This window comes from Mesorhizobium sanjuanii (assembly GCF_002529485.1).
Lineage (GTDB): Bacteria > Pseudomonadota > Alphaproteobacteria > Rhizobiales > Rhizobiaceae > Mesorhizobium > Mesorhizobium sanjuanii.
In genome coordinates, this window is record NZ_NWQG01000024.1 from 1 (window position 1) to 42,461 (window position 42,461).

General features: G+C 63.2%; 49 protein-coding genes. 30 read left to right on the forward strand and 19 right to left on the reverse strand.

What is annotated here, in order from left to right; translation table 11 throughout:
- The first annotated feature begins 39 nt into the window (after positions 1–39).
- From CN311_RS05170 to CN311_RS05185, 4 genes are all read left to right on the forward strand, one after another.
- Positions 40–573, forward strand: coding sequence for a MarR family winged helix-turn-helix transcriptional regulator (locus CN311_RS05170; protein WP_097572349.1), 534 nt, complete (start codon positions 40–42; stop codon positions 571–573).
- Positions 560–1,279 (forward strand): response regulator, encoded by a 720-nt coding sequence (locus tag CN311_RS05175; RefSeq protein ID WP_097572311.1) that lies wholly within the window; start codon positions 560–562, stop codon positions 1,277–1,279. Before CN311_RS05170 ends, CN311_RS05175 begins: the two co-directional genes overlap by 14 nt.
- 251 nt (positions 1,280–1,530) lie before the next feature.
- The gene (locus CN311_RS05180) at positions 1,531–2,943 is read left to right on the forward strand and encodes an ATP-binding protein (RefSeq protein WP_097572312.1); all 1,413 of its coding nucleotides are present in this window, start codon (positions 1,531–1,533) and stop codon (positions 2,941–2,943) included.
- A gap of 246 nt (positions 2,944–3,189) precedes the next feature.
- Entirely contained in the window at positions 3,190–4,266 is a 1,077-nt protein-coding gene (locus CN311_RS05185; protein WP_245440734.1) for a glycosyltransferase family 4 protein, read from the forward strand.
- A gap of 5 nt (positions 4,267–4,271) precedes the next feature.
- Here CN311_RS05185 and CN311_RS05190 read toward each other — a convergent pair whose 3' ends face one another.
- The 3 genes from CN311_RS05190 to CN311_RS05200 form a co-directional block, all read right to left on the reverse strand.
- Positions 4,272–4,631, reverse strand: a complete 360-nt coding sequence (locus CN311_RS05190) for a tRNA-binding protein (RefSeq protein WP_097572313.1) — start codon at positions 4,629–4,631, stop codon at positions 4,272–4,274.
- A gap of 6 nt (positions 4,632–4,637) precedes the next feature.
- On the reverse strand, positions 4,638–5,138 hold the full coding sequence (locus CN311_RS05195; protein WP_097572314.1) for a type III secretion system chaperone family protein: 501 nt from the start codon (positions 5,136–5,138) through the stop codon (positions 4,638–4,640).
- A gap of 435 nt (positions 5,139–5,573) precedes the next feature.
- Positions 5,574–5,876, reverse strand: coding sequence for an accessory factor UbiK family protein (locus CN311_RS05200; RefSeq protein ID WP_097572350.1), 303 nt, complete (start codon positions 5,874–5,876; stop codon positions 5,574–5,576).
- Between the two features lie 30 nt (positions 5,877–5,906).
- Between CN311_RS05200 and CN311_RS33295 the strand changes: the two genes are divergently transcribed.
- From CN311_RS33295 to CN311_RS05240, 8 genes are all read left to right on the forward strand, one after another.
- A complete protein-coding gene (locus CN311_RS33295) occupies positions 5,907–6,137 on the forward strand; it encodes a hypothetical protein (RefSeq protein ID WP_245440735.1) in 231 nt (76 codons plus the stop codon).
- Positions 6,138–6,227: 90 nt separating this feature from the next.
- Positions 6,228–6,467 carry a BrnA antitoxin family protein gene (locus CN311_RS05210; protein WP_097572315.1) on the forward strand — a complete coding sequence of 80 codons (240 nt, stop codon included), beginning with the start codon at positions 6,228–6,230 and terminating at the stop codon, positions 6,465–6,467.
- 120 nt (positions 6,468–6,587) lie between these two features.
- The gene (gene lgt, locus CN311_RS05215) at positions 6,588–7,427 is read left to right on the forward strand and encodes a prolipoprotein diacylglyceryl transferase (RefSeq protein ID WP_165779596.1); all 840 of its coding nucleotides are present in this window, start codon (positions 6,588–6,590) and stop codon (positions 7,425–7,427) included.
- A complete protein-coding gene (locus CN311_RS05220; RefSeq protein ID WP_097572317.1) occupies positions 7,424–8,512 on the forward strand; it encodes a class I SAM-dependent methyltransferase in 1,089 nt (362 codons plus the stop codon). Before lgt ends, CN311_RS05220 begins: the two co-directional genes overlap by 4 nt.
- 90 nt (positions 8,513–8,602) lie before the next feature.
- Positions 8,603–9,397 (forward strand): peptidoglycan editing factor PgeF, encoded by a 795-nt coding sequence (gene pgeF, locus CN311_RS05225; RefSeq protein ID WP_097572318.1) that lies wholly within the window; start codon positions 8,603–8,605, stop codon positions 9,395–9,397.
- Positions 9,397–10,548 carry a M24 family metallopeptidase gene (locus tag CN311_RS05230; protein WP_097572319.1) on the forward strand — a complete coding sequence of 384 codons (1,152 nt, stop codon included), beginning with the start codon at positions 9,397–9,399 and terminating at the stop codon, positions 10,546–10,548. The genes pgeF and CN311_RS05230 overlap by 1 nt, the downstream gene beginning before the upstream one ends.
- A 43-nt stretch (positions 10,549–10,591) precedes the next feature.
- Positions 10,592–11,236, forward strand: coding sequence for a hypothetical protein (locus CN311_RS05235; protein ID WP_097572320.1), 645 nt, complete (start codon positions 10,592–10,594; stop codon positions 11,234–11,236).
- Between the two features lie 156 nt (positions 11,237–11,392).
- Positions 11,393–12,328 carry a ribose-phosphate pyrophosphokinase gene (locus tag CN311_RS05240; RefSeq protein ID WP_097572321.1) on the forward strand — a complete coding sequence of 312 codons (936 nt, stop codon included), beginning with the start codon at positions 11,393–11,395 and terminating at the stop codon, positions 12,326–12,328.
- Here the strand turns inward: CN311_RS05240 and CN311_RS05245 are convergent.
- Positions 12,325–13,203, reverse strand: coding sequence for an AraC family transcriptional regulator (locus tag CN311_RS05245; RefSeq protein WP_097572322.1), 879 nt, complete (start codon positions 13,201–13,203; stop codon positions 12,325–12,327). The two genes, CN311_RS05240 and CN311_RS05245, sit on opposite strands and share 4 nt — an antisense overlap.
- Positions 13,204–13,315: 112 nt before the next feature.
- Here CN311_RS05245 and CN311_RS05250 point away from each other — a divergent pair, with 112 nt between their 5' ends.
- A complete protein-coding gene (locus tag CN311_RS05250) occupies positions 13,316–14,560 on the forward strand; it encodes an MFS transporter (RefSeq protein ID WP_165779592.1) in 1,245 nt (414 codons plus the stop codon).
- 203 nt (positions 14,561–14,763) lie between these two features.
- Positions 14,764–15,513, forward strand: a complete 750-nt coding sequence (locus CN311_RS05255; RefSeq protein ID WP_097572323.1) for an SDR family oxidoreductase — start codon at positions 14,764–14,766, stop codon at positions 15,511–15,513.
- A gap of 55 nt (positions 15,514–15,568) precedes the next feature.
- Here the strand turns inward: CN311_RS05255 and CN311_RS05260 are convergent, their stop codons facing one another.
- On the reverse strand, positions 15,569–16,411 hold the full coding sequence (locus CN311_RS05260) for an alpha/beta fold hydrolase (protein WP_097572352.1): 843 nt from the start codon (positions 16,409–16,411) through the stop codon (positions 15,569–15,571).
- Between the two features lie 151 nt (positions 16,412–16,562).
- Here CN311_RS05260 and CN311_RS05265 point away from each other — a divergent pair, with 151 nt between their 5' ends.
- The 7 genes from CN311_RS05265 (at position 16,563) to CN311_RS05295 (ending at position 22,273) form a co-directional block, all read left to right on the forward strand.
- Positions 16,563–16,991: a MarR family winged helix-turn-helix transcriptional regulator gene (locus tag CN311_RS05265; RefSeq protein ID WP_097572324.1), complete on the forward strand. Its 429-nt coding sequence runs from the start codon at positions 16,563–16,565 to the stop codon at positions 16,989–16,991.
- A gap of 282 nt (positions 16,992–17,273) precedes the next feature.
- A complete protein-coding gene (locus tag CN311_RS05270) occupies positions 17,274–17,915 on the forward strand; it encodes a 50S ribosomal protein L25/general stress protein Ctc (RefSeq protein WP_097572325.1) in 642 nt (213 codons plus the stop codon).
- Between the two features lie 188 nt (positions 17,916–18,103).
- Positions 18,104–18,823: an aminoacyl-tRNA hydrolase gene (gene pth / locus CN311_RS05275; protein WP_097572326.1), complete on the forward strand. Its 720-nt coding sequence runs from the start codon at positions 18,104–18,106 to the stop codon at positions 18,821–18,823.
- Positions 18,824–18,919: 96 nt separating this feature from the next.
- Positions 18,920–20,023 carry a redox-regulated ATPase YchF gene (gene ychF, locus CN311_RS05280; RefSeq protein WP_097572327.1) on the forward strand — a complete coding sequence of 368 codons (1,104 nt, stop codon included), beginning with the start codon at positions 18,920–18,922 and terminating at the stop codon, positions 20,021–20,023.
- A 220-nt stretch (positions 20,024–20,243) separates the two neighbouring features.
- On the forward strand, positions 20,244–21,218 hold the full coding sequence (corA, locus tag CN311_RS05285; RefSeq protein WP_097572328.1) for a magnesium/cobalt transporter CorA: 975 nt from the start codon (positions 20,244–20,246) through the stop codon (positions 21,216–21,218).
- Between the two features lie 102 nt (positions 21,219–21,320).
- Entirely contained in the window at positions 21,321–21,809 is a 489-nt protein-coding gene (locus CN311_RS05290; RefSeq protein ID WP_097572329.1) for a MaoC family dehydratase, read from the forward strand.
- Positions 21,806–22,273 (forward strand): MaoC family dehydratase, encoded by a 468-nt coding sequence (locus CN311_RS05295; RefSeq protein WP_097572330.1) that lies wholly within the window; start codon positions 21,806–21,808, stop codon positions 22,271–22,273. Before CN311_RS05290 ends, CN311_RS05295 begins: the two co-directional genes overlap by 4 nt.
- 63 nt (positions 22,274–22,336) lie before the next feature.
- Here CN311_RS05295 and CN311_RS05300 read toward each other — a convergent pair whose 3' ends face one another.
- From CN311_RS05300 to petA, 5 genes are all read right to left on the reverse strand, one after another.
- Entirely contained in the window at positions 22,337–22,882 is a 546-nt protein-coding gene (locus CN311_RS05300) for an adenine phosphoribosyltransferase (RefSeq protein ID WP_097572331.1), read from the reverse strand.
- A gap of 89 nt (positions 22,883–22,971) precedes the next feature.
- A complete protein-coding gene (locus CN311_RS05305) occupies positions 22,972–24,117 on the reverse strand; it encodes an alpha-hydroxy acid oxidase (protein ID WP_097572332.1) in 1,146 nt (381 codons plus the stop codon).
- Between the two features lie 179 nt (positions 24,118–24,296).
- Positions 24,297–25,169, reverse strand: a complete 873-nt coding sequence (locus tag CN311_RS05310) for a cytochrome c1 (protein WP_097572333.1) — start codon at positions 25,167–25,169, stop codon at positions 24,297–24,299.
- 26 nt (positions 25,170–25,195) lie between these two features.
- Positions 25,196–26,497 carry a cytochrome b gene (locus CN311_RS05315; protein WP_097572334.1) on the reverse strand — a complete coding sequence of 434 codons (1,302 nt, stop codon included), beginning with the start codon at positions 26,495–26,497 and terminating at the stop codon, positions 25,196–25,198.
- Positions 26,498–26,514: 17 nt separating this feature from the next.
- Positions 26,515–27,075, reverse strand: coding sequence for a ubiquinol-cytochrome c reductase iron-sulfur subunit (petA, locus tag CN311_RS05320; protein WP_097572335.1), 561 nt, complete (start codon positions 27,073–27,075; stop codon positions 26,515–26,517).
- Between the two features lie 313 nt (positions 27,076–27,388).
- Between petA and CN311_RS05325 the strand changes: the two genes are divergently transcribed.
- A complete protein-coding gene (locus CN311_RS05325; RefSeq protein ID WP_097572336.1) occupies positions 27,389–27,733 on the forward strand; it encodes a cupin domain-containing protein in 345 nt (114 codons plus the stop codon).
- 3 nt (positions 27,734–27,736) lie between these two features.
- Here CN311_RS05325 and CN311_RS05330 read toward each other — a convergent pair whose 3' ends face one another.
- The 5 genes from CN311_RS05330 to CN311_RS05350 are packed head-to-tail and all read right to left on the reverse strand — an operon-like array spanning position 27,737 to position 32,730.
- Positions 27,737–28,045, reverse strand: a complete 309-nt coding sequence (locus CN311_RS05330; RefSeq protein ID WP_097572337.1) for a DUF6665 family protein — start codon at positions 28,043–28,045, stop codon at positions 27,737–27,739.
- 1 nt (position 28,046) lies between these two features.
- On the reverse strand, positions 28,047–28,514 hold the full coding sequence (locus CN311_RS05335) for a GNAT family N-acetyltransferase (protein WP_097572338.1): 468 nt from the start codon (positions 28,512–28,514) through the stop codon (positions 28,047–28,049).
- Positions 28,515–28,517: 3 nt separating this feature from the next.
- Complete coding sequence (locus tag CN311_RS05340; protein ID WP_097572339.1) at positions 28,518–30,398, reverse strand: ABC transporter ATP-binding protein; 1,881 nt, start codon at positions 30,396–30,398, stop codon at positions 28,518–28,520.
- A gap of 10 nt (positions 30,399–30,408) precedes the next feature.
- Positions 30,409–32,289: an ABC transporter ATP-binding protein gene (locus CN311_RS05345; protein WP_165779597.1), complete on the reverse strand. Its 1,881-nt coding sequence runs from the start codon at positions 32,287–32,289 to the stop codon at positions 30,409–30,411.
- A gap of 27 nt (positions 32,290–32,316) precedes the next feature.
- A complete protein-coding gene (locus tag CN311_RS05350; protein WP_097572354.1) occupies positions 32,317–32,730 on the reverse strand; it encodes a hypothetical protein in 414 nt (137 codons plus the stop codon).
- 565 nt (positions 32,731–33,295) lie between these two features.
- Here CN311_RS05350 and CN311_RS05355 point away from each other — a divergent pair.
- Positions 33,296–33,754, forward strand: coding sequence for a tRNA (cytidine(34)-2'-O)-methyltransferase (locus CN311_RS05355; protein ID WP_097572340.1), 459 nt, complete (start codon positions 33,296–33,298; stop codon positions 33,752–33,754).
- Between the two features lie 188 nt (positions 33,755–33,942).
- Positions 33,943–34,389 carry a redox-sensitive transcriptional activator SoxR gene (gene soxR, locus CN311_RS05360; RefSeq protein WP_097572341.1) on the forward strand — a complete coding sequence of 149 codons (447 nt, stop codon included), beginning with the start codon at positions 33,943–33,945 and terminating at the stop codon, positions 34,387–34,389.
- Here soxR and CN311_RS05365 read toward each other — a convergent pair.
- On the reverse strand, positions 34,386–34,643 hold the full coding sequence (locus tag CN311_RS05365) for a hypothetical protein (protein WP_008877705.1): 258 nt from the start codon (positions 34,641–34,643) through the stop codon (positions 34,386–34,388). The two genes, soxR and CN311_RS05365, sit on opposite strands and share 4 nt — an antisense overlap.
- 106 nt (positions 34,644–34,749) lie before the next feature.
- On the opposite strand from CN311_RS05365, the gene hemF reads away from it, so the two are divergent.
- From hemF to CN311_RS05380, 3 genes are all read left to right on the forward strand, one after another.
- Entirely contained in the window at positions 34,750–35,664 is a 915-nt protein-coding gene (hemF, locus tag CN311_RS05370; RefSeq protein WP_097572342.1) for an oxygen-dependent coproporphyrinogen oxidase, read from the forward strand.
- Between the two features lie 250 nt (positions 35,665–35,914).
- Positions 35,915–36,175: a DUF1344 domain-containing protein gene (locus tag CN311_RS05375; protein ID WP_097572343.1), complete on the forward strand. Its 261-nt coding sequence runs from the start codon at positions 35,915–35,917 to the stop codon at positions 36,173–36,175.
- 165 nt (positions 36,176–36,340) lie between these two features.
- Positions 36,341–36,526 (forward strand): DUF1059 domain-containing protein, encoded by a 186-nt coding sequence (locus CN311_RS05380; RefSeq protein WP_097572344.1) that lies wholly within the window; start codon positions 36,341–36,343, stop codon positions 36,524–36,526.
- 6 nt (positions 36,527–36,532) lie between these two features.
- Here the strand turns inward: CN311_RS05380 and CN311_RS05385 are convergent, their stop codons facing one another.
- Genes CN311_RS05385 through CN311_RS05395 form a run of 3 tightly spaced genes read right to left on the reverse strand, consistent with a single transcriptional unit; the run spans position 36,533 to position 39,059 of the window.
- A complete protein-coding gene (locus CN311_RS05385; RefSeq protein ID WP_165779594.1) occupies positions 36,533–37,801 on the reverse strand; it encodes a CCA tRNA nucleotidyltransferase in 1,269 nt (422 codons plus the stop codon).
- The gene (locus tag CN311_RS05390; RefSeq protein WP_097572345.1) at positions 37,798–38,430 is read right to left on the reverse strand and encodes a CoA pyrophosphatase; all 633 of its coding nucleotides are present in this window, start codon (positions 38,428–38,430) and stop codon (positions 37,798–37,800) included. The genes CN311_RS05385 and CN311_RS05390 overlap by 4 nt, the downstream gene beginning before the upstream one ends.
- Positions 38,430–39,059, reverse strand: coding sequence for a DUF1285 domain-containing protein (locus CN311_RS05395; protein ID WP_097572346.1), 630 nt, complete (start codon positions 39,057–39,059; stop codon positions 38,430–38,432). Before CN311_RS05395 ends, CN311_RS05390 begins: the two co-directional genes overlap by 1 nt.
- 147 nt (positions 39,060–39,206) lie before the next feature.
- Between CN311_RS05395 and CN311_RS05400 the strand changes: the two genes are divergently transcribed.
- The 3 genes from CN311_RS05400 to CN311_RS05410 all read left to right on the forward strand — a co-directional run.
- A complete protein-coding gene (locus CN311_RS05400; protein ID WP_097572347.1) occupies positions 39,207–40,211 on the forward strand; it encodes an AAA family ATPase in 1,005 nt (334 codons plus the stop codon).
- A complete protein-coding gene (locus CN311_RS05405) occupies positions 40,211–41,149 on the forward strand; it encodes a DUF58 domain-containing protein (protein ID WP_097572348.1) in 939 nt (312 codons plus the stop codon). The genes CN311_RS05400 and CN311_RS05405 overlap by 1 nt, the downstream gene beginning before the upstream one ends.
- The coding region (locus tag CN311_RS05410; RefSeq protein WP_208866432.1) for a BatA domain-containing protein at positions 41,146–42,461 on the forward strand (1,316 nt) is incomplete at its 3' end. The genes CN311_RS05405 and CN311_RS05410, both read left to right, overlap by 4 nt.

Here is a 42,461-nt window from a genome sequence, read left to right on the forward strand (position 1 = left end):
ATAGTACTGACATAATTTCCTGCTTCCATCGGAGAAATGATGACGGATCGCAGCCACCCAGCCGGAAAACCGATCAGGACGGCGATCGCCGACGAAGACGGCATCGACTTCGCCATCATCGAATTGTTCTTCTTCGCCTATCGCGATTTCACCTCCGATCCGGACCAGATCCTCGCCGACTATGGTTTCGGCCGCGCCCATCACCGGGTCCTGCATTTCGTCAATCGCAGGCCGGGCCTGACGGTCGCCGAACTCCTCGATGTCCTCAAAATCACCAAGCAGAGCCTGGCGCGCGTGCTCAAGCAATTGATCGACACCGATCATGTCGTGCAATTGCAGGGCCCGCGCGACCGCCGGCAGCGCGAACTCTACCCCACTGCCAGGGGCCGTGCGCTGGCACTGGCGCTGGCGCGGCCACAGTCGCGCCGCATCCGTGCTGCATTGGAAGATTCCGGAGCCAGCGAACGCGCCTTGATCGAACGCTTCCTGGAAGCGATGGTCAATCCGGAACTAAGGGCGCAGATCGACATTGTGCCCGCAAAAATGTCAGGGAAAAGCCATGGAGACCACTGAAAAGGTTGATCAGCCGGCAGCACCGGACGACGATGCACCGCATCTGCTGGTGGTCGATGACGACACCCGTATCCGCAATCTTCTCAAGCAATATCTGACCGAAAACGGCTTTCGCGTCACCGTTGCCGGAAATTCCGGCGAGGCACGGCGCAAGCTCGCCGGCCTCGATTTCGATCTGCTCGTCCTCGATGTCATGATGCCGGGCGAAACCGGCGTCGACCTTACCAAGGCGCTCAGAGCCGAAAAGAACGTGCCGATCCTCATGCTTACCGCGCTTTCGGAGACCGACAGCCGCATCACCGGGCTCGAGGCCGGCGCCGATGACTATCTGCCGAAGCCTTTCGATCCGCGCGAATTGATCCTGCGCATCAACAACATCCTGCGCCGCGGTGGCCCGGCGACGACGCCGAAGGTCGAGCAACTGGTCTTCGGCCCTTACACGTTCCAGATCGCCCGGCGGGAACTCAAGCGCGGCGGCGAGGCCCTCAAGCTGACCGACCGCGAACAGGAGATCCTGGCGATCTTCGCGGCGCGGGCGGGCGAGACGATACCGCGCCATGAACTTGTCGGCGACGATTCGGAAGTTGGCGAGCGCACGATCGATGTCCAGATCAACCGGCTGCGCCGCAAGATCGAACGCGACCCGTCCAATCCGGTCTGGCTGCAGACCGTGCGCGGTATTGGGTATCGGCTCAGCGTGGAATAGACTGCCGCAATGCATGTCGCCCAAAAAGTGCGAAGCGGTTTTGGGATAACGACATGCATCAAACGGAAAATGCATGTCGCCCAAAAGTGCGAAGCGGTTTTGGGATGACGACATGCATCAAACAGAAGTGCATGTCGCCCAAAGTGCGAAGCTGTTTTGGGACGGCGACATGCGTGAAGTCGAAAATTGCAAGTGCGGCACTGCGCTTGCGGGTCTCTTGTTGAGTGGCCCGCGGATGAGCAAAAGGGCGAATGGCGACCACGGATCTGGAAGGGTCGGGAGATAACGGCTTGAGCGCCCGCGCCACGCGGGCGCTCAAGGCCATGCCGCGCGCCTGGAACCGGTTCTGGCGCTACGTCGCGCTCTATATGCCCAAGCGGCTCTATGCCCGCTCGCTGATCATCGTTATCGCGCCGATGATCCTGCTGCAGTCTGTCGTCGCCTTTGTCTTCATGGAACGCCACTGGCAGACCGTTACCCAGCGCCTGTCGCAGGCGACTATCAGCGACATTGCCGCGATCATCGATCTGATCGAAACCTATCCGCACGACGCCGATTATGCCAACATCATCCGCATCGCTCAGGACCGCATGCAGTTGAAGGTCGATCTGCTGCCGCCCGACCCATTGCCGCCGCCGGGCCCAAAACCTTTCTTCTCGATCCTCGATGAAATTCTTTCCTCCGAGATCACCCGCCAGATCAACCGTCCGTTCTGGATAGACACGGTCGGCAATTCCAACATCGTCGAAGTCCGCGTCCAGCTCGAGGGTAAGGTGCTGCGCGTTTTCGTGCGCCGCAGTCAGGCCTACGCATCCAACACCCACATTTTCCTGATCTGGATGGTCGGCACCTCGCTGGTCCTGCTGATGATCGCCATCCCCTTCCTGCGCAACCAGATCCGGCCGATCCTGAACCTGGCCGAGGCCGCCGAGAGCTTCGGCAAGGGCCGGCCGATGCCGCGCGATTTCCGTCCGCGCGGCGCCGAGGAGGTGCGCCGCGCCGGCTTTGCCTTCATCCAGATGCGCGAGCGCATCGAACGCCAGCTCGAGCAGCGCACCGCCATGCTGACCGGCGTCAGCCACGATCTCAGAACCATCCTCACCCGCTTCAAGCTGCAGCTTGCGTTGACCGGGACCAAGGCCGACACCGAGGCGCTTGGCCAGGACATCGACGACATGCAGTCGATGCTGGAAGGCTACCTTGCCTTCGCCCGTGGCGAAGCGACGGAGGACACCGGCCGTTTCGACCTTGAGGCCTATTTCGAGAAGCTTGGCGAAGAGGCCACGCTGCGCAAGCGCAAACTGTCGACCACGCTTGCCGGCGATCCGCATGTGCAGGTGCGGCCCCACGCCTTCGCCCGGTTGCTGTCCAATGTCGTCGGCAACTCCTTCCGTTATGCCCAGACGGTGGAGATCAAAGCCGACCATGGTCGCGGCTCGCTGCTCGTCACCATCGACGATGACGGGCCGGGCATCCCGGCCCAGAAGCGCGAGGAGGTGTTCAAGCCGTTCGTGCGGCTTGACGAGGCCCGCAACCTTGACGCCAGCGGCACCGGGCTTGGCCTCGCCATCGCACGCGACATAGTCCGCAGCCATGGCGGCGACATCATGCTGGACGACAGCCCGCTCGGCGGCTTGCGTGCCGTCATCAAGGTGCCGGCCTGACCCGCACTTCGACATCCCGCAATGTGCTTGCAGGTCATGCCTTCATCCGCCCGTCATGAAACCATGCTGAAGAGCGCGCATGAAGCGCGCGATCTCCATCGATTCGGCCCCTCGGCATCGATTCGACCCGGTGCCCGCCCGGGTACGCTGGAGCGAGGCGCGCTGGAGCGAAGCGGGAGCGGCGGCCTGGTCGCCATTCAGGCATCGCGGCAAGGCAACCGACGACTTCCTGGGCAGAGGACCGCCATGCGCATCCTGATGGTCACCGACGCCTGGCGCCCGCAAGTAAACGGCGTCGTCCACACGCTGGAGCGGCTGTCCGAGACCCTGAAATCCTTCGACGTCGAAGCGGACTTCCTGACCCCGAACATTTTCCGCACCTTGCCCTTGCCGACCTATCCCGACATCAGGCTGGCGCTGACGACGCCGGGCCATGTCGCGAGGCTAATTGCCGGGCGCAAGGCGGATCATATCCACATCGTCACCGAAGGCCCGCTCGGCATCATGGCGCGGCGCTATTGCCGCAATACGGGCCGGCCGTTCACGACGAGCTATCACACGCGCTTTCCCGAATATCTGAGTGCGCGCCTGCCCGTGCCGGAAGCCTGGGCCTATCGCTGGCTTCGCGATTTCCACAATTCCGGGCAAGGCACGCTGGTCGCCACCCAGTCGCTGGCCGACGACCTCGCCGCACGCGGCTTCACCAAGCTCAGGCCGTGGACGCGCGGCGTCGACACCGACCATTTCCGGCCGGACAAGAGGAAGGATCTGGGTCTCGAGGGACCGATCTTCCTTTGCGTCGGCCGCGTGGCGATCGAAAAGAATTTGAGCGCTTTCCTCGACCTCGAATTGCCGGGCAGCAAGGTGATCGTCGGCGAAGGCCCAGAACTGGCCAGGCTCAAGGCGAAATATCCGCAAGCCCATTTCCTCGGCCACCGCCCGAACGACGAACTGGCCGAAATCTATGCCTCGGCCGATGTCTTCGTTTTCCCCAGCCGCACCGACACCTTCGGCAACGTCATCATCGAGGCGCTGGCCAGCGGCACGCCCGTTGCCGCCTATCCGGTGACCGGCCCGATCGACATTGTCGGCGACGGCATTGGCGGCGCGGTGGCGGACGATTTGCGGCAGGCAGCACTTGCCGCCCTGCACGTCGACCGTGCCGAGGCACGCCAGCGCGCAATGCGCTACAGCTGGAAAGCCTGCGCGGAAATGTTCCTCGACACCGTCGAGGAAGCACTGGGCACGACGCGCAAGCTGACACCACCTTTCGTCATCCACGGGCGAAGCGGCGGCGAAGCCGGCGCGCAGACCCGAGGATGACGAAGTTAGAATAGCCTGCCGCCGTCCGGCACCCTGCGCTCTATGGCGCCGAGCACGACGGCCCCCTCTTCGTCGGGAAAGCCAAGCGTCAGCACTTCCGACATGAACGGCCCGATCTGCCGCGGCGGGAAATTGACCACCGCGAACACCTGCCGGCCGATCAGCGTCTCCGGCGCATAATATTTGGTGATCTGCGCCGACGATTTCTTCACCCCGATGTCGGCGCCGAAATCGATCTTCAGCTTGAACGCCGGCTTGCGCGCCTGCGGGAACGGCTCGGCCTCGACGATCGTGCCGGCACGGATATCGACACGGTCGAAATCGGCGAAGCTGATCTCGGGCTTGCGCTGGTTGCTGGAACTCATCGAGGATCAGGCGTTTCCATAGGTCTCGAACAGGACGCCGGCCAGCGCATCCTTGGCCGAGGTTCCCGACCAGACGACGAACTGGAAGGACTGGAAATAGCACTCGCAGGCCTCCAGCGCCGACGACAGCAGCACCTCGACCTGCTGGCTCGACGGCTCGACACCGCCGGCGAGCAGCAGGGATTGGCGAAACATGATCGCGCCCTCCTGTTCCCAGAGGTCGAAATGGCCGAACAGCATCTGCTCGTTGATCAGCGACAAGAGCCGCATCACTTCGAGCGCGCGGGCCTCCGGCACCTTGATGTCGAAGGCGCAGGCCAGATGCAGCGCCTCGAAATCCTCCATCCACGAGAATGAGACGTGATAGTCGGTCCAGCTTCCGGCAACCGAGATCGAAATCTCGTCGTCGCCGGCCCGCTCGAAGGACCAGTCATTGTTGTGAGCCACCTGCTCGATGACATCCACCGGATGGATTTCGCGGGAATATTCGAGTTCGAGAAGTTCCATGAAATGCTTCCTGTCGTTCCCTCGCATCGGCCCGAAAATCGGAACCGATTTTCGGAAAGCACGATGCGAACGTTCAAAAGTTCTAGAGCGTACTTTGTGCGTCCAAGCGGACGCACGTCGCTCTAGGGAGCGCCACCACACGCTCCGCGGGGCACACACGACGAACAATCCTGTCTAGAACTCGGACGGCCAGGACTTCTCAACGCAAAGACCCCTGACCGGACCCCACCGCCCGGCGCATGATCCTGCTCCGAATCATGCAACAAATTCAGTCTATTGATCGGGAGTCGCGTGACCAGCCCAATTTTTCGCACTGCGTCATCAGCATGTGGAAAGGCACTGTCACAAAGATTCACGCAATGCCGGTAAGCGATTCACGACAAAGCGCTTTTTGCGATTGCGCTTTGTGGAAAAGTTTAACGAATATTTTTTTGGTTATTTTTTCGGCCGCGGCTTGGCCGCGGTCGCAGGCGTCGCCTGTCCGGCCAATTCGGCCAGTTTGGCCTCGAGTGCTTCGATGCGGGCAGCGAGGCGGGTGTTCTCTTCCCTGGCCTTCGCCGCCATGTCGCGGGCAGCCTCGAACTCCTCGCGCTGCACCACTTCCATGGAGTTGAGAATGCGCTCGGCCTGCCCCTTGAAGGCGGTCTCCACTTCGCGCCGCACCCCTTGCGCCGCACCCGCGGCGTCGGTCATCAGCTTGGCGAATTCATCGAGAATGCGGTTCGGTCCGGTCGACATGGCAAATCCTCGCTTGCTGGAATTGACGTAGTGGCGCACGGCGCCGAATGCAAGAACGTTGAAGCCAAGTGGCATCCGCAGCCCATTCAATTTCGGTGCGTTAAGCTAGGGCGCCAAGTCAATGAGAAGCGCCTCGCCGTTCTCGATGCGGCCATCGCCAAAGGCATTCCGGATGCCGATGCCGGCCGGGTCAAGTCCGGCGACGAGGTTCCGGACAGGCTTGAGGCCAAATACGACGCAATGGCAGAGAGGACCAAGTGAAGCGGCTGGTCTTCACAGACCAGTCGCCTATTGTGGTGTTTTCGTCGCGACTGGCGTCAAGCACGAGTCGCTCTCAGTCAGGGTCAACCAATGGCAACGCCCCCGCGCCGACCGACAAATCCGATGGCAGCTGCAGAAGCTGCCTTTAAGCCGGCCAAGAAACCGGCAGCCCCAATTCGCGAACCCTCGGCCGCACCCAATGTCAGAGAGCTCGTTTCGATCAGGATCGATCGAGCCGTGCTGGACCACTTCCAGGAAGATGGTCCGGGCTGGCAGGACAGGATCAACGACGCTCTAAGGCAAATGGTCGACGGCAAGCGTCAGGGTTGAGCCCCTCCGTCTGTGGCGATGAAGGCAACCACCAACTTGCCTTGACCCTGCCAAAACCCTGCCGCATGGTCCGCGCCCGAACGCGATGGCTACCGGAGACCCTTGTTGAGCCAACATCTTATGCTGCCGCTGGCCGCCCTGCCCTTCCCCAATATCGACCCGATCATCGTCCAGATCGGGCCGTTGGCGGTGCATTGGTATGGCGTCGGCTATATCGTCGGCATTCTCTTTGCCTGGTGGTACGCCAAGCGGCTCGTCACCGACAAAAGGCTCTGGCCCGACGGCACCTTGCCGATGAAGCCCGAGGATCTCGACGACTTCATCGTCTGGGCGGCCATCGGCGTGGTGCTTGGCGGACGCACCGGCTACGTGCTGTTTTACGATCTGCCGCGCTACATTGCGCACCCGCTGGATATCTTTGCCGTCTGGCAGGGCGGCATGTCGTTTCATGGCGGCCTGCTCGGCGTCACCCTCGCCATGACGCTGTTCTCCTGGTCGCGCGGTATCCGCGCATGGTCGCTGTTCGACGTCGTGGCGGCCGGCGTCCCGGTCGGCCTTGGCCTTGTCCGCGTCGCCAATTTCATCAACTCCGAACTCTGGGGCAGGCCGACCGACGTTCCATGGGCGGTCGAATTCCCCAATGGCGGGCCATTTTCGCGCCATCCGAGCCAGATCTACGAGGCGTTGCTCGAGGGCCTGGTGCTGTTCCTGGTCCTGCGCGTCCTCACCCATTCCAGGCTCAAGCTGAAGACGCCGCGCTTCGTCGGCGGCGCCTTCATTTGCGGCTACGGCCTGTCGCGTATTTTTGTCGAATTCTTCCGCGAGCCCGATCAGCAGCTTGGCTATCTCCTCGGTACCAATTGGCTGACCATGGGTATGATCCTTTCCACGCCCATGGTGCTGGCAGGCATCTGGGCGATGGCCACAGCAAAACCCGTAACACAGCCACAGCCGGCATGACGCGGCTGAAAATCCGCATCGCCGAGCTGATCGATGCGGTAGGCCCCATTCCCGTCAGCGAATACATGGCGCTTTGCCTGTTCGACCCTGACCACGGTTACTACACGACGCGCGAGCCGTTCGGTGCTGCCGGCGACTTCGTCACCGCACCGGAGATCAGCCAGATGTTCGGCGAGCTGGTCGCCATCTGGCTCTACGAGGCCTGGCGGGTGACGGGCCGGCCGCTGCCGGTCACCATCGCCGAGATCGGCCCCGGTCGTGGCACGCTGATGAAGGACATGCTGCGCACCTTTTCGCGGCTCGACGCGACGCTGACCGCCGGCGCCTCCTTCGCCATGATCGAGACCAGCCCACGGCTGACGGGAATCCAGCGGCAGACGCTTGCCGGCACATCGGTCACGATCGATTGGCATGAAACCATTGACACGCTGCCGCGGACCCCGCTTCTCATCGTCGGCAACGAATTGTTCGACGCGGTGCCCATCCGCCAGTTCGTCCGCGCCGGCGCGGACTGGCGCGAACGGATGATCGGGCTCGACGACGCCGGCGGGTTGCGTTTTTTCGCCGGCGCCGCTTCGGTCGATCCGACGCTGCTGCCGGACGATGCCGAAGAGGCCCCGCAAGGCGCGATCGCCGAGATCGCGCCGGCCCGCACCGCCTTGATGGCGACCATCTCCGAGCGCATATCCAGTCGTGGCGGCGCCGGGCTATTCCCTGACTATGGCCATCTCCGGCCAGGGATCGGCGACACGTTGCAGGCCCTGCGCCGGCACGATCACGAAGATGTGCTGGCCAATCCCGGCGAGGCCGATCTTACCGCCCATGTCGATTTCGCCGCCCTCGCCGCCATTGTCCGGGCGCATGGCCTCGATGCCCATCTCGCCACGCAAGGCGAATTCCTGGTGAGGATGGGGCTTCTCGAACGCGCCGGCTGGCTCGGCGCCAATGCCGATGAGGCGGCCCGCGAAAAGATCGCGGGCGAGGTCGAACGCCTCGCCGGCCCGCAAGCCATGGGCGAGCTCTTCAAGGTGCTGGCCATCCTGCCCGCCGGGATCGCAGTTCCACCCTTTCCACCGGCGGATTGACTTTTCACTGTAGCCTCTCCCACTCTCCCGACGGTTGCCTTCTTTTGACTGCCGCTTGACGAAATCGCCCGCACGGACAACAACGCCCGCATGTTGAATCAGACCAAACCGGATCCCGTTCGGTCGCCCTCGCTGGAAAGGATGCGGGGGCAAGGCATTCGCCACGGCTATTTCACACGCATCGGCGGCGTCTCCGGCAGTATCTATCGAGGTCTTAACATCGGCACCGGCTCGAGCGACGACCAGACGCTGGTAGCCGAGAACCGTCGGCGCGTCGCCGAATGGATGGGCGTGCCGGCCAGCTATCTTTTGACCGCCCACCAGATCCATTCGCCCGATGTCGTCGTCGCCAGGGAGCCGTTTTCCGGCGAGCGGCCGAGGGCCGACGCCATTGTCACCGATCGGCCGGGCATCGCCATTGGCGCCTCGACCGCCGATTGCGGACCGGTCCTGTTCGCGGATGCCGAGGCGCGCATCATCGGCGCCGCACACGCCGGCTGGAAGGGCGCCTTCACAGGCGTGCTGGAAAGCACCATTGCCGCGATGGAAGGCCTCGGCGCCCGGCGCGAGCGCATCGTTGCGGTTCTCGGCCCTTCCATCGGCCCGCAGAATTACGAGGTTGGGCCGGAATTCGTCGCCCGCTTCGTCGAGGCCGATGCCGGCAATACCAGCTATTTCGCGCCCTCGGCGAAATCGGGACATGCAATGTTCGACCTCAATCGCTACACGGTCGATCGGCTCGCCAAGGCCGGCGTGATCGCCGAGGGGCTCGACCGCTGCACCTATGCCGAGGAGGATCTGTTCTATTCCTACCGGCGCACCACGCATCGCAAGGAACCGGATTACGGGCGACAGATTTCAGCAATTGTTTTGGAGAAAGAGTAATGGCGTTGCATTTCGAACGCTCGGAATTTGACGCGCGGCGTGACCGGCTGATGATCGAACTCGCCGAGAAGAAGCTCGACGCCGTCCTGCTGTTCGCGCAGGAGAGCATGTACTGGCTGACCGGCTACGACACGTTCGGGTTCTGCTTCTTCCAGTGCCTGGTGGTGAAGGCCGACGGCTCGATGGTCCTGCTCACCCGCTCGGCCGATCTGCGCCAGGCGCGCCACACCTCCATCATCGACAACATCGTGCTGTGGACGGACCGCGATGGCGCCAATCCGGCGATCGATCTGCGCAATCTGCTCAACGATCTCGACCTGCTCGGCGCCCGCATCGGCGTCGAATACGACACCCACGGCCTGACCGCCTACAATGGCCGGCGTCTCGACGAGCAATTGCAGACCTTTGGCCAGATCGCCGACGCGTCCGGCATCGTCAGCCGGCTGCGCCTGTTCAAGAGCCCGGCCGAAATCGCCAAGGCGGAGAAGGCGGCAAATCTCGCCGACGACGCGCTGGATGCTGCCTTGCCGCTGATCAAGCAGGGCGGCGACGAAGCCTTGATCCTTGCCGCCATGCAGGGCGCTGTCTTCGCCGGCGGCGGTGATTATCCGGCCAACGAGTTCATCATCGGCTCCGGCGTGGATGCGCTGCTTTGCCGCTACAAGGCAGGCCGCCGCAAACTGACCAAGAACGACCAGTTGACGCTCGAATGGGCCGGCGTCTTCCACCACTATCATGCGCCGATGATGCGCACCGTGCTGACCGGCAAGGCGTCGAAGCGTCACCAGGAGCTTTTCGATGCCGCGCGCGCGGCACTTTTAGCCGTCGAAAAGGCAATGACGCCGGGAAATACCTTCGGCGACGTGTTCGACGCCCATGCGCGCACGCTGGAAGCCCACAACCTGACCAAGCACAGGCTGAACGCCTGCGGCTATTCGGTCGGCGCCCGCTTCACCCCGTCCTGGATGGACATGCCGATGTTCTATCAGGGCAATCCCGAACCGATCGCGCCCAACATGACGCTGTTTGCCCACATGATCATCATGGATTCGGAAACGGAGACCGCGATGACGCTTGGCCGCACCTATCTGACCACTGAATCGCAGCCGAAGCCGCTGTCCCGCCATGATCTCGACTTGATCGTGCGGTGAATCCATAATGCATAATGGGGGCGGTCATCGGAGTTTCAGGCAAATGAGACGATCGCATGTGACGACCGTGTCATTGCTCGCGGCGCTGGCTCTGGCCGCGTGCACCAATGCCAGGGACGTTCTCGAGCCCTCGGCCATCGCCCCGCAATCGACACAGTCCGTGGCCGGGGCCGGCACCACGCCCCCTGCAACTGCCGCGCAGCCTTCCGCAACGGCGCAGCCCACTGCTCCCCCTGCGCCAGCCGCCTCTGCGCCAGCCGCCTCTGCGCAAGCCGCGGCACCGGCCGTGCCGTCCGCCAAGAGCGCCTCGGCCATCGCGCGGACCCGGCTGCAGGTGGCGCCGATCGTTGGCGCGTCGGTGGAGGCGGCGACGCCGCTGACCGCTGAACTCCAGACGCGCGCCAAGCAACGCGGCATCACGCTTGCCGGCAGCGCCGACCAGGTCGCCACCCACGTGCTGAAGGGCTATTTCTCGACGATGTCGGAAGGCAAGGACACCACCGTCATCTATGTCTGGGACGTCTATGACCCCTCGGGAAACCGGCTGCACCGCATCAACGGCCAGCAGAAGGCGCCCTCCGCCAACGGCGCCGAAGGCTGGGCGGCGGTCGCGCCGGCGACCATGCAGTCGATCGCCGACCAGACGATCGACCAGTTCGCCGCTTGGCTTGGCGGGCAAGCAGGCTGACAGGGTACCGGCTTTGACGGCTGTAAACGTTTATTGAGATTAGCCGGCGGATTCCCGATCACGACGCTTGCAATACCGGCACGGGCCGCTAAAAGCCCGACTAAGAGGCTCAAGCGAGTCTGTCAGGGTCTCTCCATCCTTCGCCAGGAACGGTGCATGAAGCTCTTCGCGGGCAATTCCAACAGGGTGCTGGCCGAAGCGGTCGCCCGCTATCTCAACATTCCCCTGGGCAAGGCCAGCGTCAGACGCTTCGCCGATCAGGAAATCTTCGTCGAGATCCAGGAAAATGTGCGTGGCGAGGATGTCTTCATCCTGCAGTCCACCTCGTTCCCGACCAACGATCACCTGATGGAACTGCTCATCATGATCGATGCTTTCATGCGCTCCTCGGCCAGGCGCATCACGGCGGTCATTCCCTATTTCGGCTATGCCAGGCAGGATCGCCGCGCCTCCGGCCGCACCCCGATCTCGGCCAAGCTGGTCGCCAATATGATCACCCGGGCGGGCGTCGATCGCGTGTTGACGCTCGATCTCCATGCCGGTCAGATCCAGGGCTTTTTCGACATCCCGACCGACAATCTGTTCTCCGTGCCGGTCATGGCCCGCGACGTGAAGGCGAAATACAAGCAGCTTGGCAATGTCGTCGTCGTTTCGCCCGATATCGGCGGCGTGGTGCGGGCCCGCGCGTTGGCCAAGCGCTTCGACGCGCAACTCGCCATCGTCGACAAACGCCGCGAACGTCCCGGCGAATCCGAAGTCATGAACATCATCGGCGCGGTTGCCGGCAAGGATTGCCTGTTGATCGACGACATCGTCGATTCCGGCGGCACCCTGTGCAATGCCGCCGATGCGCTACTGGCCAATGGCGCCACCAGCGTCACTGCCTATATCACCCATGGTGTGTTGTCGGGCGGCGCCGTTGCCCGCATCAGCGGCTCGAAGCTGCAGGAACTCGTCATCACCGATTCCATCCAGCCGACGCAAGGCGTGCTCGACGCCCCCAACATCCGCGTCATCTCCATCGCCGACCTGATGGGCGAGGCGATCTCGCGCACGGCGACCGAGGAATCGGTATCGAGCCTATTCGACTAAGCCGTCGCGCTCCTGCTCGGACCGCTTAGTCGCTTCATGCCTTCGCCGGCATCGCGCGCCCCACGCATATAACCGCGCGGTGAGGCCCCCAGCATGCGCTTGAACATGGTGATGAAGGCCGGCACGCTGTCATAGCCGAGATCGAGCGCGACCCTGGTGATCGGCTCGCCATCGGCAAGCCGCGGCAGTGCCGCGAACAGGCAGGCCTGCTGGCGCCATGTTGACAGCGACAATCCGGTCTGGCGATGGAAGGCGCGGGTAAACGAGCGCCGGCTCATGCCGACGGCATCGGCCCATTCGTCGATCGTCGCATGCGGCGAAGGTGCTGCAACAAAGCGCCGGCACAGCGCCGCAAGCCTTGGATCCGAAGGAAAAGGCAGGCCGAGCGGCCGTTCCGGCAGGTTCGGGATCTCATGCAGCAACAGGTTCATGATCAGCCCGCCGCGCCCCTCCAGCTCGGCTCCCTGCGGCAGCTTTTCCGATTCCACGATCAGGCTGTGCATCAGGGCGGTGATGCCGACGACCCGCAAGCCGTCCGGCAACCCGGAAATGGCGTCAGGCATGACATAGACCGAGCGCATGCTGACATCGCCCAGCATCTCGACGGAATGCTCGATACCGGCGGGGATCCACATCGCATGGTCAGGTGGTACCATCCAGCGCCCATGCCGCGTCGCCACCAGCACGACGCCGATAAGCGCATGCAGCAGCTGGCTGCGGCTGTGGCGGTGCTGGGGCACGTGATAGCCGTCGGGATATTCGGTCGGCAGCGCCACCGCCGGACCGACGGCCTCTTCCAGCCACTGCCAGCGGGACTGATGCAGACGTCCGAGTTCGGCGGCGTCACCTCTAGAAATTTCCCGGCCATGTGGCATTGGATGTGGCCCACTTGCGAAACTATTGGACCAAACCACGAAAGAAGTCGCTTGGCAACCATCCTATAAGGCTGCCTGCGGTTCGCCGCCAGAAAGACCTCGGAGCATTGCCTTGACCGACACGACAGCCACCACTGTCGCCACACCAGCGACGGCCAACCATACTTCGGCGCAAGCGACGGCCTTCACCGTCATCCTTGCGGTGAGCTTCTGCCACTGCGTCAACGATATCATGCAGTCGCTGCTGTCGGCCATCTATCCGCTGCTGAAGGACAATTACGGCCTCGATTTCTGGCAGATCGGCCTGTTGACCTTCACCTTCCAGGTCACGGCCTCGCTGCTGCAACCGGTCATCGGCGCAGTCACCGACAAGCGGCCGATGCCCTATTCGCTGCCCTATGGCATGGCGTCCTCGTTGATCGGCCTGATCGTGCTCGCCCATGCCGGGCACTACTGGCTGCTGCTGGTCGGCGCATCGCTGATCGGCATCGGTTCGGCGATCTTCCACCCGGAATCCTCGCGCATCGCCCGCTTCGCCTCGGGCGGACGCTTCGGCCTGGCACAGTCGCTGTTTCAGGTCGGCGGCAATTTCGGCCAGGCCATGGGGCCGCTGCTGGCGGCCTTCATCGTCGTGCCTTTCGGTCAGACCAGCATATCCTGGTTCGCCGTCGGTTCTCTGATCGGCATCATCGTGCTCTGGCAGGTTGGCGGCTGGTATAGCCGGCTGCGCGCTTCGCTCGCCAACCGCAAGGCGGCAAGCTTCGTCTCGCCCTTCCCGCGCCGCAAAGTCATGTGGGCATTGGCGGTGCTGACGCTGCTGGTGCTGACCAAGAACGCCTACATCGCCAGCCTCTCCAGCTACTACACCTTCTATTCCATCCACAAGTTCGGCGTGTCCGTGCAGATGAGCCAGGTCATGCTGTTCCTGTTCCTCGGCGCGTCGGCGCTGGGCATCCTGCTCGGCGGCCCGTTCGGCGACCGCTACGGGCAGAAGGCGATGATCTGGTTCTCGATCGTCGGCGTGCTGCCTTTCACGCTGGCCCTGCCCTACGCCAATTTCGAATGGACGATGGTGCTGACGGTACTGATCGGCCTGATCCTGTCCTCGGCCTTCTCCAACATCGTCGTCTTTGCCCAGGAGCTGGTGCCCGGCCGTGTCGGCATGATCGCCGGCATCTTCTTCGGCTTCGCCTTCGGCATGGGCGGCATCGCGGCTGCGGTGCTCGGCGTCGTCGCCGACATGAAGGGCATCGATTTCGTCTTCCAGATCTGCTCGTATCTGCCGCTCCTCGGCCTGCTGACAGTGTTCCTGCCCAACATGAAGGAAGCCAGGAAGGCGGAAACGGCGACCAACTAAAAATCAGTTCATCTTCCGGAATTGATACGAGGGCGCGGCAGTTGCCGCGCCCTCGATGATTCTTTCACCACACGCTGGGTGAGAAGCCTGTTAGATAGGGTCACCTCTGAAGGCAGAATTTGGGTCGGCAACGCCTTCAAGTTGAACATGCCGGGCTCAGCCCTGATGCTGCGCAGCGCTCCGCGCCAGGAAAGGCATTCGCTATGTCCAGACTAAAAGGCAAGGCTGCGCTGATTACCGGCGGCACCAGCGGCATCGGCCTGGTGACGGCGCGCCGTTTCATTGAGGAAGGCGCGCGCGTCGCTATCACCGGCACCAATGCAGGCCGTTTGGAGGAGGCCCGCAATACCCTTGGCGGTGATGTGCTTGTCATTGCCGCCGACGCCGGGGATGCCACGGCCCAGAGCGAGATCGCGCGACGGATCGAGGAATCCTTCGGCAAGCTCGACGCTCTGTTCCTCAACGCCGGCATCGCCGATCTGCGTCCGCTTGGCGATTGGACCGAAGCGGCGTTCGACAGGAGCATCGACGTTGACCTCAAGGGTCCGTACTTCCTGGTCAAGGCGCTCGTTCCGCTGTTTTCGAACCCGTCGTCGATCATCCTCAGCGGCTCGGTCAACGCACATATGGGAATGGCTGGAACGCACGTCTATGCGCTGGCCAAGGCCGGCATGATTTCGCTCGCCCGGACGCTCTCGGGAGAACTGATAGGACGCGGTATTCGCGCCAATGTGATCAGCCCAGGCCCGATCGACACGCCGCTCAACGACAAACTTGGGCTGGACCCCGAAGCGGCAAAGGCGCGCGCGAAAGCCGTGGTAGGCCTGGTGCCTGCCGGCCGTTTCGGAACCGCCGAGGAAATTGCCAACGCAGTGGTGTTTCTTGCCTCTGACGAATGCCCGTTCATGGTCGGTGCGGAAATGCTGATCGACGGCGGCTTGAGCATCGCCTGAAGGCACAAGGCACCCGCCTGACGGCGGACGCCTTTGTCCATCCAAGTGGACGATTCTAGGCCTGGAAGAAGGCCAGGAGGTCGGCGTTGATGACATCGGCATGGGTGGTCGCCATGCCATGCGGGAAGCCCTTGTAGACCTTGAGCTCGCCCTTCCTGAGCAGCTTGACCGACAGCAGCGCCGAGTCGGCGATCGGAACGATCTGGTCGTCGTCGCCATGCATGACCAGCACCGGCACCTCGATTGCCTTCAAATCGTCGGTGAAGTCGGTTTCCGAGAACGCCTTGATGCAATCATAATGCGCCTTGGTGCCGCCCATCATGCCCTGGCGCCACCAATTCTCGACGACAGCCTGCGAGACTTCGGCGCCGGGACGGTTGAAGCCGTAGAACGGGCCGGCCGCGACATCGTGGAAAAACTGCGCGCGGTTGGCGGCCTGGGCGGAGCGGAAGCCGTCGAAGACCTCGATCGGCAGGCCGCCAGGATTGGCCGGAGTCTTCAGCATGATCGGCGGCACCGCGCCGATCAGCACCGCCTTGGCGACACGGCCGCCTGAACCGTACTTCGCGACATAGCGCGCCACCTCGCCGCCACCGGTCGAATGGCCGACATGGATGGCGTTCTTGAGGTCGAGATGCGCGACAAGTTCCGCGACATCAGCGGCGTAGGTGTCCATCTCGTTGCCGATATCGGTCTGTGTCGAGCGGCCGTGACCGCGGCGATCATGGGCAATGACGCGGTAGCCCTTCGACAGGAAGAACAGCATCTGGGCGTCCCAGTCGTCGCCGCTCAGCGGCCAGCCGTGATGGAAGACGATGGGCTGGCCGCTTCCCCAATCCTTGTAGAAAATCTCGGTTCCGTCCTTGGTCGTGATCGTGCTGCTGCCGGGCTTGGTCATCTCAATCTCCATTGATTTTTGTCACGATAATCAATATCGCGATAACAATATGACTAGCGCAGATCCAAATCCTTGTCTACAGAAAATATGTATCGCGATATCATTTTTCGTGGTACATATCTGAAATGCTCAGTCGGCAAAGGAATGCGTCGTGCCTCTCCCGTTGGACAATCAGCTCTGTTTCACGCTCTACGCCACCAGCATGGCGATCAATCGCACCTACAAGCCGATGCTGGACGAGATGGGGATCACCTATCCGCAGTATCTCGTGCTGAACGCACTGGGAGAGGCCGACGGCATGTCGGTCGGTGCGATCGCGCACAGGCTTGCGCTGGAATCGAGCACCATCACGCCACTGGTGAAGCGCATGGAACAGGCAGGGCTCGTCACCCGCCAGCGCAGCCAGACCGACGAGCGCCAGGTACAGGTCGACCTGACCGCCGCCGGTCGCGCTCTGCTTGTCCAGTGCAACTGCCTCAACGAAACGCTCATCGAGCGCTCGGGCATGACGCTGTCTCAGCTCGATGCCCTGAACCGGCAGGTCCAGGCGCTGCGCAACGCGTTGAGTGGTGACCGGTAGTCAGGCCGCCGCGTACTGGTTATCCTCGAAATTCAAGTTGACGCCGCCCTTGCCTGCCATGACTTGCACCCTTTGCCGCCTTCGGCTATAGAGCCGCCACCCGCGTAGACACCCTTGGAGGCAACGCGGCGGAAGGCTGCCTTCCCCCGGTGATCCCGAACAAAAGGTCCGCTTGCTTATGCGGCTGCCGGCTTTTCGGATATCCAGGCCCGGCGGCTTTCGACGTTTACGGCCCAGCCACGCTGGCCGTGAGCGCTCCAGAACAACGCGAAAGGAAATGCCATGAGCCACGATACTTACGAGCTCAAGGCCGAAGCACGCGAACAGGTCGGTAAGGGGTCCGCCCGTGCAGTTCGCCGCAACGGTAAAGTGCCTGCAGTGATTTACGGCGACAAGCAGCCTCCCCTGGCGATTGCGCTGACCTACAAGGACATCTACTACAAGATCCATGGCGGCGGGTTCCTGACCACGATCGCCACGATCGATGTCGACGGCAAGAAGATCCAGGTTCTGCCCAAGGACTTCCAGCTCGATCCGGTCAAGGATTTCCCGGTCCATGTCGACTTCCTGCGCATCGGCAAGGACACAGAAGTCAATGTCGACGTGCCCGTCCACTTCATCAATGAGGACAAGTCGCCCGGCATCAAGCGCGGCGGCGTGCTCAACATCGTGCGTCACGAAGTCGAGTTCCACTGCCCGGCCAATGCGATCCCGGAATTCATCACCGTCGATCTCACCGGAGCCGATATCGGCGATTCGATCCACATCTCGGCGGTCAAGCTGCCGGCCGGCGTCAAGCCGGTCATCTCCGATCGCGACTTCACCATCGCGACCGTTGCCGGCTCGTCGGCGATGAAGCCGGAGACCGAAGAGACGGCCGAGGCGGCGGCACCCGAAGCGGCACCTGCCGCCGAAGAGAAGTAACTTCTTTCCGCCTGGTGTGGCGAATCCGAAATTCGCAGCACTTTGGGAGCAGCGCACTGGGCGAATTTCGGATTCCAAAGCCACACTAGTAACCATAACATTCTAGTGTGGTTTTGGATTTGAAGTTCCTGAACGTTGATGCCGTCAAAGTGACAGGAACTTCAAATCCACCACACTAGAGGGTGACGATGCTGCTGTTTGCAGGCCTCGGCAATCCGGGCGCGAAATACGCCAACAACCGGCACAATGTCGGCTTCATGGCGGCGGACGCAATTGCCCGCCGCCATTCTTTTTCACCCTGGTCGAAGAAATTCCAGGGCCTGATCGCCGAAGGCACGCTTGCAGGCGAAAAGATCATCCTGATCAAGCCGCAGACCTTCATGAACCTGTCCGGCCAGGCGGTCGGCGAAGCGCTGCGCTTCTACAAGCTCGCTCCCTCCGCGCTCACCGTCTTCTATGACGAGATCGACCTTGCCGAGCGCAAGCTCCGCGTCAAGACCGGTGGTGGCGCCGGCGGCCACAATGGCATCCGTTCGATCGACGACCATGTCGGCAACGCCTATCGCCGCGTCCGCATCGGCATTGGCCATCCCGGCGTCAAGGAACTCGTGCATGGTCATGTGCTGGGCGACTTCGCCAAGGCAGACCGCGAATGGCTGGATCTGATGCTCGATGCCATCGCCGCCAATGCCGAAATGATCGTCAGGGGCGACGAGCAAGGCTTCATGAACAAGGTCAGCGTTGCCGTCCAGGGCAAGGCAGCGCCCGAAAAGGCCGGGCCGAAGCAGGAAGGCCCGAAACAGCAGAGCCATATCCGCCAGGCGCGGCCGCAGCAGTCGGCGGTCAAACTTCCCGAAACCGGCCCGATGGCCGCCATGCTGAAGAAGCTGTTCGGCGGCAAGGGTTAGGCCTCGCCTCCGATCGTGGCCGCGGGGCTTGACGTTCGTCACCCCTATCGCCCATAGCCCTCATCAAATCTCGATTTCCCGATAGGACTGGACAAAATGGGTTTCAAATGCGGCATCGTTGGCTTGCCCAACGTCGGCAAGTCGACGCTTTTCAACGCGCTGACCAGGACGGCCGCGGCGCAGGCCGCCAACTATCCCTTCTGCACCATCGAGCCGAACACCGGCGAGGTGGCGGTGCCTGACCCGCGCCTGCAGAAGATCGCCGCCATCGGCAAGTCGAAGGAGATCATCCCGACCCGCATCTCCTTCGTCGATATCGCCGGCCTGGTGCGCGGCGCCTCCAAGGGCGAAGGGCTGGGCAACCAGTTCCTCGCCAACATCCGCGAGGTCGACGCCATCGTCCATGTGCTGCGCTGCTTCGAGGACGACGACATCACCCATGTCGAGGGCCGCATCGACCCGGTCGCCGACGCCGAGACGGTCGAAACCGAGCTGATGCTCGCCGACCTCGACAGTTTGGAGCGCCGCATCGTGCAGTTCCGCAAGCGCGCTTCCGGCAAGGACAAGGAAGCGACCACCGTGCTGCCGATGATGGAGGCAGCGCTCGAACTGCTGCAGGCCGGCAAGCCGACCCGAATCCTCCTCAAGGGGATTTCCGCCGAAGACCTGCGCATCCTGCAGGGACTGAACCTTCTGACCTCGCATCCCGTGCTCTATGTCTGCAATGTCGCCGAGGCCGACGCCGCCACCGGCAACGAGTACACCAGGGCGGTGGAAAAGATGGCCGCCGCCCAAGGCGCCCGCACCGTCGTCATCTCGGCTGCGATCGAGGCCGAGGTTGCCCAGCTCAGTGACGAGGAGGAGATGGAATTCCTGTCCTCGCTCGGCCTCGACGAGCCTGGCCTGAACAAGGTGATCCGCGCCGGCTACGAACTTCTACAGCTGATCACCTACTTCACCGTCGGCCCGAAGGAGACGCGCGCCTGGACCGTGCACAAAGGCGCCAAGGCGCCGCAGGCGGCCGGCGTCATCCACACCGATTTCGAGCGCGGCTTCATCCGCGCCCAGACCATCGCCTACAATGACTTCGTCACGCTGGGCGGCGAAGTGGCGGCCAAGGAGGCAGGCAAGGCGCGCGACGAAGGCAAGGAATATGTCGTCCAAGACGGCGACATCATGCTGTTCAAGTTCAACACCTGAGCCGGCAACAGTCTCGCTGCTGCCAGCCCGACGGCGGCCGATCACAGCTTCGTGCGCGCCGCGTAAGTGACTTTCCGCGCCGCTTGACTACCCCTGGCACCCGGTCTAAGGGGCGTCTGCATGCGGCCCGCGCTCCCCATCGGAGTGCCCGTGCCCCGCATCCGAAACGACGCGTCGCTACGAACGAAAACCTCTTTGGCCCCAGCAAGGGAGACCGGCGATGATCAAGGCGTTCGTCGTGGAGAATGATCGCCTGCGCGTCGTCGACGATCTCCTGGCAAACGGCGACAGGGTGGTCTGGGCCGATCTTCTCAAGCCGACCAAGGAAGAGGAAGCCACCATCGAGGCCTGGCTCGGTGTCGCCATTCCGACGCGCGAGGAGATGGAGGAGATCGAGATTTCCAGCCGTCTCTATGTCGAGGACGGCGCCTATTTCATGACCGCCACGCTGCCCGCCCAGACCGAGGTCGACGATCCGCTGATGTCGCCGGTCACCTTTGTCTTGGCTGGCAACAGGCTGGTCACCGTGCGTTATCACGAGCCCAAGGCCTTCACGACCTTTCCGCTGCGCGCGGAAAAGGTGGCGACCGGGTGCACCAGCAGCGACACCATCCTGATCGGCCTGCTGGAGGCCATCGTCGACCGCCTGGCCGACATTCTGGAACGCGCCGGCCGCGACATCGAGACCATCTCGCGCGATATCTTCGAGGCGAGATCGACCAAGGTTTCCAAGCGCAACCGCGATTTCCAGGAGCTGCTGAAAGCCATCGGCCGCAAGGAGGACATCGCCTCCTCGATCCGCGACAGCCTGATTTCGCTGCAGCGCCTCGCTGGCTTCCTCGCCCATGCCTCGACGCAGACCAAGATGAGCAAGGACATCCGCGCGCGCATCAAGACCTTGTCGCGCGACGTGCTGTCGCTGGCCGACCATGCCACCTTCCTGTCACAGAAGATCTCCTTTCTGCTCGACGCGACGCTTGGCATGATTTCGATCGAGCAGAACGCCATCATCAAGATCTTCTCCGTCGCCGCCGTCATCTTCCTGCCGCCGACGCTGGTCGCCTCGATCTACGGCATGAATTTCAATGTCATGCCCGAACTGACCTGGAGCTTCGGCTACCCCTTCGCCATCGGCTTGATGATCCTGTCGGCGATCCTGCCGTTCTGGTATTTCCGCCGCCGCGGCTGGCTCTGACCAAGGCTTGGCTCACTAGAAATCACTTGACCAAAGCCTGTCCGGCCTGCATCCGGGAACGCCGATCCGTGGATCGTACAATCTTGAACCGGATTCCAGACCATGACCGGAAAGACTTGGGCCACCGAAAAGACCTGGGCCTATGAGGATTTCGTCGAAGGCGCGTCGCTCGACCTCGGCACCAAGCTGGTGAGCGCGGCCGAGATCATCGAATTCGCGACCGAATTCGATGCGCAGCCGATGCATCTCGACGAGGCGGCGGGCAAGGCCAGCATTCTTGGCGGGCTGGCGGCCTCCGGCTGGCACACCTGCGCGATGTTCATGCGCATGCTGTGCGACGCCTTCCTGCTCGATTCGACCTGTCAGGGCGCCCCTGGGGTCGACCAGGTCCGGTGGAAGAAACCGGTGCTGGCCGGCGACATCCTGAGCGGCAACACCACCGTCCTTGCCAAGCGCTTGTCCAAGTCCAAGCCCCAGCTCGGCCTTGTCACCATGCGCAGCGAGCTTTTCAACCAGCGCGGCGAAAGCGTTTTCGATCTCGAAAACACCGTCATGTTCCTCGCGCGCGATGCCGCACAGGACCGCTCATGACATTGGACGAGTTCTTCTGCATCGGCCTCACCATCACGCTCGGCTCGCATACGTTCGAACCCGAGGCGATCAAGGCGTTCGCCCGCAAATACGATCCGCAGGTCTTCCATCTTGACGAGGCGGCGGCGAAGAGGAGCGTGTTCGGCGGCCTGTGCGCGTCGGGCTGGCATACCGCCGCCACCTGGATGAAACTGAACCTTGCGACGCTCATGGTGACCGAGAAGGATTGGACCGGCCCCGGGCCCTTGCCTGAATTCGGCCCTTCGCCCGGCTTCAAGAACCTCAAATGGCTGAAACCCGTTTATGCCGGGGAAACCGTCACCTTCACCCGCACGGCGCTCGGCCATCGTCCGATGGTCTCGCGACCGGGCTGGCGGCTGCTCTCGCTACGATGCGAGGCCTTCGATTCGACCGGCGACAAGGTCCTCGAGTTCGACAGCGCCGTGTTGGTGAAGGTGGGGTAAGCGGAGTTCTTCCCTTCTCCCCTGTGGGCGGCTCCACAGGGAGAGAAGGAAGAGTTGCGCCTCTCAATGCCCTTCAAACCCGATCAGCGTCCTGACCGGCACACCGAGCGCCTCGAGTTTCTCGCGGCCGCCGAGGTCCGGCAGGTCGATGACGAAGCAGGCGGCGAGGATATCGGCGCCGATCTGCCTGAGCAGCTTGACCGCCGCTTCCGCCGTGCCGCCGGTGGCGATCAGGTCGTCGACCAGGATCACCTTCTCGCCCGGAGAGACGCCGTCCCTGTGCATCTCCATCTCGTCCAGCCCATATTCGAGGCTGTAGGCGACGCGAACCGTATCGAAAGGCAACTTGCCTTTCTTGCGGATCGGCACGAAGCCGGCCGAAAGCTGATGGGCGATGGCGCCGCCCAGGATGAAGCCGCGCGCCTCGATGCCGGCGATCTTGTCGATCTTCTCGCCGGCATAGGGATGCACCAGCTCGTCGATGGCGCGGCGGAAAGCGCGCGCATTGCCGAGCAGCGTGGTGATGTCGCGAAACAATATGCCCGGCCTGGGGTAGTCGGGAATGGTGCGGATGGCGGAGAGCAGCGTCTCTTCGAGGGAGGATTTCATGGTTCGCACTCCACACTGGCGTGTTTGCAGTCTTGCCGCGAAGAGCGAGACCCGTTGCTGACTCGGACGTCCGCCCGTTTCGCGCGAGATTATCTGAAACGCAGATTTTCGCGCGTCAATTGTTCGATCGAAGTGCAACCCATCAGCTTCATGCCGCGCTCGATCTCGACACGCATCTGTTCGAGCGCGCGTTCGACGCCCGCCTGCCCGGCCGCCGCCAGCGGGAAGAGATAGTAGCGGCCGACGCCGACGGCCTTGGCACCGAGCGAGAGCGCCTTCAGCACATGCGTGCCGCGCTGCACGCCGCCATCCATGATGACATCTATCCGGTCGCCGACGGCGTCGACAATCTCGGCAAGCTGGTCGAAGGCCGCCCGCGAGCCATCCAGTTGCCGGCCGCCATGATTCGACAGGACAATGCCGCTGCAGCCGATCTCGACCGCACGCTTGGCATCCTCCACCGACATAATGCCCTTGAGGCAGAACGGACCCGACCAGAGCCTGACCATTTCGGCAACGTCGTCCCACGTCATCGACGGATCGAGCATTTCGGTGAAGTAGCGGCTGATCGACATGGTTCCGCCGCCCATGTCGACGTGCTCGTCCAGTTGCGGCAGCTTGAAGCCCTCATGCGTGAAGTAGTTCAACGCCCAGCCCGGCTTGAGGGCGAACTGTAGCATTCCGGCCAGGTTGAGCTTGAAGGGAATGGCAAAACCCGTGCGCTTGTCGCGCTCGCGATTGCCGCCGGTGATGCTGTCGACGGTCAGCATCATCACTTCGACGCCAATGTCCTTTGCGCGTTGCATCATCGCTCGGTTGAGGCCGCGATCCCGATGGAAATAGAACTGATAGACTTGTGGTCCACTGCTGATCTTGCGCGCCTCCTCGAGGCTGACGGTACCAAGCGAGGAAACACCGAACATTGTCCCGTATTTGGCAGCGGCCTTGGCAACCGCGCGCTCTCCTTGATGATGAAACAGGCGCTGCAAGGCGGTCGGCGAGCAATAGACGGGCATCGCCAGTTTCTGGCCCATGACCGTCACCGACATGTCGATCTCGCTGACGCCGCGCAAGACGTTTGGAATCAGATCGCAAGTTTCGAAGCTTTCGGTGTTGCGGCGATAGGTGACCTCATCGTCCGCCGCACCGTCAATGTAGTTGAAGATCGGCCCCGGCAACCGCCGTTGCGCCATGCGCCGGAAATCGGAAAAATTGTGGCAATCCTGCAGCCGCATCAGCGAATTCCAAAGGCCATGGCGTCGACAATCCCTTCGTCGCCGTTCGTGCGTCGAATATCAATCACGTAGCTCCGTGCCAACGGACTATTTACGATAGCGGCCCCTGCCGATCACGGCCAATAGCGCAAAAAGGGCGCCTCTCGGCGCCCCCCCGCGTCTCGGTGCGTCTGGACCGCTCAGTGCGCCACGCCGGCCCATACCTTGCGCTTCGTCAGATAGACCAGCGCGCCGAACAGCAACAGGAACACCAGCACGCGAAAGCCGGTCTTCTTGCGGTCTTCCAGATGCGGCTCGGCCGCCCACATCAGGAAGGCCGAGACATCGCGGGAATACTGGTCGACCGTCTGCGGCGAGCCGTCATCATAGGTCACCTGGCCGTCGGAGAGCGGCTTGGGCATCTTCAGCGACACGCCGGACAAGAAGTACGGATTGTAGTGCGTGCCCTCCGGTATCACCATGCCCGCCGGCGGCGTCTCGTCATAGCCGGTCAGCAACGAGTGGATATAGTCCGGACCACCCTGGGCATACTGTGTGAAGATGTCGAAGACGAAGCGCGGAAAGCCGCGCTCGACGCCGCGCGCCTTGGCCAGCAGCGACATGTCGGGCGGCGCGGCGCCGCCATTGGCCGAGGCTGCGGCCTCTTCATTGGGGAAAGGCGCCGGGAAATAGTCGGACGGCTTGCCCGGGCGATCGAACATGTCGCCGGCATCGTTGGGGCCATCATTGATCGTGTACTCAGCCGCCAGCGCCTTGACCTGCGCATCCGAATAGCCAAGGTCCTCCAGCGTGCGGAACGCCACCAGATTCATCGAGTGGCAGGCAGCACAGACTTCCTTGTAGACCTTCAGCCCGCGCTGCAACTGCGCCTTGTCGTAGGTGCCGAAAGGCCCGGCGAAACTCCAGTCCATTTCCTTCGGCTCGTCGATCGGGAAATGCGTCGGTGCGGCAGCGTTGTGTGCTTCCTCCGCGGCGATTGCCCCGGTGCCCGCAGCCCCAATGCCCGCAAAGACCAGGCCGAGCAACGCCAGCGAGGTGAGAATCTTCTTCATGCCAAATCCCCTTGAGATTCTCACGCTCAGCCTTTGGTTTCCGGCGCGGCCGTAGCCCCCGCGGGATGGTGACCGCCACCCTTGTTCTTCTCGAGCACCGCCTCGGTGATCGAATTCGGCAAGCGCCGCGGCGTCTCGATAAGGCCGAGCACCGGCAGTGCAACCAGGAAGAAGGCGAAGTAGAACAGCGTCGCCATCTGCGCCATGAACACATAGCTGCCTTCGGCCGGCTGCGAGCCCAGCCATCCCAGCAGGATGGCATCGGCCACGAACAGCCAGAAGAACAGCTTGTACCAGGGCCGGTAGACCGCCGAGCGCACCTTCGAGGTATCGAGCCATGGCACCAGGAACAGCATGACGATGGCGCCGAACATGCACAGCACGCCGCCGAGCTTGGAGTTGATCGGCCCGATATTGAAGGTGATGGCGCGCAGGATCGCGTAGAAGGGCAGGAAGTACCATTCCGGCACGATATGGGCGGGCGTCTTCAGCGGATTGGCGACCGTGTAGTTGTCCGGATGGCCTAGATAGTTCGGCAGGTAGAAGACGAAATAGGCGAAGAAGAACAGGAAGACGATCATGCCGAACGCGTCCTTGATGGTCGCGTAAGGAGTGAAGGCGACGGTGTCGGTCTTCGACTTCACCTCGATGCCGGTCGGGTTTGACTGGCCGACCACATGCAGCGCCCAGACATGCAGCACGACAACGCCGGCGATCATGAACGGCAAGAGATAGTGCAGGGCAAAGAAGCGGTTCAGCGTCGGGTTGTCGACGGCGAAGCCGCCGAGCAAAAGCTGCTGGATCCAGTCGCCGACCAGCGGGATGGCGCTGAAGAAACCGGTGATGACGGTGGCGCCCCAGAAGCTCATCTGGCCCCATGGCAGCACATAGCCCATGAAGCCCGTCGCCATCATCAGGAGGTAGATGATGCAGCCGAGGATCCACAAGAGCTCGCGCGGCGCCTTGTAGGAGCCGTAGTAGAGGCCGCGGAAGATGTGGATATAGACGGCGACGAAGAAGAACGACGCGCCGTTGGAATGCAGATAGCGCAACAGCCAGCCCGAATTCACGTCGCGCATGATCTTCTCGACCGAATCGAAGGCGAGAACGCTGTCCGGCGTGTAGTGCATGGCCAGCACGATGCCGGTCAGGATCTGCGCCACCAGCATGATCGACAGGATGCCGCCGAAGGTCCAGGCATAGTTGAGGTTGCGCGGCACCGGATAGGCGACGAAGCTGTCATAGACCAGCCGCGGCAGCGGCATGCGGGCGTCGAACCAGCGTTCGATACCGGTCTTGGGCGTATAGGTCGAGTGTCCCTCGCTCATCGAAATGTCCCCTAGCCTCAGCCGATACGGATCTTGGTGTCGGAAATGAACTGGAACACCGGCACCAGCATGTTCTCCGGCGCCGGCCCCTTCCGGATGCGGCCGGCGGTATCGTAAACCGAACCGTGGCACGGGCAGAACCAGCCGCCGAATTCGCCTTCCTGGCCGAGCGGAATGCAGCCGAGATGGGTGCAGACCTGAACCATCACCATCCAGGCTTCCTTGCCCGGCGTCGTGCGGTTTGCGTCGGTCGCCGGCGCGTCGGCCGGCAGATTTTCATTGCGGGCGATCGGGTCCTTGAGGTCGGCCAGATTGACCGCCTCGCCGTCCTTCATCTCCTGTTCGGTGCGGTTGCGCACGACCACCGGCTTGCCGCGCCATTTCACGACAAGCGACATGCCCGGCGTCAGCGAGGCGACATCGACCTCGACCGAGGCCAGCGCCAGCGTCGAGGCATCCGGGCGCATCTGGTCGATGAACGGCCATGCGACGGCGCCCGCGCCGACCACTGCGGCCATGCCGGTGGCGACGTAGAGAAAATCGCGACGGTTGGGATCGTGGATTTCGGTTGCGCTCACGGGTGCCTGATCCTTTCGCCTCTTCGATGCCGGTGGCCGAGCCTTGTTCCCCGCTCGTTTACGCCAACCCGACAGCGCATGGCGAACAGGCTAGCGAATTCCTCCGGCATTTGGACTTCGGTTTATGCGTGAAGCCCGTTTTTGTCCAGACGGGTGAAGGCACAAGGGCAGATTGTCGCGGGGGCGCGGCACGACCTGGCGGGCGCTGTGCCGATTGACCGCCCGACGCAGCGCAACGACTGGAAATCCGGTACGAAATCGAGGGTCGCCATTCCCTCGACAGCGAGCGCTGGCAGGGTCTATTCTTCACCCCATGGCGCATGTCATCAACCCTGACCGCTGGGCGAACGCGCCCGACCGCTGGCAAGGCGAACTGGAGTGTGGTGCCTGGGGCTCCAACAGCTGCCTGATCTTCAACTATCTGCCCGGCATCGGCGGCGGCCCGCGCCTGCACCAGCACCCTTACAGCGAGATCTTCATCATCCGCGCCGGCACCGGCCTGTTCACCGTCGGCGATCAGGAAATCGAGGCCACCGCCGGACAGATCCTGATCGTGCCGCCCAACACGCCGCACAAATTCACCAATCTGGGACCCGGTCCGCTCGAAACCACTGATATCCACGAGAACGGCAGCTTCATCACCGAATGGCTGGAGTGATATTCACTTCGCGCCGAGCCTCGCCAGCACGGCCTTGGGGATGTTGTATTCGCGGATCACCGCGTCGTGCTTGCGCAAGCCGCACAGTTCGCGCTGGATGAAATAGCCGTGGACGGCCTCGGCCGCATCCCTAAGCAGCTGAGGTCGATGCTCGTCGCCACCATTTTCGCGCAACCTCGCCAGCGTTTTTTCCACGCGCTGGCCGGCGCGGCCGAGTGCCGCCGCCTTTTCGGCGAGGATTTCGTGGCCGAGCGCATCAAAGGCCGCCTCCGCGGACGCGCCGGCAAGATGAGATGGTGGTCGCAGCGACATCTCAGTCTCCTGTTGCTAATGTCATACGGTGGGTAACGAACTCTTCGCCCTCCAGCCGCTCGAAGCCAAGCCCTTCGTAGAAGCCAAAAGCTTCTTTCGGGGCGCGGGTGTTCAGCACGGCGAAATATTCACGCGCCCTGTTGATCACGGTCTCGACCAGCATTCTGCCAACGCCGTTGCGGCGATGCAGCGCACTGACGAACAGATGCCGGACCCGCCCCTGGTCCCTGTCGTTGAAATAGGGATCGATGTTCAGCCCGCAAACCCCAACAAGCTCATCGCCGTGCCAGGCTCCGAACAGGGCCTCGCCACGCTTGCGGAAAATGTTGCGGCCACTCGCCCAGCCATCCGCCAACCTCACCAGCATCCAATAGCCTTCCTGCCGGCTCTCTTCCTTCAGCGCATCGAAGCCGCGCGCTGTCGGCCGAAGCCGCTTGAGCACGTAGCTGGTCGCCGCCGATCCGCCCATGCCCTACTCCGCCGGTCTTGTCTCTTCCAGGGCGCTTTCCTCGTTGAACAGGAAGCCGCCGGATTGCCGCTTCCACAGCCGCGCATAGAGCCCGTCTCGCGCCACCAGTTCGTCATGCGTGCCCTGTTCGACGATGCGGCCGCCATCAAGCACCACCAGCCGATCGAGCGCCGCAATGGTCGACAATCGGTGAGCGATGGCAATGACCGTCTTGTTCTCCATCAGCCGTGCCAGATTCTCCTGAATGGCCGCCTCGATGTCGGAATCGAGCGCCGAGGTCGCCTCGTCGAGGATCAGGATCGGCGCGTCCTTGAGGAAGACGCGGGCTATCGCCACGCGCTGGCGCTGGCCGCCCGAAAGCTTGACGCCGCGCTCGCCGACAAAGGCCTCGTAGCCCTGACGGTCGCGATTGTCGCGCAAGGTCAGGATGAACTCGTGCGCCTCTGCCTTCCTCGCCGCCGCGATCACTTGCGCGTCGGTCGCGTCGGGCATGCCGAGCTTGATGTTGTCGCGCAGCGAGCGGTGGAACAGTGCGGTATCCTGGCTGACGACGCCGATATTGGCGCGCAGCGAGTTCTGCGTCATTTTCGAGATGTCCTGTCCGTCGATCAGGATCTTGCCGCCCTCGAGGTCGTAGAGCCGCAGGATCAGGTTGGCCAGCGTCGTCTTGCCGGCGCCGGACGGCCCGACCAGCCCGACCTTTTCACCCGGCCGCACGGTAAGATCGATGCCATTGAGCACGCCGAACCCCTTGCCGTAGTGGAACTCGACCTTTTTCAAATCGATCCGTCCGCCGGCTACGACCAGCTCTTTCGCGTCGGGCGCGTCGATCAGCCCGAGTGGCTGCGAGATCAGCGCCTTGGAGTTTTCCAGCACGCCGAGGTTTCGCAATATGCCGTTGAGCTGCATCATCACCCGTCCGAGCAGCATGTTGAGCCGCAACACCAGCGACAGCGTGAAGGCGACGGCGCCGACGGTGATCGAGCCTTCGACCCAGAGATAGACGGCAAAGCATCCGATCATGGTGATCATGATGCCCGACAGCGTCGTCAGCGCCATGCGCACGCCGGTCAGCCGGCGGGTGAACGGACGAAGCGCGTCGAGATAGATGTCGAAGCCGCCCCTGATATAGCGGTCATCGCCATCGGCGGAGAACAGTTTCAGGGTCTGCACGTTCGAATAGGAATCGACGATGCGCCCATTGATCATCGAGCCGGCTTCGGCGGTCGCCTCGGCATGCTTGCGGATCGCGGGCAGATAGCGTTTGGCCAGAATGCCGAAGGCGACGATCCAGATCACCACCAGCGCCGCCAGCCTGAAATCGAGTCCGGCGACCAGCGCCAGCGTCGTCACCGTATAGACGATCATGAACCAGATGACCTCGATGAAGCTTTCCATCAGGTCGCCGGTCGCTTGCCCCGCCTGCCAGACCTTGGTGGCGATGCGGCCGGCGAAGTCGTTCTGGAAGAAGGCGTAGGACTGTCGCGAGACATGGCGGTGCGCCTGCCAGCGCACCAGATTGTAAAAGCCCGGCGTGATCGTCTGCTCGTCGACCAGCGCCGACAGGCCGACGACGATGGTGCGGATGACCAGCACCACGACGGCCATGAACACCAGTTCGGGACCGGCGGCGGTCCACAGGGCGTGCCAGCTGCGCTCGGGAAGCTGGTCGAGTATGTCGACCAACCGCCCGACGAAATAGAACAGCCCGGCTTCGACCAGCGGTGCGATGCCGCCGATGACCAGCATGGCGAAGAAGGCGAATTTCGCCTGCCCGACATAGTGCCAGAGGAAGCCGCTGACACTGAGGGGTGGCCGAAGATTCGCGGGCTCCCGGAACGGATAGACCCAGTTCTCGAACCAGCGGTAGACGGCAGTCATCATTCGGCGGCCATCATTCTGCGGCTTGACCCTTGGCAAGTGCATCGTTGGCGGCGGGGACCGGACCATCGTCGAGCAGGAAGCCGCCCGACTGACGTTGCCAGAGCTGCGCGTAGAGCCCGCCGCCGGCGACGAGTTGCTCATGCGAACCTTCCTCGATGACATGGCCCTTGTCCATGACGACGAGCCGGTCCATCGCCGCGATGGTCGACAGCCGGTGGGCAATGGCGATGACGGTCTTGCCTTGCATGAGCTTGTAAAGGTTCTCCTGGATGGCCGCCTCGGCCTCTGAATCGAGCGCGGACGTCGCCTCGTCGAGAATGAGGATCGGTGCGTCCTTCAGCATAACACGGGCGATGGCGATGCGTTGCCGCTGGCCGCCGGACAATTTGACGCCGCGGTCGCCGACATGAGCATCGAAACCCTTGCGGCCAGTAGCGTCGACAAGTGCCGATATGAAATCCAGCGCCTCGGCGCGGCGTGCCGCCTCGACAAGCATCTCCTCGCTGGCGTCAGGCCGGCCGTAAAGGATGTTCTCGCGCACCGAGCGATGCAGCAGCGAGGTGTCCTGCGTGACCATGCCGATCTGGGCGCGCAGCGAATCCTGCGTCACCGAGGCGATCTCCTGGCCGTCGATCAGAATCCGGCCAGCTTCCAGGTCGTAGAAGCGCAGCAGCAGATTGACCAGCGTCGATTTGCCGGCGCCCGAACGGCCGACGATACCGACCTTTTCGCCGGGCTTCACCGTCAGCGACAGGGCCTCGATCACGCCCTTCTGCTTGCCATAGTGGAAGCGGATGTCCTCGAAACGGATCTCACCCTTGGTGACGGCAATGTCCTTGGCACCGGGCCTGTCCTCGACCAGGCGCGGCAGCGAAATCGAACCGATACCGTCCTGGACCGTGCCGATGTTCTCGAACAGGCCGGACATCTCCCACATGATCCACTGCGACATGCCCCACAGCCTGAGCACCAGGCCGATGACGACTGCGACGGCGCCGATCGTCACCGCCTGGCCAAGCCACAGCCACAGCGAGATAGCGGTGACCGAGAACAGGAGCAGCGAATTCAGCACGTAGAGCAGGCCGTAAAGCACCGTCACCAGCCGCATCGACCGGTAGACCGTATCGAGGAAGCCCGCCATGCCTTCCCTGGCGAAGGACGCCTCGCGCCGCGCGTGGCTGAACAGCTTGACCGTCTGGATGTTGGAGTAGCTGTCGACGACGCGGCCGGTCATGGTCGAGCGCGCATTGGCCTGCTCCTCGCCGACTTTGCCCAGCCGCGGAATGAAGTAGCGCAACAGCCCGATATAGCCGGCAAGCCAGACGGCGAGCGGCGCCGCCAGCCGCCAGTCGGCCGAGCCGACGATGACCAGCATGCCGAGGAAATAGACGACGACATAGTTGAGCACGTCGATGAGCTTGATGACGCATTCGCGCACGGCGAGCGCCGTCTGCATCAGCTTGGTCGCGATGCGCCCGGCGAACTCGTCCTGGTAGAAGGTCATCGACTGCTTGAGCAGATAGCGATGCACCTGCCAGCGGATGCGCATCGGGTAGTTGCCCATCAGCGTCTGCTGGTTGAGCAGCGAATGGAACCAGACGGTCGCCGGCAGTGCGAAGACCACGATGAAGGCCATGCCGGCGAGCTTCCAGCCCTCGGTCTGCAGGAATGTCTCCCGGTTCTGCGCCGACAGCCAGTCGACGATCCGGCCGAGGAAGCCGAACATCCACACCTCAGCCAGGGCGATAGCCGTCACCAGCACCGCATCGAGAATGATGTAGGGCCAGGCGCCGCGCGTATAGTGCACGCAGAAGGCGACCAGCGTCTTCGGCGGCTCGACCGGTTCCTCGGCAGGGAACGGATCGAGCCTTTTTTCAAACCAGCGGAACATGGCGATGCTCACAAATCTTTCTTCCGCTCACGCGGCACGGCAATGGTCGACATCCCCAGGGCGCGCAGCGACCCCAGGCCGCATGGCGTCAAGGACCGACGGCCCGGAATCACCCGGGCCATCGGCCCTGCTTCGCGCAATATAGGGTGTCGCCGACCTTTCGCCGACAGGCTCGTTTGACGATCCTGACGGCGCGGTGTCAACGACCCGGATCTTCGCGCCCGGCCTGATCAGCCTGATGATGCGGCGCACCAGCGAAGGACGACTGTGGTCAGGAACCGCGCGCGAGAAATCGACATCAGGCAGCATGCCGCGATGCGGACGCCGGCGCGTCTCGGCGTGGACCGACGACGAATAGGTTTCCCCGATCAGCAGCGCCCAGGTCGCCATCTTGCGCTCGTGCAGGCTTCTTGAACCGGGTATCTTATAGGGATCGAACATTGGTCCGTCCTCCATGTGAAGATGCGATAAAAAGGGTGAAGCAAGCTCGACCGCCGGCATTCGGCCAAAGGCAGTGATAACGTCGGCGCGCATTGCTTCAGTCCGGACATGACTGCGAGCGTCGGTCAGGACAGGTTCAGGTGGGGCGTCGAGCCCCTTTTGCCGTTTGAAAAACATCGCAGGATTCCTTCGAAGACCGAAAAAGGTTTCGGCGAAGAATCGGTGCGATCGTGTCTAAAAAGTCAGGAGAATCGTCGTACCGAAACCGCCGGCAGGCAGGTAAGCCCACAAGAGGGGCGCTGGATGTGCATGGTCATCATCATGAATTACCCCTCCTTCGGTTCGGGTTGACAATGAGAGGCGTATACTCGACTTCGCAGAAAATGACCACCCGCAGGCCCAGGAATTTCCAAAACCGCGAAATGCCTGTGGCCGATCTGCCACTTATCAGAGCGCCGCGCGTCCAGAGGACGCGCAAAGGACGCTCTGACACTCTAGATCGGTGCATGGTCCTTTCTGAAAACCGAAACCGGTTTTCGGGGCCATGCACTAGGAAGACGTGGAAATGAACGACCGTCTCCGCATCGCGCTCTACCAGCCTGATATCGCCGGCAATACCGGAACAATCCTGCGCTTTGCCGCCTGCCTCGGGCTTGACGTCGACATCGTCGAACCGGCCGGCTTCCCGATCTCCGATCGCTCGCTGAAACGGGCCGGCATGGATTATCTCGAAATGGCGCGGCTGTCCCGGCATGTCGACTGGCAGGCCTTCGAAGACTGGCGCCGAAGCGAAGCGCGGCGGCTGGTGCTGCTGTCGACCAAAGCCGCGACCGCCTACACCGATTTCGCCTTCGCCGCCGGCGACATACTCCTGTTCGGCCGCGAATCCGCGGGCGTGCCGGATTCTGTCCACGAGGCGGTTGATGCGCGATTGACGATCCCGATGCAGCCCGGCGCGCGCAGCATCAATGTCGCGCTTTCCGTCGCCATGGCGGCCGGTGAGGCGATCCGGCAGCTCCGATAGGATTCGCAGCTCATCAGTGGGCGTGGCGGTCACGGCCGCTTTCCGGCCCCCGGCTACTTTCGGGCCAATGACCGCGCCCTCTCTTGTCATTTTCACCCAGGCGCACATCGCCTTCTCCTGCGGTTTGCATATCCAGGGCTTCTTGGTTACAAGCTCAACTTAACTTGAGGTCAAGCGGAAAAATTCGAATGGCTCCGGTAACGGAATTGACGGTCGGTCAAGTGGCGCAGCGCAGCGGGGTGGCGGTATCGGCGCTGCATTTCTACGAGACGCGCGGGCTGATCCGCAGCCATCGCACGTCAGGCAACCAGCGCCGCTACGGGCGCGACGTGCTGAGGCGGGTGGCGATCATCCGGATCGCGCAGGAGGTCGGCATCTCGCTGGCCGGGATCGGTGCAGCGCTTCAATCCCTGCCCGAAGGCCGTACGCCGACGCGCGAGGATTGGAATCTGCTTTCAACCGCTTGGCGCGATGAGCTCGATCAAAAGATCAGCCAGCTGAAGAAGCTGCGCGACGGCCTGACCGACTGCATCGGCTGCGGCTGCATGTCGATCGACAAATGCCCGCTGCGGAACAAGGACGACCGGCTGGCAAGGGAAGGCACCGGGGCAAGGCGGCTGCTTGTCGAGCGCTAATCCGCAGCCGGTAGCCGTCTGATGGTGAATTCGATGACGTCGCCCGGCCGTTCGAACCAGCTCTCGATCTCGGTCCAGTAGGCCTGCTTGGGAAAGCGCTCGAACCATTCTTGGGCCTTGAGGCGCGCATCGGGGCGCGGCAGCACGAAGGTCTCGCGCAGGAAACCGTCGCGCGGCATGCGCTCTCGTTCGGCGCGCGAACGATCGAGCCTCTTCTTCAGCCCATCCAGCGGCGGTCTTGCCGGGGTGCGCACGAAAGAACTCCTTGCCCCTTGATCAGACTTGACGCTTCTACCCAAGAGATTAGGGATCGCGCCCGGAAAAGACGAGTCTTTTGTCGGTTGCAACTGGAGACAGCATTTGGAACGACCTGAAATACCCGTGGGGCTGCCGGCCGACATCGAACAGAAAAAGATGAAGGCCAGGCTGTGGTTCGAGACGCTGCGCGAGCGCATCTGCGCCGCCTTCGAGCAGATCGAGCAGGATCTGCAGGGACCGCTGGCCTCATGGTCATCAGGCCATTTCGCGAAGACGCCGTGGGAGCGCGACGAAGGCCGCGGCGGTGGCGGCACCATGTCGATGATGCATGGCCGTGTCTTCGAGAAGGTCGGCGTCCACACCTCGACCGTTTATGGCGAATTCTCGCCGGAATTCAGGAAGCAGATGCCGGGCGCGGAAGAAGACCCCAGCTTCTGGGCGAGCGGCATTTCGCTCATCGCCCATCCCTGGAACCCCAACGTGCCGGCCGTGCATATGAACACGCGCATGGTCGTCACCTCGCGCCAATGGTTCGGTGGCGGCGCCGACTTGACACCGGTGCTCGACCGCCGCCGCGCCCAGGACGATCCCGACACCATGGCCTTCCATCGCGCCATGCAATTCGCCTGCGAGAAGAATACCGGGGTCGCCGATTACGCGAAATTCAAGGCCTGGTGCGACGAATATTTCTACCTGCCGCATCGCAACGAACCGCGCGGCACTGGCGGCATTTTTTTCGACTGGCTGCATTCGGGCGAGGACAAGGGCGGCTGGGACGCCGATTTCAACTTTGTCCAGGATGTCGGGCGATCTTTTCTCGTCGTCTACGGACATCTCGTTCGCGCCAACTTCAACGACAACTGGACCGACGGCGACCGCGACGAGCAACTCATTCGCCGTGGCCGCTATGTCGAATTCAACTTGCTTCACGATCGCGGCACCATCTTCGGACTGAAGACGGGCGGCAATGTCGCGTCGATCCTGTCCAGCCTGCCGCCGGAAGTAAGGTGGCCGTAAAATAATGGTGAGCGGAGCGTGAAACCGCATTGATGTCCCATTCGCCTGATTTTGGCGGGGAATGTGGCGTCACGAATTTCTTTTTCGTCTAATACACAATTGAAATATTTGGATTATTTGTCGCTTCCGGGCCGGGAAACGCCGGCGGTTCTCTCCTCCTCTGGAACCGCGACCCGACGCGACCGGACGGCCCATGATTGAGTGGGGCACCTGCCCAAACGGGTGCCCTCATTTTCCAGGAGAGCATGCCATGCGCAAGCTTATTATGACGGCCGCGGCTGCCGCCGTTCTCGCCTCTGGTGGCGCCGCCTTCGCCGCGGTCAAACACATCACGGGCATGGTCAAGACCTATGATGGAACGGCCATGAGCCTTGTTCTGGATGACGGATCTACCTTTACGCTGCCCAAGACCTTCAAGGATCCTGGCCTGAAGGCCGGCGAAAAGGTCCGCGTTTCGTGGGACATGAGCGGCAAGCACAAAGTTGCCGAGGCAGTCAAGATCGTGAAGTGATGGCCTGGCCGCCGGAACAAGACATGGTCTTGTCTCCGGGGTAGCGCAAGGGGGCGGAGCAGCGCTGCTCCGCCCTTTCTGATCCTTCGGATGCCCGGCGCTGCCATGCAACTGAATCCGCCGAGATGTGTTATGCTAGTCCTTCAACGAGAAGGGAGAGAGCCAATGAAGGAATTTCAATGCGGATCGCTCGTTCCCGGCTGCGAATGGCACACACGCGCCGATGAAGAAGCCGAAGTCATGCGCCGCGCGGTCGAGCATATGCGCGAGACGCATGGCGAAACGACCATCCGCGAGACAATGATCGAGGCGATCCGTTCGCGCATTCAGAAGGTTCGCGACGCGGCTTGACTCAGCTTAAATCTCAAGCGCTTTCGCGGCGCGCTTGAGCAGCGCGCCGCGGTCGAGCGCAAAGCCGGATTCGACCCATTCCTTTTCGAGGTTTTTCAGGGTCTCGCCGAGTTTCGGTCCCGGCGACGCGCCAAGCGCCGTCAGGTCGGCACCCTTGAGCGGAAAGTCGGGCTTTTGCCATTTGCCGGCGTAAGCAAGCAGGCGCGAAAAGCCACCGGCTTCGAGCAGCGCGTCATTGTCCTCGACCGCACGTACCCGAGCGGAAGCGAGCGAAAGCCGCAGACGGTCGACAAAACCTTGACGGTCACCACGGTAGAGTTTCTTGGCCAACTCCGCTTCGCTGATCTTTGGCTCGACGGCGGCCGTCAGCGCCCAGTGTCGCAAGCGCTCCGCCTCTACGCCGGAGAATTTCAGCCGCTCGGCGAGCGTCTTCATGCGCTGGGCGTCCGGCGGCAGGATGGCTTCCAGCCGGAGCAGCGGATCCGGTGTCCAGCCCAGTTCCTTTTCACTCCTGGTCAGCCCGTGAATGGCGTCGATGCCCCATTTCTCACTCTCCGGCAGGACGTTGCTGAGCACACCGGCCTGGCGCATCCACAGCAGAGCGCGGGACGGATCCGGCGCCAGCAAGAGCTTCTTCAGTTCGGACCAGATGCGCTCGGCCGAGAGTTGGTTAAGACCTTCCTTCAGCCGGGCGCAGGCCTTCAGCCCTTCGGCATCGGGCCGGCCGTCGCCATACCAGGCGAAGAAGCGGAAGAAGCGCAGGATGCGCAGATAGTCCTCGCGGATGCGGGCTTCCGGATCGCCGATGAAGCGCAGCCGGTGCGCTTCGATGTCGGCGATGCCGCCGACCAGGTCGATGATGGTGCCGTCGGCTTCGGCATAGAGCGCGTTGATGGTGAAATCGCGTCGCTCCGCGTCGGCCTTCCAGTCGCGCCCGAACGAAACCCTCGCGCGCCGCCCGTCGGTCTCGATGTCAGCGCGCAAAGTGGTGACTTCATATGGTTTCCCACCGGCGACGACAGTGATGGTGCCGTGCTCGATGCCGGTTGGCACCGCCTTGAAGCCCGCCGCCTCGGCCCGGCGGATGGTCTCATGCGGCAGGCAGGTGGTGGCGATGTCGATGTCGGCAACCGACTGGCCGATGAGCGTGTTGCGCACCGCGCCGCCGGCGACACGCGCTTCTTCGCCCCCCTCCGCCAATATAGCCAGCAGACGCTGCAGATGCTTGTCGCCGAGCCAGTCAGCCCTGCCCGCGAGGGACACGCGGCCGCTCACGGATAGAGCCTCTCATAGAGTGTGCGGATGATGCCGGCGGTGACGCCCCAGATGCGCTGGCCGCCATAGGGCATCTCGTAGAAGAACCATTCGAGATCGTTCCACATGCGGCTGTCCCTGGTATGGTTGGCCGGGTCCATCAGGAAGCGCAGCGGCACTTCGAAGGCGGCGTCGACCTCGTCGGAGTTCAGCGTCAGCGAAAATCCCGGCCGCACCATTGCCAGCACCGGAGCGATGCGATAGCCGCTGCCCGCGACATAATCGGGCATGCGGCCGATGATCTCGATCCAGTCCTGGCCGATGCCGATCTCCTCGAAGGTCTCGCGCAGGGCCGCCGCTTCCGGGCTTGGATCGGTCGCATCGATCGTGCCGCCGGGAAAGGCCACCTGCCCCGAATGATTGCGCAGTTTTTCGGCACGCTTGGTGAGCAGAACCGTGGCGTCGCGACCGTGATCGACCACCGGGATCAGAACGGCGGCATCGCGCAGTGCCTTGACCTGATTCATCCTGGGATGACCAGGGTTGAAGCGATGGTCGCCGAAATCGTCGGAGGCATGGGCTTGCGGCTGTGCCGCAACGCGGGCGCGAAAATCCTCGGCGGAAAACGGCGGCGGCGTCACCTGGTCCATCACGCACTCAACCGATTGAGTTTTTCGGCCGGCATGATCGGATAGACTTCGCCCTTCGAGCGCACGGCAAACATCGTCCTGCCGCCGATCTCGATCTCTTCGCCATGCTCGACCAGCTCATACATCACCGGCCGCGCCACCAGCGCTTCCAGCCGCCCGCGCACCAGAACATAGGGTTTCAGACCGCCGGTCGCATCCTCGTCGACGAAGCGCAGTGGGTGGCCCGGCCCGGCTTCGACCACGTCGCCGACATTGGTGCGGAAAGTGATGATCTGCCCGTTGCCGCTGCCGGAAACATCCATCTCCACGGCGATGAAAGGCGCATCGACGACACGGATACCGACCCTTTCTACCGGCGTCACCAGATAGGTTCTGCCGTCTTCATCCTTGCGCAGCACCGAGGAAAACAATTGCACCAGCGGCATGCGACCGATCGGCGTACCCAGGTAGAACCAGGTACCGTCCTGCCTGATCTCCATGTCAAGATCGCCGCAGAAGGCCGGATTCCAGCGCTCCACCGGCGCCGGCCCCTTTCCCGCGCGGGCCGCGCGCGAGACGAGCGCCTCCAGCCCGCGCGCCTCGGTTGCGACTGTAAGGCTCTGTTCACGAAGGTCGATGTGTTCCGTCATGGTCACGAAATAGTCACTGTTGTTCCGCTTGTCAGCCTAAGTCTGTGATTTAAGTTCAAAGAGGCACGCCACGCGAGACCGAATCGCGGCATTCTGCGGCACTGTGAGGTGCAAGCCGGTATTTCCAACCAGAAGGATCGATGCTGCATGAGCGTGATGATCAAGGAAAGCCCGATCAGCGAAAAGGACATGATCGCCGATGCCGAGAAGGCGCTGGCCGACATTTCCAGGGTTCGCGATGGCGTTGGCCGCGTCATCTTCGGCCAGGAAAGCGTCGTCGAGCGCACGCTGGTGGCGCTTCTGGCTGGCGGCCATGCGCTGCTGGTCGGCGTGCCGGGCCTCGCCAAGACCAAGCTGGTCGAGACGCTGGGCATCGTGCTCGGCCTCGATTCCCGGCGCATCCAGTTCACGCCCGACCTGATGCCGTCTGACATCCTTGGCTCCGAGGTGATGGAGCAGGATGAATTCGGCAAGCGCTCCTTCCGCTTCATCTCCGGACCGATCTTCGCGCAACTGTTGATGGCCGACGAGATCAACCGCGCCTCGCCGCGCACCCAGTCGGCGCTGCTGCAGTCGATGCAGGAATACCACGTAACCATCGCCGGCGCCCGCTACGACCTGCCGGCGCCCTTCCACGTGCTGGCAACGCAGAACCCGCTGGAGCAGGAAGGCACCTACCCGCTGCCAGAGGCGCAGCTCGACCGTTTCCTGATGCAGGTCGACATCCTCTATCCCGATATCGAAGCGGAGCGCCGCATCCTGCTGGAGACCACCGGCGTCGAGGACGCGAAGGCGCAGAACGTGCTGCAGCCGGCACGCCTGAAGGAGATCCAGACCCTGATCCGCCGCATGCCGGTGCCGGAAAGCGTCGTCGAGGCGATCCTCAAGCTGGTGCGCTCGGCGCGCCCCGGCCAGGGCAATGCCGAGACCGACAAGCATGTCGCCTGGGGCCCAGGCCCGCGCGCCAGCCAGGCGCTGACGCTATGCGCCCGCGCCCGCGCCCTGTATGATGGACGGCTGGCGCCGTCGGTCGACGACATCAGGGCGCTGGCCGAGCCGGTGCTGCAACACCGCATGGCGCTGACCTTCGCCGCCCGCGCCGAGGGCACCACGGTGCGCGACGTGGTGGCGAAACTGGCAAAAGGCATCTGATGGGGCGCATAGGCGAGGTCCAGGCACCGGCTGCGACGCGCGACGCGCTCGCCCGTGGCCGGTTGCGGGCCTCGCTGGTGCCGGACCTGCTGGTCGAGGCGCGCCGCATCGTCAACACGGTGATCGCCGGCTGGCATGGCCGCCGCAAGCGCGGCATCGGTGAGAATTTCTGGCAGTTCCGGCCCTACGTCGAAGGCGATTCCTCGCGCATCGACTGGCGCCGCTCGGCCCGTGACGACCACACCTATGTGCGCGACCGCGAATGGGAGGCCGCCCATACGGTGTGGCTGTGGGCCGACCCCTCGCCGTCCATGCTCTACAAATCGACCGGGGCGACCGTCTCGAAGGAATCGCGCGCGTTGGTGCTGGCGCTGGCCATGGCCGAGCTCCTGTCGCGCAGCGGCGAGCGCATCGCCTGGCCCGACCTCACCGACCCCTTCACCGCCCGCAACGGCGCCGAGCGCATTGCCGCCCAGCTCGCCCATGCACCCAATCTGCCGGCAAAGCCGGATCTTTCCGGCATTCGCCGCTTTTGCGACATTGTCCTCGTCAGCGATTTCCTCGATCCGGTCGAGGACACCATGGCCTGGCTCGACGTGCTCGCGCGCCATGGCGTGCGCGCCCATCTGATCGAGGTCGCCGACCCGGCCGAAGAGACCTTCCCCTATGCCGGCCGCACCGAATTCACCGATCCCGAAACCGGCGAGAAACTGACCGCCGGCCGCGCCGAAACGCTGGGCGATGAATACCGCCTGCTCTACAGCGCCCGCCGCCAGGAGCTGGCCGGCTGGTGCAAGCGGCTTGGCTGGAGCTTCACCGTCAACCACACCGACCGCCTTGCCTCCGAGGCGCTGGTGCGCATCCACATGGCAATGACCGCCGATGGCGGTCATGCCAGGCTGACCGATGGCGACCATGCCGGGAGGACCGGCGCATGAGCTGGCTGCCGCTCTCCTTCGGCGCCCCCATGGTGCTGTGGGGCCTCCTGGCATTGCCGGTGATCTGGTGGCTGTTGCGGCTCACGCCGCCCAAGCCGCAGAGCGAGACCTTCCCGCCGCTGAAGATCCTGGCCCGCGTGCTGAAGCGCGAGGAGACGCCGCATCAGAGCCCGTGGTGGCTGACGGTGCTCCGGCTGTTGATGGCGGCCCTGGTCGTCGCGGCCCTTGCCGAACCGGTCTTCAATCCACGCGAAAAATTGCCGGCCGAAGGCGCTGCGCTGGCGCTGGTCATCGACAATGACTGGGCCAGTGCCGCCGACTGGGGCAAGCGCGTCGCCACTGCCGAGCGACTGATCGCCGATGCGGGATCCAATGGTGTGCCGGTCATCATCGCCTTCACCGCCGAAAAGCCGAATGCCGAGATCGGCCCCTTCGACGCCGCTGCCGCCCTCGACCGGCTGCGCGCGGCCAAGCCGCGGCCGATCCCGACCGACCGCCCGGCCGTCTATGCCCGCGTCGCCGCGACCCTGGAGAGCTTGCCGGGCGCCAGCGTCGCCGTGCTCGCCGATGGTCTGGCGGCGAAAGGCGACGAGGCCGCCTTCAACACGCTTCTGTCGAAGAACGCCGCGCGTGTCGTCTGGGCCGTCTCCGACCGGCTGACATTGACGGGCTTGACCGGCGCCGACAACCAGGTCGACGGCTTCGCGCTGACCGCCATCCGCGCGCCGGGCGACCCAGCGCCCGCGCAGGTGACCGCAGGCGCCTTTGACGACAAGGGCCGCCGCATCGCCGACGCGACCTTGACCTTCGCGCCCGGCGAAGCCTCCGCCACCGGCACGATGGCCGTGCCGTTCGAACTGCGCAACGACTTCGCCTCGATCGCGCTCGACGGCGAGCGCCAGGCCGGCGCCGTGCGCGTTCTCGACGAGAATTCCAAGCGCCGCCGCGTCGGTCTGCTGTCGCAGGCCGAGGCCGACCAGGCGCAGCCGCTCCTGTCGCCGCTCTACTATATCAGGCGCGCGCTGCAGCCCTTCGCCGATCTGGTCGAACCGTCGAGCGCCGATCTTGCCGAGGCCATCCCGCAGCTCCTCGACCAGAAGCCGGCGATGATCGTCATGGCCGATATAGGCACCATTCCCGAGCAGGTGCGGCAAAGGCTGGTCGACTGGGTCGACAATGGCGGCACGCTGGTGCGCTTCGCCGGCTCGCGGCTGGCCGCCGCCGGCAATGACGACGACCTGCTGCCGGTCCGCTTGCGCACCGGCGAACGCTCGCTCGGCGGCGCACTGTCATGGACGACGCCGCAGCCGGT

Excerpts from the sequence above, each read along its gene's own strand:
- CN311_RS05170 (WP_097572349.1), top strand. The coding sequence starts at position 40 with ATGACGGATCGCAGCCACCCAGCCGGAAAACCGATCAGGACGGCGATC.
- CN311_RS05175 (WP_097572311.1), top strand. The coding sequence starts at position 560 with ATGGAGACCACTGAAAAGGTTGATCAGCCGGCAGCACCGGACGACGAT.
- CN311_RS05180 (WP_097572312.1), top strand. The coding sequence starts at position 1,531 with ATGGCGACCACGGATCTGGAAGGGTCGGGAGATAACGGCTTGAGCGCC.
- CN311_RS05185 (WP_245440734.1), top strand. The coding sequence starts at position 3,190 with ATGCGCATCCTGATGGTCACCGACGCCTGGCGCCCGCAAGTAAACGGC.
- CN311_RS05190 (WP_097572313.1), bottom strand. The coding sequence starts at position 4,631 with ATGAGTTCCAGCAACCAGCGCAAGCCCGAGATCAGCTTCGCCGATTTC.
- CN311_RS05195 (WP_097572314.1), bottom strand. The coding sequence starts at position 5,138 with ATGGAACTTCTCGAACTCGAATATTCCCGCGAAATCCATCCGGTGGAT.
- CN311_RS05200 (WP_097572350.1), bottom strand. The coding sequence starts at position 5,876 with ATGTCGACCGGACCGAACCGCATTCTCGATGAATTCGCCAAGCTGATG.
- CN311_RS05210 (WP_097572315.1), top strand. The coding sequence starts at position 6,228 with ATGGCAACGCCCCCGCGCCGACCGACAAATCCGATGGCAGCTGCAGAA.
- lgt (WP_165779596.1), top strand. The coding sequence starts at position 6,588 with ATGCTGCCGCTGGCCGCCCTGCCCTTCCCCAATATCGACCCGATCATC.
- CN311_RS05220 (WP_097572317.1), top strand. The coding sequence starts at position 7,424 with ATGACGCGGCTGAAAATCCGCATCGCCGAGCTGATCGATGCGGTAGGC.
- pgeF (WP_097572318.1), top strand. The coding sequence starts at position 8,603 with ATGTTGAATCAGACCAAACCGGATCCCGTTCGGTCGCCCTCGCTGGAA.
- CN311_RS05230 (WP_097572319.1), top strand. The coding sequence starts at position 9,397 with ATGGCGTTGCATTTCGAACGCTCGGAATTTGACGCGCGGCGTGACCGG.
- CN311_RS05235 (WP_097572320.1), top strand. The coding sequence starts at position 10,592 with ATGAGACGATCGCATGTGACGACCGTGTCATTGCTCGCGGCGCTGGCT.
- CN311_RS05240 (WP_097572321.1), top strand. The coding sequence starts at position 11,393 with ATGAAGCTCTTCGCGGGCAATTCCAACAGGGTGCTGGCCGAAGCGGTC.
- CN311_RS05245 (WP_097572322.1), bottom strand. The coding sequence starts at position 13,203 with ATGCCACATGGCCGGGAAATTTCTAGAGGTGACGCCGCCGAACTCGGA.
- CN311_RS05255 (WP_097572323.1), top strand. The coding sequence starts at position 14,764 with ATGTCCAGACTAAAAGGCAAGGCTGCGCTGATTACCGGCGGCACCAGC.
- CN311_RS05260 (WP_097572352.1), bottom strand. The coding sequence starts at position 16,411 with ATGACCAAGCCCGGCAGCAGCACGATCACGACCAAGGACGGAACCGAG.
- CN311_RS05270 (WP_097572325.1), top strand. The coding sequence starts at position 17,274 with ATGAGCCACGATACTTACGAGCTCAAGGCCGAAGCACGCGAACAGGTC.
- pth (WP_097572326.1), top strand. The coding sequence starts at position 18,104 with ATGCTGCTGTTTGCAGGCCTCGGCAATCCGGGCGCGAAATACGCCAAC.
- ychF (WP_097572327.1), top strand. The coding sequence starts at position 18,920 with ATGGGTTTCAAATGCGGCATCGTTGGCTTGCCCAACGTCGGCAAGTCG.
- corA (WP_097572328.1), top strand. The coding sequence starts at position 20,244 with ATGATCAAGGCGTTCGTCGTGGAGAATGATCGCCTGCGCGTCGTCGAC.
- CN311_RS05290 (WP_097572329.1), top strand. The coding sequence starts at position 21,321 with ATGACCGGAAAGACTTGGGCCACCGAAAAGACCTGGGCCTATGAGGAT.
- CN311_RS05295 (WP_097572330.1), top strand. The coding sequence starts at position 21,806 with ATGACATTGGACGAGTTCTTCTGCATCGGCCTCACCATCACGCTCGGC.
- CN311_RS05300 (WP_097572331.1), bottom strand. The coding sequence starts at position 22,882 with ATGAAATCCTCCCTCGAAGAGACGCTGCTCTCCGCCATCCGCACCATT.
- CN311_RS05305 (WP_097572332.1), bottom strand. The coding sequence starts at position 24,117 with ATGCGGCTGCAGGATTGCCACAATTTTTCCGATTTCCGGCGCATGGCG.
- CN311_RS05310 (WP_097572333.1), bottom strand. The coding sequence starts at position 25,169 with ATGAAGAAGATTCTCACCTCGCTGGCGTTGCTCGGCCTGGTCTTTGCG.
- CN311_RS05315 (WP_097572334.1), bottom strand. The coding sequence starts at position 26,497 with ATGAGCGAGGGACACTCGACCTATACGCCCAAGACCGGTATCGAACGC.
- CN311_RS05325 (WP_097572336.1), top strand. The coding sequence starts at position 27,389 with ATGGCGCATGTCATCAACCCTGACCGCTGGGCGAACGCGCCCGACCGC.
- CN311_RS05330 (WP_097572337.1), bottom strand. The coding sequence starts at position 28,045 with ATGTCGCTGCGACCACCATCTCATCTTGCCGGCGCGTCCGCGGAGGCG.
- CN311_RS05335 (WP_097572338.1), bottom strand. The coding sequence starts at position 28,514 with ATGGGCGGATCGGCGGCGACCAGCTACGTGCTCAAGCGGCTTCGGCCG.
- CN311_RS05340 (WP_097572339.1), bottom strand. The coding sequence starts at position 30,398 with ATGATGACTGCCGTCTACCGCTGGTTCGAGAACTGGGTCTATCCGTTC.
- CN311_RS05345 (WP_165779597.1), bottom strand. The coding sequence starts at position 32,289 with ATGTTCCGCTGGTTTGAAAAAAGGCTCGATCCGTTCCCTGCCGAGGAA.
- CN311_RS05350 (WP_097572354.1), bottom strand. The coding sequence starts at position 32,730 with ATGTTCGATCCCTATAAGATACCCGGTTCAAGAAGCCTGCACGAGCGC.
- CN311_RS05355 (WP_097572340.1), top strand. The coding sequence starts at position 33,296 with ATGAACGACCGTCTCCGCATCGCGCTCTACCAGCCTGATATCGCCGGC.
- soxR (WP_097572341.1), top strand. The coding sequence starts at position 33,943 with ATGGCTCCGGTAACGGAATTGACGGTCGGTCAAGTGGCGCAGCGCAGC.
- CN311_RS05375 (WP_097572343.1), top strand. The coding sequence starts at position 35,915 with ATGCGCAAGCTTATTATGACGGCCGCGGCTGCCGCCGTTCTCGCCTCT.
- CN311_RS05380 (WP_097572344.1), top strand. The coding sequence starts at position 36,341 with ATGAAGGAATTTCAATGCGGATCGCTCGTTCCCGGCTGCGAATGGCAC.
- CN311_RS05390 (WP_097572345.1), bottom strand. The coding sequence starts at position 38,430 with ATGGACCAGGTGACGCCGCCGCCGTTTTCCGCCGAGGATTTTCGCGCC.
- CN311_RS05395 (WP_097572346.1), bottom strand. The coding sequence starts at position 39,059 with ATGACGGAACACATCGACCTTCGTGAACAGAGCCTTACAGTCGCAACC.
- CN311_RS05400 (WP_097572347.1), top strand. The coding sequence starts at position 39,207 with ATGAGCGTGATGATCAAGGAAAGCCCGATCAGCGAAAAGGACATGATC.
- CN311_RS05405 (WP_097572348.1), top strand. The coding sequence starts at position 40,211 with ATGGGGCGCATAGGCGAGGTCCAGGCACCGGCTGCGACGCGCGACGCG.